General features: G+C 60.6%; 48 protein-coding genes, 1 tRNA gene, 1 pseudogene and 1 riboswitch (2 of these 51 only partly in view). Of the genes and pseudogenes, 28 read left to right on the top strand and 22 right to left on the bottom strand.

What is annotated here, in order from left to right; genetic code table 11:
• Nucleotides 1-773: the 5' portion of a diguanylate cyclase domain-containing protein gene (locus tag ABS758_RS06580; protein WP_350381842.1), read on the bottom strand. The gene continues 733 nt to the left of window position 1, outside the view; the window shows 773 of its 1,506 coding nt (coding positions 1-773); its start codon is at nt 771-773; the stop codon falls past the left edge of the window.
• A gap of 171 nt (nt 774-944) precedes the next feature.
• Here ABS758_RS06580 and ilvA point away from each other — a divergent pair, with 171 nt between their 5' ends.
• Nucleotides 945-2,453 (top strand): threonine ammonia-lyase, biosynthetic, encoded by a 1,509-nt coding sequence (gene ilvA / locus ABS758_RS06575; protein ID WP_350381843.1) that lies wholly within the window; start codon nt 945-947, stop codon nt 2,451-2,453.
• Here ilvA and phoR read toward each other — a convergent pair.
• Both phoR and phoB read right to left on the bottom strand, forming a co-directional pair.
• Nucleotides 2,377-3,732 (bottom strand): phosphate regulon sensor histidine kinase PhoR, encoded by a 1,356-nt coding sequence (phoR, locus tag ABS758_RS06570; protein ID WP_350381844.1) that lies wholly within the window; start codon nt 3,730-3,732, stop codon nt 2,377-2,379. The genes ilvA and phoR overlap by 77 nt on opposite strands.
• A complete protein-coding gene (phoB, locus tag ABS758_RS06565; RefSeq protein ID WP_350382025.1) occupies nt 3,729-4,424 on the bottom strand; it encodes a phosphate regulon transcriptional regulator PhoB in 696 nt (231 codons plus the stop codon). Before phoB ends, phoR begins: the two co-directional genes overlap by 4 nt.
• A 124-nt stretch (nt 4,425-4,548) precedes the next feature.
• Between phoB and ubiE the strand changes: the two genes are divergently transcribed.
• The 5 genes from ubiE to rfaE2 all read left to right on the top strand — a co-directional run bounded on the left by ubiE (nt 4,549) and on the right by rfaE2 (nt 9,201).
• On the top strand, nt 4,549-5,313 hold the full coding sequence (ubiE, locus tag ABS758_RS06560; RefSeq protein ID WP_350381845.1) for a bifunctional demethylmenaquinone methyltransferase/2-methoxy-6-polyprenyl-1,4-benzoquinol methylase UbiE: 765 nt from the start codon (nt 4,549-4,551) through the stop codon (nt 5,311-5,313).
• Between the two features lie 141 nt (nt 5,314-5,454).
• Nucleotides 5,455-6,423, top strand: a complete 969-nt coding sequence (locus tag ABS758_RS06555) for a Tim44 domain-containing protein (protein WP_350381846.1) — start codon at nt 5,455-5,457, stop codon at nt 6,421-6,423.
• A 110-nt stretch (nt 6,424-6,533) separates the two neighbouring features.
• Nucleotides 6,534-7,154, top strand: a complete 621-nt coding sequence (locus ABS758_RS06550; RefSeq protein ID WP_350381847.1) for a ubiquinone biosynthesis accessory factor UbiJ — start codon at nt 6,534-6,536, stop codon at nt 7,152-7,154.
• The gene (gene ubiB, locus ABS758_RS06545; RefSeq protein WP_350381848.1) at nt 7,151-8,716 is read left to right on the top strand and encodes a ubiquinone biosynthesis regulatory protein kinase UbiB; all 1,566 of its coding nucleotides are present in this window, start codon (nt 7,151-7,153) and stop codon (nt 8,714-8,716) included. Before ABS758_RS06550 ends, ubiB begins: the two co-directional genes overlap by 4 nt.
• Nucleotides 8,713-9,201, top strand: coding sequence for a D-glycero-beta-D-manno-heptose 1-phosphate adenylyltransferase (gene rfaE2, locus ABS758_RS06540; protein ID WP_350381849.1), 489 nt, complete (start codon nt 8,713-8,715; stop codon nt 9,199-9,201). The genes ubiB and rfaE2 overlap by 4 nt, the downstream gene beginning before the upstream one ends.
• On the opposite strand, the gene ABS758_RS06535 is transcribed toward rfaE2, so the two are convergent.
• The 6 genes from ABS758_RS06535 to ABS758_RS06510 all read right to left on the bottom strand — a co-directional run bounded on the left by ABS758_RS06535 (nt 9,191) and on the right by ABS758_RS06510 (nt 14,984).
• Nucleotides 9,191-9,871, bottom strand: a complete 681-nt coding sequence (locus ABS758_RS06535; RefSeq protein WP_350381850.1) for a protein-L-isoaspartate O-methyltransferase family protein — start codon at nt 9,869-9,871, stop codon at nt 9,191-9,193. The two genes, rfaE2 and ABS758_RS06535, sit on opposite strands and share 11 nt — an antisense overlap.
• 61 nt (nt 9,872-9,932) lie before the next feature.
• Nucleotides 9,933-10,766, bottom strand: coding sequence for a bifunctional hydroxymethylpyrimidine kinase/phosphomethylpyrimidine kinase (gene thiD / locus ABS758_RS06530; RefSeq protein ID WP_350381851.1), 834 nt, complete (start codon nt 10,764-10,766; stop codon nt 9,933-9,935).
• A 4-nt stretch (nt 10,767-10,770) separates the two neighbouring features.
• On the bottom strand, nt 10,771-11,574 hold the full coding sequence (locus ABS758_RS06525) for a thiazole synthase (protein WP_350381852.1): 804 nt from the start codon (nt 11,572-11,574) through the stop codon (nt 10,771-10,773).
• Between the two features lie 113 nt (nt 11,575-11,687).
• Nucleotides 11,688-12,557, bottom strand: coding sequence for a cobalamin-binding protein (locus tag ABS758_RS06520; RefSeq protein ID WP_350381853.1), 870 nt, complete (start codon nt 12,555-12,557; stop codon nt 11,688-11,690).
• Nucleotides 12,558-12,560: 3 nt separating this feature from the next.
• A complete protein-coding gene (locus ABS758_RS06515; protein WP_350381854.1) occupies nt 12,561-14,474 on the bottom strand; it encodes a TonB-dependent receptor domain-containing protein in 1,914 nt (637 codons plus the stop codon).
• Nucleotides 14,475-14,573: 99 nt separating this feature from the next.
• Nucleotides 14,574-14,748, bottom strand: a riboswitch (cobalamin riboswitch).
• 80 nt (nt 14,749-14,828) lie between these two features.
• The gene (locus tag ABS758_RS06510) at nt 14,829-14,984 is read right to left on the bottom strand and encodes a hypothetical protein (protein ID WP_350381855.1); all 156 of its coding nucleotides are present in this window, start codon (nt 14,982-14,984) and stop codon (nt 14,829-14,831) included.
• Between the two features lie 254 nt (nt 14,985-15,238).
• Between ABS758_RS06510 and metH the strand changes: the two genes are divergently transcribed.
• A complete protein-coding gene (gene metH / locus ABS758_RS06505; protein WP_350381856.1) occupies nt 15,239-19,012 on the top strand; it encodes a methionine synthase in 3,774 nt (1,257 codons plus the stop codon).
• A 14-nt stretch (nt 19,013-19,026) separates the two neighbouring features.
• Entirely contained in the window at nt 19,027-19,830 is an 804-nt protein-coding gene (locus tag ABS758_RS06500) for a helix-turn-helix transcriptional regulator (protein WP_350381857.1), read from the top strand.
• Here ABS758_RS06500 and ABS758_RS06495 read toward each other — a convergent pair.
• Complete coding sequence (locus ABS758_RS06495) at nt 19,813-21,180, bottom strand: DHA2 family efflux MFS transporter permease subunit (RefSeq protein WP_492304496.1); 1,368 nt, start codon at nt 21,178-21,180, stop codon at nt 19,813-19,815. The two genes, ABS758_RS06500 and ABS758_RS06495, sit on opposite strands and share 18 nt — an antisense overlap.
• A 127-nt stretch (nt 21,181-21,307) precedes the next feature.
• On the opposite strand from ABS758_RS06495, the gene ABS758_RS06490 reads away from it, so the two are divergent.
• From ABS758_RS06490 to ABS758_RS06475, 4 genes are all read left to right on the top strand, one after another.
• Nucleotides 21,308-21,499, top strand: a complete 192-nt coding sequence (locus ABS758_RS06490; protein WP_350381859.1) for a DUF3460 family protein — start codon at nt 21,308-21,310, stop codon at nt 21,497-21,499.
• Nucleotides 21,500-21,508: 9 nt separating this feature from the next.
• Complete coding sequence (locus ABS758_RS06485; protein WP_350381860.1) at nt 21,509-22,381, top strand: segregation and condensation protein A; 873 nt, start codon at nt 21,509-21,511, stop codon at nt 22,379-22,381.
• Nucleotides 22,382-22,402: 21 nt separating this feature from the next.
• The gene (gene panC, locus ABS758_RS06480) at nt 22,403-23,254 is read left to right on the top strand and encodes a pantoate--beta-alanine ligase (RefSeq protein WP_350381861.1); all 852 of its coding nucleotides are present in this window, start codon (nt 22,403-22,405) and stop codon (nt 23,252-23,254) included.
• A gap of 220 nt (nt 23,255-23,474) precedes the next feature.
• Nucleotides 23,475-23,855 (top strand): response regulator transcription factor, encoded by a 381-nt coding sequence (locus tag ABS758_RS06475; protein ID WP_350381862.1) that lies wholly within the window; start codon nt 23,475-23,477, stop codon nt 23,853-23,855.
• Here the strand turns inward: ABS758_RS06475 and ABS758_RS06470 are convergent.
• Nucleotides 23,782-24,480 (bottom strand): hypothetical protein, encoded by a 699-nt coding sequence (locus tag ABS758_RS06470; protein WP_350381863.1) that lies wholly within the window; start codon nt 24,478-24,480, stop codon nt 23,782-23,784. The genes ABS758_RS06475 and ABS758_RS06470 overlap by 74 nt on opposite strands.
• On the opposite strand from ABS758_RS06470, the gene ABS758_RS06465 reads away from it, so the two are divergent.
• The 7 genes from ABS758_RS06465 to ABS758_RS06435 are packed head-to-tail and all read left to right on the top strand — an operon-like array spanning nt 24,479 to nt 35,473.
• The gene (locus ABS758_RS06465; RefSeq protein WP_350381864.1) at nt 24,479-25,225 is read left to right on the top strand and encodes a prepilin peptidase; all 747 of its coding nucleotides are present in this window, start codon (nt 24,479-24,481) and stop codon (nt 25,223-25,225) included. The two genes, ABS758_RS06470 and ABS758_RS06465, sit on opposite strands and share 2 nt — an antisense overlap.
• 20 nt (nt 25,226-25,245) lie before the next feature.
• Entirely contained in the window at nt 25,246-25,878 is a 633-nt protein-coding gene (gene coaE, locus ABS758_RS06460; protein WP_350381865.1) for a dephospho-CoA kinase, read from the top strand.
• 12 nt (nt 25,879-25,890) lie between these two features.
• On the top strand, nt 25,891-26,643 hold the full coding sequence (gene zapD / locus ABS758_RS06455; RefSeq protein ID WP_350381866.1) for a cell division protein ZapD: 753 nt from the start codon (nt 25,891-25,893) through the stop codon (nt 26,641-26,643).
• A gap of 11 nt (nt 26,644-26,654) precedes the next feature.
• Nucleotides 26,655-27,839, top strand: coding sequence for an efflux RND transporter periplasmic adaptor subunit (locus tag ABS758_RS06450; protein ID WP_350381867.1), 1,185 nt, complete (start codon nt 26,655-26,657; stop codon nt 27,837-27,839).
• The gene (locus ABS758_RS06445; RefSeq protein WP_350381868.1) at nt 27,836-30,922 is read left to right on the top strand and encodes a multidrug efflux RND transporter permease subunit; all 3,087 of its coding nucleotides are present in this window, start codon (nt 27,836-27,838) and stop codon (nt 30,920-30,922) included. Before ABS758_RS06450 ends, ABS758_RS06445 begins: the two co-directional genes overlap by 4 nt.
• Nucleotides 30,919-34,029, top strand: coding sequence for an efflux RND transporter permease subunit (locus ABS758_RS06440; RefSeq protein ID WP_350381869.1), 3,111 nt, complete (start codon nt 30,919-30,921; stop codon nt 34,027-34,029). The genes ABS758_RS06445 and ABS758_RS06440 overlap by 4 nt, the downstream gene beginning before the upstream one ends.
• The gene (locus ABS758_RS06435) at nt 34,022-35,473 is read left to right on the top strand and encodes an efflux transporter outer membrane subunit (protein ID WP_350381870.1); all 1,452 of its coding nucleotides are present in this window, start codon (nt 34,022-34,024) and stop codon (nt 35,471-35,473) included. Before ABS758_RS06440 ends, ABS758_RS06435 begins: the two co-directional genes overlap by 8 nt.
• 39 nt (nt 35,474-35,512) lie before the next feature.
• On the opposite strand, the gene ABS758_RS06430 is transcribed toward ABS758_RS06435, so the two are convergent.
• Together ABS758_RS06430 and ABS758_RS06425 are read right to left on the bottom strand one after the other, a co-directional pair.
• A complete protein-coding gene (locus ABS758_RS06430) occupies nt 35,513-36,505 on the bottom strand; it encodes a Nudix family hydrolase (RefSeq protein WP_350381871.1) in 993 nt (330 codons plus the stop codon).
• Nucleotides 36,506-36,546: 41 nt separating this feature from the next.
• A complete protein-coding gene (locus ABS758_RS06425) occupies nt 36,547-37,398 on the bottom strand; it encodes an ATP-binding protein (protein ID WP_350382026.1) in 852 nt (283 codons plus the stop codon).
• A 101-nt stretch (nt 37,399-37,499) separates the two neighbouring features.
• On the opposite strand from ABS758_RS06425, the gene ispB reads away from it, so the two are divergent.
• From ispB to ABS758_RS06410, 3 genes are all read left to right on the top strand, one after another.
• Complete coding sequence (gene ispB / locus ABS758_RS06420; RefSeq protein WP_350381872.1) at nt 37,500-38,465, top strand: octaprenyl diphosphate synthase; 966 nt, start codon at nt 37,500-37,502, stop codon at nt 38,463-38,465.
• A 58-nt stretch (nt 38,466-38,523) separates the two neighbouring features.
• Nucleotides 38,524-38,600: transfer RNA gene (locus ABS758_RS06415), tRNA-Pro, on the top strand.
• Between the two features lie 163 nt (nt 38,601-38,763).
• Complete coding sequence (locus ABS758_RS06410; protein WP_350389062.1) at nt 38,764-38,982, top strand: redoxin domain-containing protein; 219 nt, start codon at nt 38,764-38,766, stop codon at nt 38,980-38,982.
• A gap of 83 nt (nt 38,983-39,065) precedes the next feature.
• On the opposite strand, the gene mepK is transcribed toward ABS758_RS06410, so the two are convergent.
• The 3 genes from mepK to ABS758_RS06395 are packed head-to-tail and all read right to left on the bottom strand — an operon-like array spanning nt 39,066 to nt 41,477.
• A complete protein-coding gene (gene mepK / locus ABS758_RS06405; protein WP_417252579.1) occupies nt 39,066-39,626 on the bottom strand; it encodes a peptidoglycan L,D-endopeptidase MepK in 561 nt (186 codons plus the stop codon).
• A gap of 59 nt (nt 39,627-39,685) precedes the next feature.
• Nucleotides 39,686-41,311, bottom strand: a complete 1,626-nt coding sequence (locus ABS758_RS06400; protein ID WP_350381873.1) for a L,D-transpeptidase family protein — start codon at nt 41,309-41,311, stop codon at nt 39,686-39,688.
• 13 nt (nt 41,312-41,324) lie between these two features.
• Nucleotides 41,325-41,477, bottom strand: a complete 153-nt coding sequence (locus ABS758_RS06395; protein WP_350381874.1) for a hypothetical protein — start codon at nt 41,475-41,477, stop codon at nt 41,325-41,327.
• A 313-nt stretch (nt 41,478-41,790) separates the two neighbouring features.
• Between ABS758_RS06395 and ABS758_RS06390 the strand changes: the two are divergent.
• Nucleotides 41,791-41,880 (top strand): annotated as a pseudogene (locus ABS758_RS06390) (IS3 family transposase); the annotation flags it as partial.
• Nucleotides 41,881-41,982: 102 nt separating this feature from the next.
• Here the strand turns inward: ABS758_RS06390 and ABS758_RS06385 are convergent.
• The 3 genes from ABS758_RS06385 to msrC form a co-directional block, all read right to left on the bottom strand.
• Nucleotides 41,983-42,828, bottom strand: coding sequence for a phosphosulfolactate synthase (locus tag ABS758_RS06385; protein ID WP_350381875.1), 846 nt, complete (start codon nt 42,826-42,828; stop codon nt 41,983-41,985).
• A 13-nt stretch (nt 42,829-42,841) separates the two neighbouring features.
• The gene (locus ABS758_RS06380) at nt 42,842-44,248 is read right to left on the bottom strand and encodes an MmgE/PrpD family protein (RefSeq protein ID WP_350381876.1); all 1,407 of its coding nucleotides are present in this window, start codon (nt 44,246-44,248) and stop codon (nt 42,842-42,844) included.
• Between the two features lie 203 nt (nt 44,249-44,451).
• Nucleotides 44,452-44,958: a free L-methionine (R)-S-oxide reductase MsrC gene (gene msrC, locus ABS758_RS06375; protein ID WP_350381877.1), complete on the bottom strand. Its 507-nt coding sequence runs from the start codon at nt 44,956-44,958 to the stop codon at nt 44,452-44,454.
• A gap of 178 nt (nt 44,959-45,136) precedes the next feature.
• Here msrC and ABS758_RS06370 point away from each other — a divergent pair, with 178 nt between their 5' ends.
• Both ABS758_RS06370 and ABS758_RS06365 read left to right on the top strand, forming a co-directional pair.
• Complete coding sequence (locus ABS758_RS06370) at nt 45,137-47,812, top strand: bifunctional diguanylate cyclase/phosphodiesterase (protein WP_350381878.1); 2,676 nt, start codon at nt 45,137-45,139, stop codon at nt 47,810-47,812.
• A 40-nt stretch (nt 47,813-47,852) separates the two neighbouring features.
• Nucleotides 47,853-48,434 carry an NUDIX domain-containing protein gene (locus ABS758_RS06365; protein ID WP_350381879.1) on the top strand — a complete coding sequence of 194 codons (582 nt, stop codon included), beginning with the start codon at nt 47,853-47,855 and terminating at the stop codon, nt 48,432-48,434.
• Between the two features lie 63 nt (nt 48,435-48,497).
• Here the strand turns inward: ABS758_RS06365 and ABS758_RS06360 are convergent, their stop codons facing one another.
• Both ABS758_RS06360 and ABS758_RS06355 read right to left on the bottom strand, forming a co-directional pair.
• Nucleotides 48,498-49,133 carry a carbonic anhydrase gene (locus tag ABS758_RS06360; protein ID WP_350381880.1) on the bottom strand — a complete coding sequence of 212 codons (636 nt, stop codon included), beginning with the start codon at nt 49,131-49,133 and terminating at the stop codon, nt 48,498-48,500.
• A gap of 100 nt (nt 49,134-49,233) precedes the next feature.
• Nucleotides 49,234-50,136, bottom strand: coding sequence for a LysR family transcriptional regulator (locus tag ABS758_RS06355; RefSeq protein WP_350381881.1), 903 nt, complete (start codon nt 50,134-50,136; stop codon nt 49,234-49,236).
• Nucleotides 50,137-50,253: 117 nt separating this feature from the next.
• Between ABS758_RS06355 and ABS758_RS06350 the strand changes: the two genes are divergently transcribed.
• Together ABS758_RS06350 and ABS758_RS06345 are read left to right on the top strand one after the other, a co-directional pair.
• The gene (locus ABS758_RS06350) at nt 50,254-51,834 is read left to right on the top strand and encodes an NADH-quinone oxidoreductase subunit L (protein ID WP_350381882.1); all 1,581 of its coding nucleotides are present in this window, start codon (nt 50,254-50,256) and stop codon (nt 51,832-51,834) included.
• Nucleotides 51,831-54,347 carry a YbcC family protein gene (locus tag ABS758_RS06345; RefSeq protein WP_350381883.1) on the top strand — a complete coding sequence of 839 codons (2,517 nt, stop codon included), beginning with the start codon at nt 51,831-51,833 and terminating at the stop codon, nt 54,345-54,347. The genes ABS758_RS06350 and ABS758_RS06345 overlap by 4 nt, the downstream gene beginning before the upstream one ends.
• A 57-nt stretch (nt 54,348-54,404) precedes the next feature.
• Here ABS758_RS06345 and ppc read toward each other — a convergent pair whose 3' ends face one another.
• Nucleotides 54,405-57,347: a phosphoenolpyruvate carboxylase gene (ppc, locus tag ABS758_RS06340; protein WP_417252596.1), complete on the bottom strand. Its 2,943-nt coding sequence runs from the start codon at nt 57,345-57,347 to the stop codon at nt 54,405-54,407.
• A gap of 145 nt (nt 57,348-57,492) precedes the next feature.
• Here ppc and ABS758_RS06335 point away from each other — a divergent pair, with 145 nt between their 5' ends.
• Nucleotides 57,493-57,671, top strand: the 5' portion of a protein-coding gene (locus tag ABS758_RS06335) for a Crp/Fnr family transcriptional regulator (RefSeq protein WP_350381885.1). The gene runs 556 nt beyond the window's last position; the window shows 179 of its 735 coding nt (coding positions 1-179); the start codon lies at nt 57,493-57,495; its stop codon lies off the right edge, out of view.

The following is a 57,671-nucleotide window of genomic DNA, read 5'->3' as shown; positions in this document are numbered from 1 at the left end:
CTGATGATGCGTGGGATGCGATCCGGGAGATCTGTGACAAACTGGCCTACCGGATGGGTCTTGGCGCGTACAAACCAGGGTTGTGCCCGTGCGTCGTGATCGAAGCCCATGGTGCCACCAATCTGGCTGCCACGTGTATAGCCATCGGCACCCAGCACCTGAACCAGTGTGTCTGTCTGGCTGGCCTTGGCGGTGTGCTGGTAGAAATGAGTGAGATAGGCGGGGTCGATGGCAATCACCACCACTCCGCCAAAGCCGCCCCCGTCCAGCGTGATACGCAGGGACATCGGGATGCGCCATTGATGCGAAACACGGCCAAAAACGGCCCGGCTGACATACAGCTTGTCTTCTGTGGCGTGTTGCTGGGCCGTAAAGAAATTGCGATCCGAGTAATTGACCCCTGGGGGAGTGTCTTCGGTGCTGACGATGATGCGGCCCTGTGCATCGACCACGCTGAGGATGGTGAACATGCGCTCGCGGATGGTGTGATCCTTGATCCAGCCGCGGATGTCAGGGGCCTTGCCGTGCAGGAGATAACCCTCGCGTGCAAACGCCGCCACCTGTTCAGCAGCTTTTAGGGTGCGGATCAGGTCTTGTTCAAAGGCAATTGCCAGGTTGGCATCTGCCTGCATGGCGGATTCGATGGCCTGTTCCCGCTCTGTGTCCACCACATGCGCAACCGCCAGCCAACGCGTTGCGATAGACGCCAGGCAAAGCAGGGCGATCACCAGGCAGGTAGGTACAGAGAAAGCGTAACGCTTTTCGCGGGCCATAAAAAAGAGGTGGGGGGGATGACATGGCAACTGTAACCGTTTGCCCAGGGGGCGTCGAAGGCTAATTTCCCCTTGTCGTGAAAGGACCACAAGCCATCAAACATGACCTCCGAGGATAGCATCATCCGCTGTGATATTCTTTTTAGCTCCTCTCACCTTGTATGGCATGTCATGTCCGTTGATTATCTAAAGCGCATCCTGACGTCAAAAGTGTATGACGTTGCTCATGAAACTCCTCTGGACACGGCCCCCCGAATTAGCAAGCGCATTGGCAACACCGTGTTGCTCAAGCGCGAAGACACCCAGCCGGTGTTCAGTTTCAAGCTGCGTGGCGCCTACAACAAAATGGCGCATCTCACCCCCGAAGAACTCAAGCGTGGGGTGATTGCCGCATCGGCTGGCAACCATGCTCAAGGGGTTGCGCTGTCGGCCAACCGCCTCAAATGCCGCGCAGTGATCGTGATGCCTGTCACCACCCCGATGGTCAAGATTGATGCCGTCCGGGCGTTGGGTGGTGAAGTCGTGCTGTTTGGCGACAGCTTTACCGATGCGGCCGAGCACGCGGTAGAACTCCAGGCCCGTGAAGGCCTGACCTTCGTTCATCCCTTTGACGACCCCGATGTGATTGCCGGCCAGGGTACGATTGGCATGGAAATCCTGCGTCAGCATCCAGGTCCCATTGATGCTGTCTTTGTGGCTATTGGCGGAGGTGGCCTGATCTCCGGCGTGGCTGCGTATATCAAGCAGTTGCGTCCCGATATCCAGATCATCGGTGTGCAAACCCAAGATTCGGATGCCATGATGCGCAGCGTGCGGGCTGGCCGGCGTGTCAAGCTTGCGGATGTCGGGTTGTTTTCGGATGGCACGGCCGTGAAACAGGTAGGGCAGGAAACCTTCCGGCTGGCGCGCGAGTATGTGGATGATTTTGTGGCGGTGGATACCGACGCCATCTGTGCCGGCATCAAGGATGTCTTTCAGGATACCCGCAGTGTGCTTGAGCCTGCCGGCGCACTGGCACTGGCAGGTCTCAAGCGCTATGCCGCGCAGCAAAAATGGAAAGGCAAGACATTGGTGGCCATTACCTGTGGTGCCAACATGAACTTCGACCGCTTGCGCTTTGTGGCCGAGCGCGCCGATGTGGGCGAAGCCCGCGAAGCCCTGTTTGCCATTACGCTGCCTGAGAAGCGCGGTAGTTTTTTGCGCTTGTGCGAGGCTGTTGGTCAACGGGCAGTGACCGAATTCAATTACCGTATTTCTGATTCCCAGGAGGCTCACGTGTACGTGGGCCTGCAGATCCGCTCTGAACCCGAGATCGACAAGCTGGCGGCGCATTTTCGCAAGCGGGATTTTCCCACCCTGGATCTCACCGGCAACGAGATGGCCAAAACCCACCTGCGCTATATGGTGGGGGGGCACTCGGGATTAGCCGAACACGAGGTGCTGTACCGTTTCGAGTTTCCCGAGCGCCCCGGTGCCCTGATGAAATTTTTGGGTGCCATGAATCCCAACTGGAACATCAGCCTGTTTCATTACCGCAGCCAGGGCGACGACTACGGCCGCATCCTGGTGGGGATCCAGGTGCCCCCCGAAGACAAAAAGGCGTTTAAAGAGTTTCTGTCGACGCTGGGGTATCCCTACTGGAACGAGACTGATAATCCGGCGTATCGCCTGTTTCTATAACCCGTTCGGCCGGGAACCGGATCGTAAAGACACTGCCCTTGCCGGGTGTGCTGTCGATATCCAGCGTGGCCTGGTGGCGTAGCGCCACATGCTTGGTGATGGCCAGGCCCAGGCCTGTGCCTCCAGTGGCGCGTGAGCGTCCACGGTCTACCCGGAAAAATCGCTCGGTCAGGCGCGGGATATGGGTGGCCTCTACGCCGATCCCGGTGTCTTGCACCTGAAAGCTGGCACTTCCGTCGTCATTACGCTGCCAGGCCACTGTAATCGTGCCCTCTGGTGGGGTGTACCGCACCGCATTGCTGATCAGATTGCTGATGGCCGAAGAAAGCTCGGCTTCGTGCCCCATGATGTGCAGGGTTTTACAGAGTTGGGTTTTAAACCGATGCTGGCCTGCAGAAAGTGCCTGCCCCTGTGTCAGGGCCGCCTGGATCAGGGCTGGAATATCCACGGCTTCACCAACCTGGTTGGGTTTGGTTTCAAGCGAGGACAGTGTCAGCAGGTCGGACACCAGTGCCTGCATATTGCCGGCCTGCTGGGCCATCAGTTGCAGATAATGACTGCGCTGCTCTGCGCTGATGGCTTCTTCGGGCAGGTCTTGCAAGGTTTCGATGAACCCCGACAGCACCGTCAGGGGGGTGCGCATTTCGTGCGAAACATTAGCCACAAAATCCTTGCGTGTGTTTTCCAGCCGTTCAATCTGGGTGATATCGCGCGTGACCATCAAAAACTGACCCACACCATAAGGCGCCAGATGCAGCATCAGGGTGCGCGGCTGGCGGCTGCCCCCCCAGTGCAGGATCAGTGGTTTGTCCCAGCTTTCCTGGCCTGCGTATGTACCAAATTCGGGTGTGCGGATGATGTTGAAGATGCTGTGGCCACGGTCTTGCTGGAGATTCAGGCCCAAATGTTCGGCTGCGGTTTGATTGCACCATAGCAGGGTTTTGTCGGGGGCCAGCATCAGGGCGCCATCGGGCAGTGCTTCGGCCGCCAGCAGTGCACGCTGGAAATTGCGGCTGCGCTCTTGCAGATCCATGCGGTTTTGCTTCAGCTTGCGATACACCGGTGCCAGCACTTCGTCCCAGGGCCCGATGGAAGCCGGGGGGGGATCGTCGATGCGGAGCACCCAGCGGGAAATCCGCGAGAGCTGTACCCCGCTGACCAGCACCATCATCAGCAGGCCCAGTGCAAACACTGCCCAACCTGTTGCTGCTCCCAGCCACGCACCCAGCAGCCAGCCACCCAGGGCCCAGAGCGTGACGGTAACAAGCGTTTTGGTCATGAGGAGTGTGTCGTGCTGAAGCGGTAGCCTGTCCCGCGGATGGTCTGGATCATGTGCTCCTGACCCACTGCCGACAGGGCCTTGCGCAGCCGGCGGACATGGACATCGACGGTGCGCTCTTCCAGGAAGACGTGGTCTCCCCAGATCTGGTCAAGCAACTGGGTTCGAGTGTACACGCGTTGCCCGTGGGTCGCTAAAAAGTGCAGGAGGCGAAACTCGCTGGGCCCCATGGACACCGGCTGCTTTTCCAGATGTACGGTGCGGGTGCTGGGGTCGAGTGTCAGTGGGCCGGCCTGTACGGGATCCGGTGCCAGCTGTGGGGCACGGCGCCGCAGCAGCGACTTGATCCGGGCCAGGAGTTCGCGCGGAGAAAAGGGTTTGGTCAGGTAGTCATCCGCACCGGCTTCCAGGCCATCCACCTTGTCTTGTTCAGTGTCTCGCGCCGTGAGCATGATCAGGGGCACGTCGCGGGTTCGGGTGTCCCGGCGCAAAGCGTGGGCCAACTGGATGCCCGGTTGGTCTGGAAGCATCCAGTCGAGCAGGATCAGGTCGGGCAGCTGTTGCTTGATCTGCTGTTGCGCCTCGTGGCAGCTGTACGCTGCATGCACCTGATAGCCTGCATATTGCAGATTGACGGACAGGAGCTCCTGGATGGCGGGTTCGTCTTCAATAATCAGGATTGTCGTGGGCATCAAAAATTGGTAGGCGTTATGGTTCAGGCCATCATCATACGGTGTCATTATTTCATTTTCATGACGCTCTGCCATCAAGTCGGGATGACGAACCGCCTACTGAATGCGGTACGATACGCAAATCATGAGTGATATACCCCAAGAGTCCAGCCAAGGGCAGCAAACCCACTTTGGTTTCCAGACCGTCCGTGAAGCCGATAAGGCACATCGTGTCGCCGAGGTTTTCCATTCGGTGGCCAGCCGCTACGACATCATGAACGATCTGATGTCTGGCGGGCTGCACCGCGTCTGGAAATCCTTTACCGTTGGCCGCGCCCAGGTGCGTCCGGGCATGCGGGTGCTGGATATCGCCGGAGGCACCGGAGATCTCGCACGCGCGTTTGCGCGCCGCGCGGGGCCGCAAGGCGAGGTCTGGCTTACCGATATCAACGACTCCATGCTTCGCGTGGGCCGCGATCGTTTGCTGGATCGCGGTGTGGTCACGCCGGTGGCGGTTTGCGACGCCGAGTGCCTGCCGTTTCCCGACCAATATTTTGATCGGGTATCGGTTGCTTTTGGCTTGCGCAACATGACTCACAAAGAGCAGGCGCTTGCCGAAATGCACCGGGTTCTCAAGCCGGGGGGCAAGCTGCTGGTGCTCGAGTTCTCCCGCGTCACGCCTGCGCTGGCACCCGTCTACGACTGGTACTCCTTTAATGTGCTGCCCAAAATCGGGCAGGTGGTGGCTTCCGACGAAGCCAGCTACCGCTATCTGGCAGAATCCATTCGCATGCACCCCGATCAGGAAACCCTGGCGGGCATGATGCGTACTGTGGGCTTCGAGCGCGTGCAGTATTTCAACATGACAGCTGGCGTGGTGGCCTTGCACGAGGGCGTGCGCCTCAGCTAAGCCGCTACCTTGCTGGTTTCTCAGTCTGCCGGGCCGCCTTGCGTGGCCCTTTTCTTGCAAAACTATGGTAATTTATGGCATTCAGGTTGTTGTCAGCTTGTGGCTGATGGCACCCGAAACCTATTTTTCCCCGGAGATCTCATGACCTTCCAATTACCTCGCTGGCTGATGGCAGCCCTGATGCTGTCCGTCGCACTTATGATGCTTGCTGTTACGTCCGACGCCCAGGCGCGCCGGATGGGCGGTGGCCTCAGCTTTGGTCGTCAGTCCACCAATGTCATCAAACAGCGCCAGGCCGTCACACCGCCTGCAGCCACCACTACTCAGCGCGCCGCCACCACGTCGGCTGCTGGCGCCACCGCAGCCAAATCGGGCATGTCCCGCTGGTTGGGGCCTCTGGCCGGTATTGCTGCCGGCCTGGGCATTGCAGCGCTGCTGTCCAGCCTTGGGCTATCGGGGGCTTTGCTTGAGTTCCTCTCCAGTGCCTTGCTGATTGGTCTGGTGATCTTTGCCGTGATGTTCCTGGTGCGCCGCTTGCGGGGTGCTCAAAGCCCATTGGCTTCGGCGGGGGCGGCACAGGGCGGTAACAGCTATCGCCAGTCCGCCTCCCAGGGCTCGCAGGGCCCCGCTTGGGGGTCAACGCCAGGCTCGTCAGCGCCTGCCGCTTCGGCGTCCGCGGCGCCGGTCATTCAGGCTGTCCCGTCTGTCGACGCACCTGACCCCTCCTGGTTTGTTCCGGCCGATTTCGACATCCCCGCCTTTTTGACACAGGCCAAGCAGCAATTTACCCGGGTGCAGGCACTTTGGGATGCCGGAGATCGCGAGGCGCTGAAGGCATTGCTCACCGACGATCTCCTGGCAGAGATCACGCCGCGCCTGCCGCAGCCCAACGAAAACAATCACACCGAGATCGTTTTGCTTAACGCCGAGCTCCTGGGTATCGAAACCGTGGCCGGCGGACACCTGGCCAGCGTGCGGTATTCGGGCATGCTGCGCGAGGCCGAGGGTGCCGAGGCCTTCCGCATGGAAGAAGTCTGGAACCTCTACAAGGCCGATGGCGAGGGCTGGCTGCTGGCAGGTATCCAACAGCTGAATCCTCAGGGTAATTAAAGGTGGTTTGGCAGGGCAGCGCTGCTTGCCCTGCCGATAAGCCCCAGGCAAAACCGGTAAACTGAGGTTCCTGCGCACCCGCGTAGCGTGTGTTTTTCGGTTGCCTGTGCATGAAGCTGCCCCTACCTTCTTTTCTACCCCCGCCCACGGCCGTGCTGCTGCGTGGCTTTAATACGCTGGTACAACGCGAGCCCTGGGCCCAGGAGCGTCTGTCGGCGCATGCCGGCAAGTCAGTGCGTCTTTCCGCTGGTATTTGGTCATTGCAGATCAGCATCACGGCGCAAGGCCTGGTGCAGCGCTGCGATCCTGCCATCGTGCCCAACGTGACCCTCTCGGTTCCAGCTCAGCGCCTCAAAGAGCTGCCTGGCGCCTGGGCATCCCAAGGGCTTGCCGGGGTGACGGCGCTGGCGCATATCCAGGGAGATGCCGGCCTGGCACACCTGGTGTCCGATCTGGCCCGAGACCTCCGCTGGGATGTGGAGGGTGACCTGGCCGGCGTAGTGGGGGATGTGATGGCAGTGCGTCTGGTGCAAGGCAGCCGTCAATTAGTGTCTGGCGCCAAGGTGGCTGCCGGGCGTGCCCGCGACAATGTGTCCGAATACCTTGCGGACGAGTCCGGTCTGGCTGTCCGGCATGAGGCCCTTGGGCAGATCTCTGCCGGGGTAAAAAGCCTGGGTAAACGGCTTGATGCACTCGATCAGCGGATGCGGCGCCTGAAGAGGCATTCATGATTACGCTGCTGCGCCTGATATCCATCCTGGTGGTGGCCTTGCGCTACCGACTCGACGAGCTGGTGCTCTCCAGCTTGCAGCATCCTCTCGCCCACTTCATGTTGCGCATTGTTTGTCTGGGCTGGCGGCCCCGCCGCCCGCGTGGCGAGCGCCTGCGTCTGGCCCTCGAAACCCTGGGCCCCATTTACGTCAAGTTTGGCCAGGTCTTGTCCACGCGCCGCGATCTCATCCCGCCCGACCTCGCCGACGAGCTGGCACTTTTGCAAGACCGCGTGCCGCCGTTTCCTTCCGAGCAGGCGGCGCAGATTATCCAGGAAGCTTTGGGTGCTGCGCCACAAGCTCTGTTTGCCCACTTCGAGCGCGATCCGGTGGCCTCTGCCTCGATCGCCCAAGTGCATTTTGCCGTCCTGCATGATGGCCGGGAGGTTGCGGTCAAGGTCTTGCGTCCGGGCATGCGCCACGCCATCGAACGCGATCTCACCTTGTTGCGGGTGCTGGCCGGGCTGGTCGAGCGTCTGATGCCGGATGGGCGGCGTCTCAAGCCCCGCGAGGTGGTGGCCGAGTTTGACAACTATCTGCACGATGAGCTTGACCTGATCCGGGAAGCCGCCAATTGCAGCCAGTTGCGTCGCAATTTTGGGCCTGAGACGGGCCGTGCCGAGCTTTTGATGGTGCCTGAGGTTGTCTGGGAGTATTGCACCAGCCAGGTGTTTACCATGCAGCGGATGCGCGGTGTGCCCATCAGCCGGGTCGAGCAGCTGCGTCAGCTGGGTGTGGATATCCCTTTGCTGGCCCGCCAGGGCGTGGAGATTTTCTTCACGCAGGTGTTCTCGGACGGCTTTTTTCATGCCGACATGCATCCAGGCAATATTCTGGTGTCCGATCATCCCGATACCCTGGGGCGCTACATTGCCCTGGATTTCGGCATCGTAGGATCTTTATCCGAATTCGATAAAAACTATCTCGCGCAAAATTTCCTGGCGTTTTTTCACCGCGATTATCGTCGGGTGGCACAGCTGCATATCGAGTCTGGCTGGGTGCCGGCCGATACCCGTGAAGAAGAGCTCGAAGGCGCGGTAAGGGCCGTGTGCGAGCCCTATTTCGATCGCCCTCTGGCTGAGATTTCCCTCGGACAGGTATTGCTGCGCCTGTTTCAGACGTCGCGCCGGTTTAACGTCGAGATCCAGCCGCAGCTGGTGTTGCTGCAAAAAACACTGCTGAATGTCGAGGGCATGGGACGCGAACTGGATCCCAAGCTGGATCTCTGGCAAACCGCCAAACCTTTTCTCGAACGCTGGATGCATCAGCGGGTGGGCTTGCGCGGTCTGCGTCAACGCCTGGATCAAGAAGCCAGCCAGTGGTCGCAGATTTTGCCGCAACTCCCCCGCCTGGTGTATAGCCGCTTAAGCCAGCCCGATCTCACGCCTGCCATGCAGGCCGAGATTCAGCAGCTTCGGCGGGCGCAACAGGGTACCCAGCGGTTGCTGGGGGTGCTTTGCGGTATTTTGGCGGTTGGTCTGGGTGTGGCGGTCTGGGCGATTGTTCATGGGGGTGCCCTATGATCGCGCGATTTGATGCCAAGGTGGTCTCGCCCCAGGCTTGCCTGCGCCAGGTGGCCGACGGATCATTGGCTCGCCCGCTGGTGTTTACCAATGGGGTGTTTGATCTTTTACACCGTGGTCATGTCACTTATCTGGATCAGGCGGCACAGCTGGGGGCCAGCCTGGTGGTGGCCGTCAATACCGATGCATCAGTGCGGCGCCTGGGCAAGGGCCCGGATCGCCCATTAAACCGCATGGAAGACAGGGCGGCTTTGCTGGCGGCACTGGGCTGTGTTGATGTGGTTACCTGGTTTGACGAAGACACCCCGTTGCAGCTGATTCAGGCGCTGCAACCGGATGTGATCGTCAAAGGTGGCGACTACAACATGGAAACCCTGCCAGAGACCGCGGTGGTGCGGTCGTGGGGAGGGCGTGCAGTGGCCATTCCGTTCGAGCACCAGCGCTCGACCACCACCCTGCTGGAAAAAATCCGCCTTAAAACTTGAAGCGCGAGCGCGCAGTGCCGCGCAACGGCTTGGTCCAGGTATCAAAAACCTGGATAGTCTCGAAGTTGGCCGCGCTGGTGCGCGTGATGCGGCAGGCGGTCATGATGGGATTATGGCCCACGATAGCCATCAGGCGGCCGCCCACAGCCAGTTGGTATTTAAGTGCGTCAGGTACGGTGGGTACGGATCCGGTGATCAGGATCGCGTCGTATTCGGCTGTTCCCCAGCCCGCATGGGCGTCGCCGGTTTCCTGGACGATGTTGTTGATCTGGTTGCGCGCAAAGTTGCCTTGGGCAAAGGCGGCCAGCCGGCTGTCGATTTCGATGGTGGTGACTTGCTGGCATAGCCGGGATAACAGGGCGGCCTGATAGCCGGATCCTGTTCCGATCTCAAGCACGCAGTCGGTGGCGGTAAGATGCAGCTCTTCGATGAGCTTGCTTTCTACCTTGGGTGAGAGCATGTGCTCGCGGGTGTCTACCCCATCGATGATGAGCGGCAGCTCGGTGTCGGCAAACGCCAGCGCGCGCAGCTGGGGCGGGACAAAGTGCTCGCGTGGGACATCGAACACGGCCTGCAGCAGGCGCTCGTCCTGGACGTTCCAGGGGCGGATCTGCTGTTCGACCATATTGAAGCGGGCGCGGTCGGCATCGGGGATGTCGTTGACGTTCATGTCGCGTAAGCCTTAGGGTTAACGTGCATCGATTATAGGCCAGCGCTTGGCCATCGGGGAGTTAGTGGGCTGCCGGCCCAGTGTTGGGCCACCAGGCATGGAAGTGCTGTACGGGCCCATGCCCCGAGCCCACCTGCAGCTGGCCGGATGCTGCAATGGCTTTTTGCAGGTATTGCTTGGCCTGTTGCGCGGCGTCGGGCACGTTGCCGGTGCGGGGCAGCAAGGCTGCCAGGGCGGCAGACAGAGTGCAGCCGGTGCCATGTGTGTTGGGTGTGTCGATGCGTCTGCCAGGTAGCTCGATCAGGCGGTCGCCATCGTGCAGGAGATCGATGGTGTCATTGCCCGGCAGGTGGCCACCCTTTAAAAATACCCAGCGCGTGTCGTCATCAGGCAGCAGGCGGCGCAGGCGTTCAGCCATACGGCGCATTTCCTTGAGGCTGTCGGCCGGGCTTTGGCCCAGCAAAACACCGGCTTCGGGCAGATTGGGTGTGATGATGGTGGCCAGAGGGATGAGCTCTTCTCGCAGTGCCGCGACGGCTTGCTGTTCGAGCAGGTGGTCGCCGCTTTTGGCCACCATGACGGGGTCGAGCACCACATGGGGGGGGTTCCAGTGGGCCAGGCGCTCGGCAACCGCGCGGGTAACCCCGGCTTGTCCCAGCATGCCGATTTTTACGGCGTCTATCCGTATATCTGCAAACAGGGTGTCGATCTGTGCCGCGACGAAATCAGGGGCAAGGGCGGCGATACGGGTGACTGCCTGCGTGTTTTGGGCGGTGAGGGCAGCCACTACGGCCATGCCATAGGCACCCAGGGCACTCATGGTTTTGACGTCGGCCAATACTCCGGCTCCCCCGGAGGGGTCTACGCCAGCGATGGAAAGGGTGTTGGGGATCATGGGCTCAGGCAGCGCGAGTGGAAGGCAGCAGCCCCTCGGACGGAGAGCTGGGATCGGCGTCGTAGTATTTACGTTTGACGCGGCCCGCCAGATAGGCCATGCGCCCGGCCTGTACACCCAGTCGCATGGCGTGTGCCATCTGGATGGGGTCTCGGGCACCGGCGATGGCGGTGTTCATCAAAATGGCGTCGCAGCCAAGTTCCATGGCGATCGCGGCGTCTGATGCCGTGCCGACGCCTGCATCCACCAGCACCGGGACAGACGTCTGGTCGATGATCAGTCGCAGGTTCCAGGGGTTGATGATGCCCATGCCTGAACCAATCAGCGAGGCCAGGGGCATGACGGCAGCTACGCCGATATCTTCAAGCATTTTGCACTGGATGGGGTCGTCGCTGCAGTAGACCATCACATCAAAGCCGTCGTCCACCAGGGTTTTGGCCGCTGCCAGGGTTTCGGGCATATTGGGAAACAGATTGCCGGCGTTGCCCAAAACTTCGAGTTTGCACAGATTGTGGCCGTCGAGAAGCTCGCGGGCCAGGCGCAATGTGCGCACCGCGTCGTCAGCCGTATAACAGCCGGCTGTGTTGGGCAGGATGGTGTAGCGATCCGGGGATAAAAAATCCAACAAATTAGGCTCGCCGGGGTTTTGCCCGATATTGGTACGCCGGATGGCAACGGTGACGATTTCTGTGCCGCTGGCCTCGATGGCCTCTTTGGTTTGCGCAAAATCCCGGTATTTGCCGGTGCCCACCAGCAGGCGAGACTGAAAGCTGCGGTTGGCAATGGTGAGGGTGTCTGGTGTGGTCATAGTGTGCGATGGCTGTCTTTCAATAGGTGTGGCCGCACGGGGCGGCCACACACAAGGATAATCCATTTATAGGGCCTCGTCCGGTCTATCTCCGTGCTGCTCGGTGATAAGCTTTATTGCGCAGCAGCCCTGAGGCCTTGCAGGTCACGGCAGAGCGTTTCAGCAGCATCGATCAGTCGTGGCCCGGGCCGGTGCAGCCAGTCTGGATTGATGGTGTAGACGTGGCCTGCCAGGGCGGCTTCAAGGCCGTGCTGGGCCCACCATTGCGCACGCGCCCGCCCGGATGCCGGATCAGGGGGTGACAAGATCAGTGCGTCCGGGTTCAGGTGCAGCACGGATTCCAGGCTTACCTGGGGCGCAGCAATGCTGCGTGAACCATAGAGATTGCTTGCGCCGCAATGAGACAGCATATTGTTGACCAAGGGGTCGTTGCCCAGCGTAAACAGGGGGTCGGCGCTGATCTCGATAAAAACAGTGGGTGCCGGCGGGGCCAGCGGCTGCAGGCGTGCAATGCGCGCCTCAAGTGCACTGGCCGTTTGCCGGGCGCGGGCCTGGGTGCCCAGCCGTGCGCCCAGCTGGCGGACCAGGGTGGGGATGTCTTCCAGCGTTTGTGGATTGGCGTATATCAACGGGATGTCCAGGCGCCCCAGCGTGTCAGCCAGGGCGCGGCTGGCGTCGGTGGGGTACCAGGCAATCACCAATGTGGGATGCTGCACCAGGATAGATTCCGCACTGTACTGGAAGCCGTTGCCCACGCGCGGGATGTGCTGCGCCGCTGCCGGATAGTTGCTGTGCTGCACGGTGGCCACAATGTCGGCGCCTGCCCCTGCTGCGAACACCAGCTCGGTGGCGTGGGGTGCCAGGGTAATGATGCGTGGCGTATGGCTCTGCGTGGCGTGTGCCGGAGCTACCCACAGCACGCCCAGCAGGCATGGGAGGAGCAGGGGCAGCAGCAGCTTGCGCAGGCACACGCGTATCAGCATGGCTTACATCTTCCAGGACAGATTGACAAACACGTTGGAGCCTGGTGTGTTGTAGCCATCCACCAGCACATAGTCCTTATCAAGGACGTTGTTCCAGCGCACCTGAACACCCAGAGACTTGTTGAAGTCGTAGGCGGCGGTCAGGTTGAGCAGGGAATAGCCGCCGAGGCGGTTTGTATTGGCGACGTCATCGTAGCGGTTGCCCGTGTACTGGTATTCCGCGCCCAGCTTCAGGGCCTGGATGCGGTGCTCGACGCCCAAGTGAAAGACCTGGCGGGCGCGGTGACGCAGCATCGAGCCTTCGGCAGGCGTGAAACCGGCCGCGGGTTTCGGATCGTCGTTGCGTGGATCGAGGAAATCGGCGCTGGCACGCAGGGTGGTGTTGCCCAAGGTTTGTTCGGCACTGAGTGTCAGGCCACGAATCGTTGCGTGGTGGATGTTCATCAGTGTTGATGCCTGCGTGACAGGATCTGTCTGGCCGCTGATCAGATTCTCAATCACATTCCGGTAGGCCGTCAGGCGCAGGCGAGTGTCTGCATTCTGATACTGGAAATGTGCCTCGAAATTGCGGGATTTCTCGGGTTTCAGATTGGGATTGCCAACATACGATCCAAAAAACCCGAAATCCTGGAATGGCCAATAGAGATCATTGAACGTGGGGGCATGAAATCCGGTATTGCCGGCTACGCCTACTTGCCAGGCATCACTTAGGTTGTAATCCAGCCCCAGGCTGCCGGTGGCTTGGTTGCCGTAGCCAGAGATATTGTCGTTGCGCAGGCTGGCCTGAGCATGCACTCGTTGGTAATCGGCTTTGTAGATCAGTGCGGCGGCATTGGTGTTACGAGCATCTTGCACAAAAGACGTGGTGCCTTGTACGCGCTCTTCCTGGCGCTCCAGCAATAAAGAGATCTCCTGGTAATCGCCCAGTGCCGCGGTGTTGAGCCAGCTGTAGTGGCGTTTGAGCGAGCTGATCACGGCCTGGGCTCCACGGTCATCATAGCTATCCCGGGTAAAGCCAAATTTCAGGTGGCTGCGCCAGCCTGGCAGGATCTCATCAGTGCTGTCCAGGCTGTAGGCTTGCTGGCGGTACAGGGCCACTACATTGGCAGTGGATGAAAACCCATTGTCGTAGTCGCCGTGGGTGTAGCTGTCGTAGGCCGTCAGGCCCAGACGATGGCCTTTGGCCCAACGGTAGCCCAGCGTGCCCGATACCGAGTGGCTGCGATAGCCGTCTTTATCGGAGGTGTGGTTGAAATTACGTTTGCCATTGGCCAGATAGGGGCGTGTGGCGTCATAACCCTTGCTGTTGGCGGTGCTGGTCGAGAAACTGTAGTCCCATTTTTCAGACGCACCCCATATCCCGGCGCTGGCTTTTGCGGTTTCATAAGTGCCATAGCCGACATTGGCCCAGGCAGATAGTGGCTGGTTCTGCTGACCTTTTTTGGTCACCAGGTTGATTACACCGCCGATGGCATCCGAGCCATACAGGCTGCTGGCTGCGCCTCGTAGGACCTCGATGCGTTCCAGCATGGCCGGATCGATCGCCGCAAAATTGACGGTGCCGGAGCTTGAGCCATTGATCCGCATGCCATCAATGAGTATCAGCGCGTGGGCGGTGTTTGTACCTCGCAAAAACAGGCCGCTGACGGTCTGTGGCCCGCCGTTGGTGCTGATTTGCACGCCGGGCGTGCGGGCAAGAATATCAATTACGCTGTCGCCGCGCGCTTCGGCCAGCTGTTTGGGGCCGATCACCGACACGTCCCCCACCACATCGGCCAGGGGTTCGGAGGTTCGGCTGGCGGTGACGACGATGTCTGGCAGGACGCTAACGGCGGAGGGTTGTGCAAGAAGGGTGGCGGGAAATACGCCGGACAGGCAGGCAACGGCAATGACATGCCGCGAAAAAGAGATGGTCATGGTAAGCCCTGTGTGGTGTGCGTCCCCGCACACCCGGATGATCAAGGCCTGCAGTCCCGCGCTTGCCCCGAGGGGAGGGGGGCGTGTGGCCGACAGGCAACCAGGTGGTTGAAGCAGGCCGGTATCGGGCTGGCACACCGACCAGCCAAAGGCTGGGGGAGTACGCACCGTTGCGGGGGCAGCACAGCTGGGCTTGGGGTTAAGCCTTCTGTTTCCCGTTTTGATGTTCTGTTGCCTGGTGGCAGCAAGACATACCTGTTTCGTCGGGCATTATAAGCGGCCAAAAAGCGTACGGCTGCCTGCCGGCAGCCGTGGGGTGCCACAACGCTGTTGTGGCGAGGGTAACGCGCCTGATCAGGCGTGGGCAGGCTGGTGGCCGGCGCCCAGCAATGCGTTCAGAATACGGGTCATCAGGCTGACTTGAGGGCGGTTGGCACGTGTGGCACGCTCTTCGGCCATCAAACGCTCGAAGGCTTCGTTTACCGGATAGTTAGAAAAAGGTACCAACATGCTGCTCTCCTTATGATTAATTTTCATCGAGTAACTAGTGAAATCCCTTACAGGGTTAACCCTAGTGTAGCAAACATGAGCAGGTTTGAACAACCCTGCTCTCCCATGTTTTTGTGGTCTGTGGTCCAAATGCCACCGTGCAGCGTATGGGGCGTCGCAAGGGTTTGATACAGGCAGGTTGGTGTGGTGTTCTCTCTGGCTATGGGCGCGACGATACAATCAGTGTCTGTTCTTCACTTTTTCCGGATCCTGCCGTGTCCTATCCCGCTTTGCCGTATCCCATCGAATCCTATACCCGAGGTGCCGACTTTGTGCGCCTGCTGGCACAGCGCATTGTGGTGCTGGATGGGGCCATGGGCACCATGATCCAGCGGTACAAGCTGGATGAAGCTGATTTCCGTGGCACGCGGTTCAAGGATCACGACCACGATCTGAAAGGCGACAATGATCTCCTCTCGCTCACACGCCCCGATGTGATCCGGGAGATACACCAGGCGTATCTGGAAGCAGGCGCCGATGTAGTGGAAACCAATACCTTTGGTGCCACCCGTGTGGCCCAAGGCGATTACGGCCTGCTGGATATTGCCTACGACCTCAATCTGGCGGCGGCACGCCTGGCTCGCGAAGCCTGTGATGCAGTGGCGACGCCCGATCGCCCGCGCTTCGTGGCCGGGTCTTTGGGGCCGCAGCCCAAAACGGCCTCGCTGTCGCCCGATGTCAATGACCCGGGCGCACGCAATGTCACCTTCGAACAACTGCGCGTGGCCTACACCGAGCAGATCAACGGCCTGCTCGATGGCGGCGTGGATTTGCTGCTGGTTGAAACCATTTTCGATACCCTGAACGCCAAAGCAGCCATTTTTGCGATTGAATCTGTCTTTGATGAGCGCCAGGTGCGGCTGCCCGTGATGATTTCCGGTACGGTCACGGATGCCTCGGGCCGCATTTTGTCCGGGCAAACGGTAGAGGCCTTCTGGAATTCCGTGCGCCACGCGAGGCCGGTCACCATCGGCCTGAACTGCGCCCTGGGTGCTGCCCTGATGCGCCCTTATGTGGCTGAGCTCTCCAAAATCTGCGACACCTATGTGTGTGTCTACCCCAATGCGGGTCTGCCCAACCCGATGGCAGAAACCGGCTTTGACGAAACGCCGGCCGACACCTCCAGCCTGCTTGAAGAATTTGCCCAGGCCGGGCTGGTCAATGTGGTGGGTGGATGCTGTGGCACCACCCCCGAGCACATCCGTGAAATCGCCCGCAAGGTGCAGGGCCTGCCCCACCGCAAACCGCCCGAGATCCCTGTCAAAACACGTTTGTCCGGGCTTGAGCCGTTAAATTTCGACCGCGACACCTTGTTCATCAACGTTGGTGAGCGCACCAACGTAACAGGCAGCAAAAAGTTCCTGCGGCTGATTCGTGAAGAGAAATTTGACGAAGCGCTGTCGGTGGCGCGCCAGCAGGTGGAAAGCGGCGCGCAGATTATCGACATCAATATGGATGAGGGCATGCTGGATGCCTTGGCGCTGATGCCGCGGTTTCTGAATCTGCTGGCTTCCGAACCCGATATCTCCCGGGTGCCTGTGATGATCGACAGCTCGAAGTGGCCTGTGATCGAAGCCGGCCTGCGTTGCGTTCAGGGCAAGTGCATTGTCAACTCGATTTCCATGAAAGAAGGCGTCGAACCTTTCATCGAACAGGCCCGCTTGTGCCGCAAGTACGGAGCGGCCGTGGTGGTGATGGCGTTTGATACCGATGGCCAGGCCGACAGCCTGCAGCGGCGTATCGACATCTGCAGCAAGGCCTACGATATTCTGGTCAACCAGGTGGGCTTCCCGCCAGAAGACATTATTTTCGACCCCAACGTGTTTGCCATTGCCACCGGCATCGACGAGCACAACCATTACGCCGTAGATTTCATCGAAGCCACCGGCTGGATCACCGAAAACCTGCCGTATGCGCGGGTGTCGGGCGGGATCTCAAACGTCAGCTTCTCCTTTCGCGGTAACGAGGCCATGCGTGAGGCGATTCACGCGGTGTTTCTATATTACGCCGTGCAGCGCGGCCTCACCATGGGTATCGTCAATGCCGGTCAGCTGGGCGTGTATTCCGAGCTCGACAAAGCGGTTCGGGATCTGGTTGAAGACGTGGTGCTGGATCGCGCAGGGCCGGTCAGCAAGACAGACCCGGCCGACGAGCGGACGTCCACCGAACGGTTGGTCGAACTGGCCGAGACCATCAAGGGCTCGGGTGCCAAAAAAGAGGAAGACCTCACCTGGCGTGAAGGCACGGTGCGCGAGCGCCTGACGCACTCTCTGGTGCATGGCATCACCACGTTCATTGTCGAAGACACCGAGGAAATCCGCGCGGAGATCATGTCGGCGGGCGGGCGACCCATCGAAGTCATCGAGGGCCCGCTGATGGATGGCATGAATGTCGTGGGCGATCTCTTTGGCGCGGGCAAGATGTTTTTGCCGCAGGTTGTGAAATCCGCCCGGGTCATGAAGCAGGCCGTTGCGCATCTGTTGCCGTTCATCGAAGAAGAAAAACGCCAGTTGGCGGATGCCGGCGGCGATGTGCGCTCCAAGGGCAAGCTGGTGATTGCCACCGTCAAGGGTGATGTGCACGATATTGGCAAGAATATCGTCACGGTCGTCTTGCAGTGCAATAACTTTGAAGTCTTCAATATGGGTGTGATGGTGCCGTGCTCCAAGATCCTGGACAAGGCTAAAGAAGTCGGCGCCGACATGGTGGGTCTGTCGGGCTTGATCACTCCCAGCCTCGAAGAAATGGCTTACGTGGCCTCCGAGATGCAGCGCGACCCTTATTTCCGCGATCGCAACGTCCCGCTGCTGGTGGGCGGTGCCACCACCAGCCGGGTGCATACCGCGGTCAAGATTGCCCCCAACTACGACGGGCCCGTGATTTATGTGCCGGACGCCAGCCGCTCGGTGGGCGTGGCCACCAACCTGATGTCTGATCAGGTCGATACGTATCTCAAAGAAGTAGCGGCTGAATACGAGCTTGTGCGTGAGCGCCATGCCAACCGCAAGTCCACGCCGATGCTGACCATCCAGCAGGCCCGCGAGGCCAAGCCGGCCATCGATTGGGCAAATTACACCCCGCCGCGCCCCAAGTTTATCGGCCGGCGGGTATTCAAGCACTACGATCTGCACGAGATCCTGAAGTTCCTGGACTGGACGCCGTTCTTTCAGTCGTGGGGCCTGATGGCGCAGTTTCCCGCGATTCTCACCGACAAGGTGGTGGGCGAGCAGGCGGTGAAGCTGTACGAAGAAGGCCAGGCGATGATGAAGCGCATCGTCGAAAATCGCTGGCTGACTGCCAATGGCATAGTGGCGTTTTATCCGGCCAACAGCATCAACGACGATGACATCGAAATCTATCGCGATGAAACCCGTAGCGAGGTGCTGCTGACATGGCGCGGTGTGCGCCAGCAGACCGAAAAACGCCAGGGCATTGACAACAAGTGCCTGGCCGATTTCATTGCGCCCAAGGATTCCGGGATCACCGATTACATCGGCATGTTTGCCGTCACAGGTGGCCTGGGCATTGAAACACACGAAAAGCAGTTTCAGGATGCCGGAGACGACTACTCGGTCATCATGCTCAAGGCATTGGCTGACCGCCTGGCCGAAGGTTTTGCCGAGACCCTGCATGCCAGGGTGCGGCGCGATCTCTGGGGCTATGTGCCCGACGAAGACCTGCCCAACGAGGACATCATCGGCGAGAAATACCAGGGCATCCGCCCGGCGCCAGGCTATCCTGCCTGTCCAGAGCATATCGTCAAGCGCGAAATGTTCGATCTGCTGGCGTGTGATGAGATCGGCATGCAACTGACCGAAGGGTTCGCGATGATGCCGGCATCCAGCGTGTGCGGGTTCTACTTCAGCCATCCGCAGTCCAAGTATTTCAACGTGGGCAATATCGGGGCTGATCAGGTGGCTGATTATGTGCAACGTACCGGACGCGACGAAGAAGACGTACGGCGCACCCTGGCCAGCACCTTGCGCTAGGCAGCGGGGCCGTCATGTCGCGCGATGATGTGGCGCGCCGCCTGGCACTGGGTGCGTTTCTGCGCAGTGCGCGCGCGCGCGTAAGCCCCGCCGACCACGGTCTGCCCGCTGGTTTGCGGCGGCGCACACCGGGGCTGCGTCGCGAAGAAATCGCCCAGCTGTGCGAGATCTCCAGCACCTGGTACACCTGGATCGAGCAAGGGCGGGATATCTCGGTATCGGTGGACGTCTGGTGCCGCCTGGCAGACGTTTTGCGTCTGGCGCGGGCCGAGCGTCACTATCTGTTCAGCTTGGCCGGATGCGCGGATCCCCTGGCCGGACACCTGGAAAGCATCCCCTTGCCCGATGGACTCGACGGCTGCGTGCAAAGCATCCGGGGGCCTGCCTATATTCTGGATCAGGCCTGGAACATGCTGGCCTGGAATGCACCGCTGCAAGCCTTGTTCGATGGCTGGCCAAGACAGGGGCGGGCCAATCTGCTGCACTACATTTTTATGGACCCGGCCGCGCGAAGCCTGGTTGTGGATTGGGAGGACCGCGCCCGGAGGGTAGTGGCCGAATTTCGTGCCGATGTGGCCACCCTGGCAGGCGACCCCCTGATTCAATCTCTGGTGAGCGAGCTGCAATCAGGCAGCCCATTGTTTGCGCATTGCTGGACGCGGCAAACCGTGGTTGATCGCGAAGGCGGCTTGCGTGATTTTCAGCATCCCCGTGACGGCCGGGTGCGTTTTCGGCAGTTTACGTTTCGGTTGGCAATCCGGACAGACTGCAAGCTGGTGATGTTGCTGGCGCAGGATTCGTCAGCGGGTGTGGCGTAGCTGGTTGCCTGATCGTGTGGACAAGCGCCGAAACGACAGGGCCGAGAGGGCCACACACAAGGCGGTGACGCCAAACCCCCACATCACGTCGATGCGGTCGGCTTCCAGGCCGCCGCGCAGGCTGATGCTGAGATTCAGTGTGACGGCTGCACAGGCCACCCCAAGGCTGATTCCCAGTTGCTGGGCCGTGGCGGCAAAGCTGCTGGCCCGGCTCATCTGGGCGGAGTCCAGGTCAGCGTAGGTAAGTGCATTGACCGCGGTGAATTGCAGCGAACGGAAAAAGCCACCCACCAGCAAGACGGTGACCATCAGCCAGACAGGGGTTGTGGCCTGAAACAGCGCGCAGGCCGCCGTGAAGCTGGCGGCGATCAGGGCATTCCAGGTAAGCACCCGCTTGAACCCAAAACGGTGCACGATGGGTGTGGCCACCAGCTTCATCAGCAGTGCACCCGCCGCTGAGGTAAACGTGATCATCCCGGCAGAGAAGGCGGACAGGCCAAAGCCCACCTGTAGCAGGATGGCCAGCAAAAAGGGTGATGCGCCGCTGGCGAAACGGCACAGATTGCCGCCCAGTACCGATACGGCAAAGGTTTGGGTGCGCAAGAGGCTGAGATCAATGATGGGGTAGGTGGCGTGACGGGCGTGGCGTATATACAGAATGCTGCATAGCAGGCCAAGTGCCAGCAGGCCCAGCAGGGTGGATAGGCTGAAACTGGCGTGGCCCACGGCTTCCAGAAAGACCATCAGTGAGGCCATGGCCGCCCCGCTGAGAATAAACCCGAGGGTATCCAGGCGCGGACGATTGTCCGGGATGTCAGGGGCGATATAGCGCCGGATCAGCGCAATCCCGAAGATGCCCACCGGAATATTGATCAGAAATATCCAGTGCCATGAGGCATAGGTAACCAGAAACCCGCCCACCGGCGGGCCCAGCACCGGGCCCAGAAGCGCAGGCAGTGTCAAAAATGCCATGGCCTGCACAAGTTCGGATTTCGGTATGCGTCGCAGCAGGATAATGCGCCCCACCGGTACCATCATGGCACCGGCAGCCCCCTGAGCAACCCGGGCGGCAACCAGTTGCGACAGCGTCTGGGAAAGTGCACAGGCCGCCGAGCTGAGGCTGAACAGCACAATGGCGGCCAGAAATATCCGCTGGGCGCCAAAGCGGTCGGCGGCCCAGCCACTGATCGGGACAAACACGGCAGTGGCCAGCAGATAACTGGTGATGGTGATGTTCATGTGGACGGCACTGGTGCCAAAATCCAGCGCCATGGCAGGCAGGGCGGTGGCCACCACCGTAGAATCCAGCATTTGCATGAACAAGGCGCAGCCCACGATGAAGGGGATCATCTTTTGCTCTCGTGTGCGGATGCTGGGGGCAACGGAACTGGCTGGGCTGGGGCTTGGCATGGGCACGCAAATGCGCCGGGTGCAGTACACTTGGCGCATGGGTCACAGAGATCACTAAGACACTATTATGGCAAACAACTTCACATCCGAACTCACACAGTTCATCACGCAGTACAAAACCGAGAATGCCGACACCGAGGCGCGTCAACGCGCGGGTCGGTTTCGTCTCTGGGACAAAGAGCTCGATGCCGAGCAACAAGACGGGTTTCGTGCCGCCCAGGTGGCGCAAGATCCTTACGTGTATTACCAAAACGCCTGATTCATCCACATGCAGCCAGATCCCTCGACTGGCCTGGATGCCTTGATGACGCCGACCGTCGACAGTACGCCGGATGTCATTGATCACATTGCCCTGGCTCGTCTTTATGGCGAGCCTCTGTTTGCGATCCCCCAGGATCTTTACATCCCGCCGGATGCGCTCGAAGTATTTCTCGAGGCCTTCGAGGGCCCGCTGGATCTGCTGCTCTACCTGATACGCAAGCAGCATTTCAATGTGCTGGATATCCCGATGGCGGAAGTGACCGCGCAATACCTGGGCTATGTCGAGCAGGTTCGCGGCAGCAACCTGGAGCTTGCCGGCGAGTACCTGCTGATGGCGGCACTGCTGATCGAGATCAAGTCGCGCATGTTGTTGCCGGTTCGGCAGTCGGATACCGGCGAAGAAGTTGAAGACCCGCGTGCCGAGCTGGTGCGCCGCCTGCTTGAATACGAGCGGATGAAACTGGCTGCCCAGCGTCTGGATGCCTTGCCCCGTCAGGGCCGGGATTTCCTGCTCAGCCATGCACTGGTGGCCCAGCACCAGACAGAAACCTTGCTGCCGCAGGTAAGTCCTGATGATTTGCGTGACGCCTGGAACGCCATCCTGCAGCGGGCGCGTCTTAACGCCAATCACCGCATCACACGCGAGCAGCTGTCTGTGCGCGATCACATGAGCCACATTTTGCGTCGCTTGTCGGATGTGCGCTTTATCGAATTTACCGAGCTTTTTCTCGAACGCGTAGGCATGGGCGAGCCCGCTGCCGTCATTGTTGTGCATTTTCTGGCTTTGCTGGAACTTGCCCGCGAGTCTTTGCTGGAAATTACCCAGGCAGCGCCCTATGCGCCGCTCTATGTCAGATTGTCCTATACGCGTTCGGCCTGAGTGCCCGCGCCGGAGCCCGCTTTGAAAGTCGTCCACACCATCGAAGATCTGCGTGACCAGCTGCGAGGCCAGTTGCGCGTTGCCTTTGTGCCCACCATGGGTAACCTCCATGCGGCCCATTTGTCATTGATGCGTTTGGCCCGCCAGCATGGTGATCCGGTGGTTGCCAGTATTTTCGTCAATCGGCTGCAGTTTGGCCCCAACGAAGACTTTGATCGTTATCCCCGCACATTGGCAGAAGATATCGAGAAGATGGAGCGTGAGCGCGACGTCTACGTCTTGTTTGCGCCAGACGAGCGCGAGCTTTATCCCGAGCCGCAAAATTTTCGAATCCAGCCGGGTGACAACCTGGGCAAGATCCTCGAAGGTGAGTTCCGTCCCGGGTTTTTCATGGGCGTCAGCACCGTGGTGATGAAGCTGTTTTCTTGCGTGCAGCCGCGTGTGGCCGTGTTTGGCAAAAAAGACTATCAGCAATTGATGGTGGTACGCGCCATGTGCCGGCAGTTTCAGCTGCCTGTCGAGATCCTTGCCCACGAAACAGTGCGCGACCCGGACGGCTTGGCCATGTCCTCGCGCAACCGGTTTTTGTCGGCCACCGAGCGCGCCGAGGCCCCTCAGCTGTATGGCCTGCTGCAAGGCGTGCGCGACCAGCTTCTCCAGGGCGACGGAGTGCGTGAAACCGCTGAAGCTCGGGCAATGCAGGTATTGCATGATCGTGGCTGGAATCCCGATTACGTGGCGGTTCGCCGACAGCGCGACCTCCTGCCGCCCACCACTGACGAAATTCGTAATGGTGAGCCCTTGGTGGTGCTGACAGCTGCGCGCTTGGGCACCACACGGCTCATCGACAACCTTGAATTCCAGGTGTCCTGAGGCTGCGGGCAGTCGCCTCTGCTGGCAGCCCTGGGCTGCAGCCACTGTTTTTCAGGCGTTCTCCAGGATGACAAACGCGTAGTTGTCTTGATGATTTGCCACCTGTAAATACCTGTTATTTCAGGCAGCCTGGTGCAAATGACAGCCTGTCAAAGCTGGCAGATGGCAACCTGCAATCACCATGGCACAATCTCCCCACATCAAAAAGAGGGGGATGCCCATGTCTTGTTTTGATTCAAAAAAGCGGGGTGCACTATCGGCCTGTACCGGCCCGGCAGGCCTTACTTTGCGCGAACGTCAGGTTGCGCAGTACATCACACAAGGCCGCTCCAACAAATATATTGCGCTCGAGCTCGGGGTGTCGCAACGCACCATCGAGGCTCATCGGGCCCGTGTGTTTGCCAAGATGGGTGTACGCAATGCGGTAGAACTGACCAGCCGCTGGATCAGCCAGGGGCAGCGGCTACTGGCCGCTGATCACTTTGGCCAGGCGCCGTATTTTCAGGCGCCGGCGTGTATCGCCCGGTTTAACTTGCCGGGCACGGCTGTGCCGGCTTGTCAGCTAACTCGGCAATGGGGTCAAGATCTGCCTGGCGGGTAAGGCGCGATGTCAGCAGGGGTACCTGGCCGTTCAGGCGGTCGATCTGCAGCACATTGGATGAAGCAAAGCTTAGGCTGGCATAGGTTTGTTGCCCGGCTTGCAGCACAATGCGCACCGGTGCGGTACCCGTCAGAAACCAGCACCCCATGGCTGTGGTGGCCGCTTGCTGATCAACCGGAGCCATGCGTGCGCGCCACTGGCCGTCGGGTGCCAGGGTAAGCGTCAGGCGATTAGGCGCGCAGCCAGCGCCTGCGGTGCAGGCCACGGTGCCCAGATAGGTTCGGGTATCAGCCAGCATATCGGGGGTTTGGCGGCCGGCTGTACGGGTGCTGCTGGCCTGTGCCGGCGTGGTTTCTGTTGCTGCCGGTGTGTCGCCGATGTTTGTATCGGTCTGTGCCTGGGCAGCTTGCGTATCTGTGGCCTGGTTTTGGCCAAAGCCCAGTTGCAGTTGGGCGGGTGCCTGGCCTCCGGTGCCGCCTTGCGCGCGCTGCATGGCATCCGAGGCCGTGCTTTCGCGGGGTGAATCATAGTAGCCGGGCTCGCGTTGCTGGGCACAGGCCCCCAGCAGTACTACCAGGCCAAGGCCCAGCAGGCGGGTTGATAAGCGGTTTACAGGGCGCAGCATGACAATATCCGTCAAATGGGCGAAAACGCCATTCTACGCATTTGTACTGGTCTTGGGCATCTTCTGGGGCTTTGGCGGGCTGGCATTGGCCGTGTTGGCCAGTGTGCTGCTGGGCAGCCGCCTGCGTGTGTGGGGTCAGCATTATCAGGGTTGTTTACAGCAAGGCTCGGCTGCCAATGCCGCCACTTTGTGGCGTGCTGCCCGGGCTGCCTGTTGTTGCCATCCATGGCATTGGCTGGATGCGGCAGCAGCGGTGGGGCTTGGCGCCATGGCCCTGCTGCTGTGGCAGATGCATGGGTCTTTGTTCTGGCCTTGGCTGTTGTTGGGCGGGTGGCTGGCTGCGCTGGCCAGCCTGGATCACCACAGTGGCCTGTTGCCCGATGCGCTGACGGGGCCTGGATGGGCCTTGGGTTGTCTGCTGGGTGGCCAGCCGTTTGTCACTGCGTTGGTGTCTTCTGTCGCCGTCTGGGCCGGGCTGAGCCTTGCCGCGTGGGGATACCGCCAGGTTCGCCTGCGTGATGGCTTTGGCGGCGGAGACGTCAAGCTGCTGGCCATGTTGTCTGCCTGGCTGGGTGTGCTGCCCGCCTTGTCCATCTTGTGGCTGGCCTGCGTGTGTGCCTTGTTGGTCTGGATACTGGCAGGCGCCTGGCAGGGGCAGCGTGCGTACCGGATGGGGCCCTATCTGGCACTGGCCGCGGTACCCAGCCTGTTTTTCCCGCAGGCCTGGGGTACAGTCATGCTTTGATTTGATGCGGGGATGTTGACATGCTGTCCATCGGCCTGACAGGTGGAATCGGATCTGGCAAGACACAGGTGGCAGATCTGTTGGCCGGTTGGGGGGCTGCCCTGATCGACACCGACCAGATTGCCCACCAGCTGACGGCCCCCGGGGGGGTGGCTATCGCCCCATTGGCCGCTGCATTTGGCGCTGCCGCCATCCGCTCCGATGGCGGCATGGATCGCGCCTGGATGCGCGAGCACGCGTTTGCCGATCCCGCTGCCCGCCAACAACTCGAGGCTATCTTGCACCCCTTGATTCGTCAGGAGGTGCAACATCAGGCCGAGCAGGCCCGTGGGCCTTATCGGGTGTTCGTGGTGCCTTTGCTGGTCGAGTCAGGTCGCTGGCGCGATCAGGTCGATCGCATCTGCGTGGTGGATTGCGATCCCGAGACCCAGGTCCGCCGTGTGCGCGAGCGCAGCGGGCTGACGCCGGAGACCATTGGGCGTATCATGTCCGCTCAAGCTTCTCGGGCCGATCGGTTGGCTGTGGCCGACGATGTCATCCTCAATGATGGCGCCACCGATCTGCAGGTTCTGCGACAGCGATCCTGGCACTGCCATCAGTTGTGGTGTGGTCTGGCTTCCCGGTCGTCCGATGGGCCGGCCATTCATGATTAGGGTCTGTTGCGTGTGATTCTCTACGAATACCCCTGTAATGAACGTGTGCGCACTCTCCTGCGGGTAGAGTACCTTTTCGATCGCCTGTTTTTCTTTGCCCAAGGCGAAGACCCCCATTTCCATCAGGTGGCCCTCACCACCTTGTTTGATCTTCTCGATATCTGCGAGCGTGCCGATGTGCGCACGGCCGCCCTCCAGGATCTTGATCGTCATCGCACGGCCTTGGCAGCTCTGCGCGAGCACCCGGGTGTCGATCGCCAAACCCTTGATGCGCTTCTTGAAGAGATCCAGACAGTATCGGCTGCATTGGCAGGCCAGGGCCGCATTGGCCAGTGCCTGCGCGACAACGAATGGCTGGCCAGCCTGCGAGGGCGCATCTCGATGCCGGGCGGCTCCTCGCCCATCGATCTGCCTTCGTATTACGCCTGGCAAGTCAAACCAGCCGATGTCCGCATCCAGGATCTCCGGCACTGGATCGAACCCATGCTGCCCCTGTATCGCACCATGGCGCTGATTCTTCAGTTGCTGCGCGACGCAGGCGACGCCCGCGAGCACACGGCCAGTCAGGGTGCCTACCAAGAGATGCTGGGTGGCAAGACGTTTCAGTTGCTGCGTGTCTGGGTGGATTCCCAGCATGGGGTGTTTCCCGAAATCAGTGCCAACAAGTACGTCATCTGGGTACGGTTCTCCACCCAGGATAACGAGGTCAAGCCGCAACCCGTCGGTGCTGATGTCACCTTTCGGCTGGCGCGCTGCAATCTTTAGGGTTGTTCTCCATGGATAACATCACGACGTCGCCTGAAGGCGGGCGCCGCCGGGTCTGGATGTGGATCCTGGTGTGTGCGTTGCTGGCGTTTGCCGGCTGGTGGCTGTGGCCCGCCAGTGAACCGGGGCCTGGTGGAGGGTTTCGCGGCATGGCGGGGATGGGGGGCAGTACACCCGTCTCGGTTGTGACGGTTCAATCCGGGCAGATCGATCGCACCGTACGTGCTCTGGGCACCGTCACAGCACCCGCTACCGTCACCATTCGTGCCCGGGTCGATGGCCCCCTGCAGTCGCTTGATTTTGAGGATGGCCAGTTGGTAAAGGCGGGGGACGTCCTCGCCGTGATCGACCCCAAACCCTATCAAATCCAGTTGCAGCAGGCCAAGGGTCAGCAGCAGCAACATGCTGCACAACTCGAAAACGCACGCCGTGATCTTGCCCGCTACGAGAAACTCTTCAAACAGGATTCGGTCGCCCGCCAGCAGCTCGATACCGCGCGTTCAGAGGTTAACCAGCTGCAGGGCCAGGCAATGATCGACAAGGCAGCGGTGGCTGACGCCGAGCTGCAGCTTGGTTACACAGAGATCAAGGCGCCCGTATCGGGCCGGCTGGGCTTGCGTCGCGTGGATATCGGCAATATGGTGCATGCGTCCGATACCGATGGCATCGTGGTGCTGACGCAAAACCAGCCTATCGATGTGCTGTTTGCCGTCCCGCAAACCTGGCTGCCCGCGGTACTGGCAGCACGTGGAGCAGGACAGGCGCTGCAAACCCAGCTGCTGGGGCGGATGGGAAGCACCGTGGTGGCTACCGGCACGCTGGTGGCAGTGGATAACCAGATCGATGTTGCGACGGGCACTGTACAACTGAAGGCCCGTTTTGATAACGCGGATGAATCCCTGTTTCCCAATCAGTTTGTGCAGGTGCGGCTGCGGCTGGGCATAGAAACCGGCTTGCTGGTGCCCTTGCGGGCAGTGCAAAGGGGCTCGGCGGGTGAGTACGTCTATCGGCTGGATGCTGAGAAAAAAGCGCATGTGGTGCCCGTTACCTCGGGCGTGGATGATGGCAACCAGGTTTTACTGACATCCGGTGTGCAGGCGGGCGACACCATTGTCCTCGAAGGCACTGATCGTCTGCGTGAGGGCAGCACAGTAGAAATCGTCACGCCCGCAGCCGGGACGGAACCGGTGTCGTGAACCTCTCGCGTCCGTTCATCCTGAGGCCGATTGCCACGTTTCTGGCCATGGTGGCCCTGGCACTGGCGGGCTTGCTGGCTTATCGCGAGTTGCCCGTATCAGCCTTGCCACAGGTCGATTTCCCCACCATTCAGGTTACTACCCTGTATCCGGGGGCGGGGCCGGATGTCATGACGGCGCTGGTGACTTCGCCACTGGAGCGCCAGTTGGGGCAGATGCCCGGCCTGTCGCAGATGCTGTCCACCAGTTCCGGGGGCTCGTCGCGCATCACCTTGCGCTTTGATCTGGGCTTGCCGCTGGATGTGGCCGAGCAGGAGGTGCAGGCCGCCATTAATGCAGCCTCCAACCTGTTGCCTGGTGATATGCCGGCACCGCCTATTTACCGGAAGGTAAACCCGGCCGATGCGCCTGTGATGACGCTGGCTGTCACCTCGCCCTCTTTGCCGCTGGATCAAGTGCGTGACCTCATCGAAGTGAGGGTAGTGCAAAAGCTTGCCCAGATATCCGGGGTGGGCCTGGTGAGCGTCACTGGCGGTCAGCGGCCTGCAGTGCGGGTGCAGGTAAATGCTCAGGCACTGGCGGCGCATAAGCTCAGCCTGGCGGATGTCCGCAAGGCCATCACGCAGGCCAATGTCAATCAACCCAAGGGCAATCTCGACGGGCCGCAGCGCTCGCTCACAATCAGTGTCAACGATCAACTGAAAGACCCGGCCGAGTACCGGCAGCTGATTCTTGCCTACGAAAACGGTGCACCCTTGCGCCTGGGTGATGTGGCGCAAGTTACCCGTGGGCCCGAAGACCTCTACCAGGCGGCGTGGTTTAACCAGACACCAGCGGTGTTGCTCAACGTCCAGCGCCAGCCCGGGGCCAATGTCATCGGCGTGGTGGATCAGATCCAGGCCCTGTTGCCGGGGTTGCGCGAAACCCTGCCCACTGGCGTGGATGTGCAGATTGCCTCTGATCGCACACAAACCATCCGCGATTCTGTGGATCATGTGCAAATTGAAATGCTGCTGGCTATCGCCCTGGTGGTGGCCGTCACCTTTGTGTTTCTGCGTACCTGGCGTGCCACGCTGATCCCCGGGGTGGTGGTGCCATTGTCTTTGGTGGGCACCTTTGGCCTGATGTTTTTGCTTGGGTTCAGCATCAATAACCTGACCCTGATGGCACTGACGATTGCCACCGGTTTTGTGGTGGATGACGCGATTGTGATGATTGAAAACATCGCCCGCCACATTGAAGAAGGCGAAGACCCCCTCACTGCAGCCTTGCGCGGTGCCAAACAGATTGGTTTTACCCTGGTATCCCTGACGGTATCGCTGGTGGCGGTTCTGATCCCGCTGCTGTTTATGGCGGATGTGGTGGGGCGCTTGTTTCGCGAGTTTGCCATCACGCTGGCCGTAGCTATCCTGCTGTCGTTGCTGATCTCCCTCACGCTCACGCCCATGATGTGCGCGCGCATGTTGAAATCACAATCCTCCCAAACGGGGGGCCGTTTTGTGCAGGCCTGCGGCCGGTGGATGGATCGGCTGGTGGCCGACTACGATCGGGGCTTGCAATGGGTGTTGCGTCACCAGACGGCCACCCTGTGGTTTGCAGCAGGCACGCTGGCGGCTACCGCCTTGCTGTATCTGGGCATTCCCAAGGGTTTTTTTCCGCAGCAGGATACCGGCGCCCTGCAGGCCATCACCCAGGGCCCTCAAACAGTGTCTTTCTCGCGGATGTCTCAGTTGCAGCAGGCTGCCGCCCAGCGGGTGCTGCAGGATCCTGCCGTCGCTTCGGTTGCCTCGTTTATCGGCATTGACGGTAACAACACCACGCTAAACACCGGCAGGCTGCAGATTACGCTCAAGCCGCTTTCCAGTCGTGATGCCCGAGCCACCGAGGTGATGGCGCGCCTGAGGGATTCTTTGCAAACTGTGGTGGGGCTGCAAGCCTGGTTGCAGCCGGTACAAGAACTTTCCGTCGAAGACCAAATCAGCCGGGCGCAGTTTCAGATGACGGTGGCCAGCCTGGATGAAGGTGCGCTGGACCAATGGGTGCCCCGTTTGGTGCAGGCCATGCAAGCCTTGCCGCAGTTGCGTGATGTAGCGGGCGACTTGCAAAACCGTGGCCTGGGCCTGCGGGTAGAGGTGGATCGCGACGCTGCGGCGCGCCTGGGGGTTACTCAGTCTGCCATCGATGACGCCCTTTACGATGCTTTTGGCCAGCGGTTGATTTCAACCATTTATACGCAGTCGGCACAATATCGCGTGGTCCTTGAGGCTGATGGCATGTTGACGGGCAGCGGCCCCGAGGCGCTGTCACATCTGTATGTGCCCACGGCCAGTGGCGCCGTCACTCCTTTATCGTCTGTGGCGCGGTTTGTGCCGGGTACCACTCATCTGGCCGTGCAGCGCCTGGGGCAGTTTCCCGCCGCAACCCTGTCCTTTAATCTGGCGCCAGACGTTGCGCTTTCCGATGCCGTCCAGGCGATTGAGTCGGCGCATCAACAATTGGGTATGCCCGATAGCCTGGAGATTCAGTTTCAGGGGGCGGCCAGGGCTTTTCAGGCGTCACTGTCCAGCACGCTGTGGTTGCTGCTGGCGGCGGTGGTCACCATGTACATCGTGCTGGGGGTGCTATACGAAAGCCTGATTCACCCCGTCACCATTCTCTCCACCTTGCCCTCGGCAGCCATTGGCGCCCTGGTGGCCTTATGGATTGGCGGCACCGAGCTCGACATGATCGGCATCATTGGCATCATTTTGTTGATCGGGATCGTCAAGAAAAATGCCATTTTGATGATTGATTTTGCGCTGGATGCACAGCGCGAACGCGGCCTGGGGCCACGGGCCGCCATCCACGAGGCCGCCTTGCTGCGTTTTCGGCCCATCCTGATGACCACGCTGGCGGCATTTTTCAGTGCGATCCCCCTGATGCTGGCAACCGGCTCTGGCGCTGAGCTGCGTCAGCCCCTGGGCCTGGCGATGGTGGGCGGCCTGCTGTGCAGCCAGTTGCTCACCTTGTTTACGACGCCTGTCATCTACCTGATGTTCGAGCGCCTGGGGCAGCGCTGGCGGCCCGGGCATAAAGCGCCATGAGGTTCTTTGCCCTGTTCCTGCGCCGGCCAGTGGGCACTGCCTTGTTGTGTCTGGCGATGGTGCTGACAGGGGCCTTGGCTTGGCGGTTTCTACCGGTGGCGCCGCTGCCGCAAGTGGATTTTCCGATGGTGTCGGTCTCGGCTTCGTTGTCGGGAGCCAGCCCTGAAACCATGGCGTCCAGCGTGGCCATGCCCCTGGAGCAATCGCTGGGCGCGATTGCCGGAGTCAGCAGCATGAGTTCGCGCAGCAGCGAGGGCCAGACCAATATCTCGCTGATGTTCGATCTGGATCGTGACATCAACAATGCTGCGCGGGATGTGCAGGCGGCCATCAATGCGGCCAGGCCGTCATTGCCTTCGGGCATGCGTGGCAATCCGGTGTATCGCAAGGTCAACTCGTCCTCGTCGCCTGTGATGACGCTGGCACTGACTTCAGACACCGCCACCCGGGGCGAGCTCTATGATCTGGCCTCCACGGTGCTTTCCCAGAAGCTCTCGCAAGTGAACGGGGTGGGGCAGGTTACCCTGGGGGGCAGCTCTTTGCCCGCCGTGCGGGTTCTGCTCAATCCCAGAGCCCTCGAATCCATGGGTGTATCGCTGGATCGCGTGCGTCAGGTGCTGCAGGATGTGAATTCGATGCGCCCTGGCGGACTGGTGCAGGTGGATGAGCGCCAGTTGCAGATTCTGGCCAACCCCCAGCTGCGCCGCGCGGCTGATTACGCGCCCCTGATCGTGGCCTGGAAAGACGGGCGCCCGGTGCGGCTCAGTGATGTGGCCCAGGTAGAGGATTCGGTTGAAGACACCAATCAGGTGGGGTATTTCAACGATAAGTCGGCTGTATTGCTGATCATTCGCCGCCAGACGGACGCCAACATCATCGAAACAGTCGATGCGGTGCGGGCCTTGTTGCCGACGTTTCAGGCGCTGCTGCCCGAGTCGGTGCGCCTGACGGTTGCCCAGGATCGCACGCCCAGTATCCGGGCGTCTCTGTACGAAGCCGAGCTTACCCTCGTGCTGTCGGTGGTGCTGGTGGTGGCCGTGGTGTTTGCGTTTCTGGGCAACTGGCGGGCCGCGCTGATTCCGGCCATCGCGGTGCCGGCATCGCTGATCAGCACCTTCAGCCTGATGTGGTGGTTTGGTTTCAGCCTTAACAGCATTTCCTTGATGGCCCTGATCGTTGCCACTGGTTTTGTGGTGGATGATGCCATCGTCGTGCTGGAAAACATCATGCGCTATGTCGAGCGGGGGATGAAGCCTGCGCGGGCGGCCTTGCGCGGTGTCACCGAAGTGGGTTTTACCGTGCTGGCCATGAGCATATCGCTGATTGCCGTGTTCATCCCCTTGTGGCTGGTGGGCGGGCTGGTGGGGAGGTTGTTCGAAGAATTTGCCGTCACGCTCTCGGCCACCATTGCGGTGTCCCTGCTGATTTCCGTTACCCTGACGCCGATGATGGCGGCACGCCTGCTGCGTATCAGCCCGCCCACGGCGCCTGTGCGGCGCAACCTGCTGGCACGCGGCCTGCAGGCGATGGGTCAGCGGGTGGCGGTGGGTTACCAGCATTCTTTGCGCTGGGCGCTGGATCACTCCCGTCTTGTGCTGCTGCTGCTTCTGGCCACCATCGGTTTGAATGTCTACCTGTATATCAGCGTGCCCAAAGGTTTTTTTCCGCAACAGGATACCGGGCAGCTGCTGGGTTTTTTTCGGGTGGATACCGGCACGTCCTTTGAAGAAACCCAGCAGCGGCTGGATGCGTTTCGCAAGGTGCTGCTGTCTGATCCGGCCGTGGACACCGTCACCGCCTATGCCGGCGGGCGTGGTGGCAGCAACTCCAGCTTCATCCAGATCCAGCTGAAACCGCTGGATCAGCGTGATGTCAGTGCCAACCAACTGGTCAACCGTCTGCGCCCAAAGTTTGAGCACACCCCGGGTGCGCGCATGTTTTTGGTACCACAGCAGGATATTTTTGTCGGTCACTCGTCGCGGGCGGGCTCGTATTCCTACCAGCTGATGGGTAGCGACCTTGCCCTGCTGACTCACTGGTTGCCCAAGGTTAGGACTGTGCTGGCGGGCTTGCCCGAGCTGGTGGATGTGGACGATAACGTGGATGACAAGGGCCGCCGCCTGGAGCTGGTAGTGGATCGTGATGCTGCGCGACGTGCCGGGGTGCAGATGGCGGATCTCGCGGGTGTGCTTAATAACGCCTTCAGTCAGCGTCAGGTGGCCGTGCTGTATGGCGATCTCAACCAATACCATGTGGTGATGGGGGTGCAGCCGCAATATGCCCGTGATCTCCATTCTTTGCAGGCCTTGCAGGTGGTCAATGATCAGGGGCTGTGTGTGCCCCTGATGGCCTTTACCCGGATAGAAGAGGGCACCGCGCCGCGGTCGGTCAATCATGAAGGTCTGTTGGCGGCTGATTCTGTGTCCTTCGGGCTGGCACCGGGCGTGTCATTGGCCCAGGCCCTGGCGGCTATTGATCGCGCTGTTGCCCGCATCAATCTACCCAGTCAGGCACTGCAGGCGGGTCTGGATGATAGCTCCAGTCTGATGCGTGATGCAGTGGCGCAGCAGCCCTGGATGTTGCTGGCAGCGTTGGTAGCCATGTATCTGGTGCTGGGGATGCTTTACGAGAGCCTGGTGCATCCCATCACGATCCTGTCTACGCTGCCGTCCGCAGGGATCGGTGCCTTGCTGGCCCTGCGGCTGGTTAATATGGAGTTCACGTTAATTGCGCTGATCGGGGTGTTTTTGCTGATTGGCATTGTCAAGAAAAATGCCATCATGATGGTGGATTTTGCCTTGCAGGTGCAGCGCCGCGAGGGGCTGGATCCGCGCGAGGCGATCTACCGTGCTTGCCTGGCACGTTTTCGTCCGATTCTGATGACCACCGTATCGGCGATGCTGGGGGCTTTGCCCCTGATTCTGGCGACGGGGGCAGGTGTCGAGATGCGCCAGCCGCTGGGGCTTACCATTCTGGGGGGATTGCTGGTAAGCCAGATACTGACGCTGTATACCACCCCAGTGGTGTATCTGAGCCTTGATCGCCTGCACCGGCGCTGGCGCCCACATACGCCCCGTTCTTATCACCCTGTGGTGCCTCATGCCTGATGTCCGTCTGTCCTGTCGTCTGTTGTCATTGCTGGCCAGTGTGTTGCTGGCGGGGTGTGCCGTGGGGCCGGATTATCAGCGGCCCGCCCAGGATGTCGGGGTAGCCTACGCCCACGCCCCCGCGGGACAATGGCGCCCGGCAGAGCCAGGGATAGTGCGGCTCAAGTCTGCCTGGTGGCAGGGCTTCAATGATCCGCAGCTGGATGAGCTGATGACGCGGTTGTCGGCACAAAACCTGGATCTCGTCCAGGCGGAGGCGCAGTATCGCCAGGCGCAGGCTGCGCTGGCAAGCTCACGGGCGGGGCTTTTCCCCACGCTGGATGCCTCGGCCTCCAGATCCCGGGCGGGCCAGGGAATCTCCAGTGCCAATAATCCCGCCACCAATTACTCTTTGTCGGCCACGGCCAGCTGGGAGCTTGATCTCTGGGGGCGGGTGCGCCGTGGTATCGAGGCCTCACGGGCCGGCGCACAGGCCAGCCAGGCAGATCTCGCAGCCATGCGCCTGAGCCTGCAATCAACGCTGGCACAAACCTATTTTTCCGTGCGTACCAGTCAGCAGCAGGATGCCTTGCTGGGCCAAACCTACGACGAATACCAGCGTGCCCTGGAGATGACCCGTAACCGCTATGCAGCCGGCGTGGCATCCTCGGCCGATGTGGCGGCAGCGCAAGCCCAGCTCGAGCAGGTGCGGGTCCAACGGATCCGGCTGAGCTGGCAGCGTGAACAAAGCATCCACGCACTGGCCGTGCTGGTGGGCCAGGTGCCGGCGCACTTCAATCTGCCGGCGGGCACCATGCCGGCGCAAGCCCCCGAGGTGCCGGTGGGCGTCCCATCGGTATTGCTGCAGCATCGGCCCGATATTGCAGCGGCAGAGCGCCGTGTGCGTGAGGCCAATGCACGGATCGGCGTGGCGCAAGCTGCGTGGTTTCCGGATATCACGCTCAGCGCACAGGGGGGCTATCGTGCAGGTGAGTTTGCTTCGTGGTTGCTGGCACCCGCACGGTTCTGGACCATCGGGCCGGCCCTGGCCTTGTCTTTGTTTGACGGGGGGGCCCGCAGTGCGGCTGTGGATTCGGCGCAGGCGGGCTACGATGCCCAGGCCGCGGCCTACCGCAAAACCGTGCTGGATGCGATGCGTGAGGTAGAAGACGCCCTGGTGCAATCGGCTTCGCTAGTGCGCGAACAAGCCGCCCAAAACCGTGCCCTGGCTGCCTCGCGCGAGACCTTGCGACAGGTGACCAATCAGTACAAGGCTGGCTTGGTGGATTATCTGAGTGTGGTGCAGGCCCAGGCCAGTGCTTTGTCGGCCGAGCAAAACACCCTGGATCTTCAGGCGCAGCGCCTCACGGCAGCCGTGCTGCTGATGGCGGCACTGGGCGGTGGCTATACACAACCCAGTCAGGATGCCGCCAAGGCCGGGCAAACGCCCGCCAGCGCGGAGTAATCAAGCGCAGGGGGTCTGGGCAGCCGCCAGGCTGTTTGGCTACACCAGGGTGCCGTGGATGGCGGCTACGCCGTGGGCCCAATGCTGGCGAGCAGTCTCCAGAGTGGCGGCAGATTGCCCGCCTACAGCAAACACCGGGCGTCCTGCAGTGGCTGCCAGTTGGGCAAATGTCTCCCAGCCCATGGCGGCTTGCGTGGGGTGCGTGTCGGTATCCAGCACATGGCCCAGCACCACGAAATCGGCTTGCAGCTCGCGCGCGCAGTCGATCTCCTGGGCATTGTGTGCAGACACGCCCAACCAGCCGGGAGGGCGGGTGTCTTGCTGCAGTACCAGGGTAGCATCGGTGGCACGCAGTTGTACACCGTCTGCCTGGGCCCACCAGGCCTGCGGGTGCGTGCTATTGATGAGGCACCGGGCGCCATGCTGGCGGCACAAGGCCAGGGTGGCTTCAAAGGCGGCCAGCAGGCTGGTCTCGTCGCCTTGCCAGTGGGGTTCTCTGAATTGCACCAGTTGCAAGCCCGCGAGCAGTTCCTGGCGCAACCGGGTCAGCCAATCTTCTGTTTGGCTTGGGCTGCCAATCTGGCTGATGCGATACAGCGGCGGCAGCCGCAGCCAGCGCAGCGGCGGGGTGGCTGCGGGCAGCAAAGACCCGCCGCCCGGCGCAATCGGGTGCTCGGATTCGTTCAGGCGGATGTCCCAGGGGTCTACCCAATCCAGCGCCTGGTTCTCGCGGCCGTGGGGCTCGCCTTCCCAGGCAGTGACCTGGCAGAAGGCCAGCTCGACCACGGATTTGGGGTATTCGTGCACATACACTATCCATGGATATACCTGAGTGGCATGGATGCCGAGCTCTTCGTCCAGCTCGCGCACCAGTGCCTGCTCGACGGTCTCGCCGGCCTCGATCTTGCCTCCGGGAAACTCCCACCAGCCCGGCCAGGCCTTGCCATCGGGACGCTGCCCCAGGAGCAGGCGTCCACGGGAGTCGAGGATAAGGCCTGCAGCCACGCGGATATACGGTTTGGAAGTGCTCATACGTGCAATCAATTGGGAGATGGGGTGATCATCATAGGCCATCAAAGCTGGCGGGCTGCCCAGTCACGCGCAAACTGGCGCGCCACGCGGCCGGATCGCGAGCCGCGCTCGAGTGCCCACTGCAGGGCTTCGGGGCGTGAGGCCTGAATCTGGCTGTCGGTGCAGCCATGAAACGCCAGCCAGTGGTTGACGATATCCAGGTAATCGTTTTGCGCAAAAGGATAAAAAGACAGCCACAGGCCAAAGCGCTCGGAGAGCGAGATTTTTTCTTCGACGGTTTCACCGGGATGGATTTCGCCATCGGGCTGATGCTGGGCGTCGAGGTTCTCGTGCATATACTCGGGCATCAGGTGGCGGCGGTTGGATGTGGCGTAAATAAGGAGGTTGTCGCCAGGAGAGGACACTGAGCCGTCCAGTGCGGATTTCAGGGCCTTGTAGCCTGCCTCGCCTTCTTCGAACGAGAGATCGTCGCAAAATACGATGAAATGCTCCGGGCGTCCGGAGATCAGTTCGATGATCTGGCCCAGGTCGCCCAGATCGGATTTGTCGATTTCGATCAGACGCAGGCCCTGTGCACCATAGGCATCCAGCAGTGCCCGCACCAGCGAGCTCTTGCCCGTACCGCGGGCGCCGGTCATCAGGACGTTGTTGGCGGGTTTGCCCTCGAGAAACGCCCGCGTGTTGCGCTCAAGCACACCTTTTTGGCGCTCGACGTGTTGCAGATCGTCCAGGTGGATCGGCGCGATGCGGTGTACCGCGTCCAGCCAACCCCGTGCGCCACGGCGCTGCCAACGAAACGCGTGGGCATTCCAGTCGATGGCGGGGGGAGCAGGCGGCAACCAGGCCTCGATCTGGGCCAGCACGCCCATGGCACGTTGGACAAGCGCCTGCATTTGAGGGTCGGACACGGGTTTCTCCTGAATGTGATCGGGAAAGTATAATCTGGGTCTTTGCGGCCGCCACCGGCGCCACACCACCCGTCTGCAGGTCAGTCTTGAATTTCTCCGAACTCTTCGCCCCCATAGTGTCCGACATGCAAGCAGTGGATGCTGTCATCCGCTCGCGATTGGATTCCGAAGTTGTCCTGATCCGCACCATCGGTGATTACATCGTGGGGGCGGGCGGCAAGCGCATGCGCCCGGCCATGGTGCTGCTGGTGGCGGGTGCGCTGGGCTACCACGGAGATAACCACCACCGCCTGGCTGCGGTGGTAGAGTTCATCCACACCGCCACCTTGCTGCACGATGATGTGGTGGATGAGTCTGACATGCGCCGTGGCCGTGAAACCGCCAATGCCGTGTTTGGCAATGCGGCCAGCGTGTTGGTGGGTGATTACCTGTATTCCAGATCCTTCGAAATGATGGTCGAGTCCGACTCCATGGCGGCCATGGCCGTGCTGTCTGCCGCCACCACCATCATCGCCGAAGGCGAAGTCCTGCAGCTGCTCAATGTGCACGATCCGGATGTCTCCCTGGATCGCTATCTGCAGGTGGTGCGTTATAAAACGGCCAAGCTCTTCGAGGCGGCGGCACAGGTAGGCGCCATTATCTCGGGTGCCACTGCGCAACAAGAATCTGCTGCGGCAGCCTATGGTCGACATGTCGGTACAGCCTTTCAGCTCATCGACGACGTGCTGGATTACAGCGGTGATGTTCAGGCCCTGGGCAAAAACGTCGGCGACGACCTGCGCGAGGGCAAACCCACTTTGCCGCTTATCCGGGTGCTTGAAATCGGTACGCCCGAGCAACGCACCCTGATCCGCAGTGCCATCGAAACCGGTGAAGCCGATTTCGAGGCCGTGGCCCGCGCGATTCATGCCACCGACGCCTTGCAGTACACCCGGCAAGCAGCGGCGCGCGAGGCCGGCCTCGCGCGCCAGGCACTGGATGTCTTTCCGGATTCCGTTTACCGCGAAACTCTGATAGAATTCTCTGCTTTCGCGGTCGAGCGCGACCGCTGAAATGTTTCCCGCAGATGGCGGGCCCTTTTTTGGGCCATTGGTCGTCTGGCATCACCGTCGGGGTGTAGCTCAGCCTGGTAGAGTACTACGTTCGGGACGTAGGAGTCGCATGTTCGAATCATGTCACCCCGACCAATTCATTTAATAGAAGGCCCTTGTTAAACAAGGGCTTTTTGTTTTTATACGGGGATTTCGGGCTCTACCCCATAATCGGGGGATGGGCATTCATCAGACACGGTTAATCACACCGTTCCAGCCGCATTGAGCCAAGACTCTTAAGCGGTAATTCTCAAAATTCCTGAAGCCATATGCACGGCGCGAGAGCATTTCCATCTATCAGCTGTCAGACTATCGCGGCAAGCAGGCCGCGGTGCTTGCCTGGTTTCCCAAGGCCAATACGCATGGCTGCACGATTGAATGCAGGTCGCTGGCAGAAAATGGCGACCAGATCCGCCAGTTTGATGTGGCGTATTTCATGGCCAGCGTCGACCCGCTGGGGGTTGCGCGCCGGCACTGACTACGATTGAGCTTGGCAATAAAGACGACGAATACCGCTATCAGGTCGTAGGCGAATTTTTGGGAGCAATTGCTTGATTGCCCTCAGCCGCTCCAGGACCGTACTTTTCCGGTGTCGATATGGACAAAGGCGCTGCCTGGGTAGTAGCCCACGCCACCAGCCTTCAGTGCCAGGGCGGCATCGCGCAGTTCTTCAAGCGGAACACCGGGTATGCGCAGATCGACTGCCTTGCCAACCATGTGCAGGCTGCGTTTGGCCACGCCCCCGCCGCGGGTGGTGCGCAGTCGCTCGTTCGTCTGGGGTGCCCGGTAGCCGGAAATGATCTGGTAGGGCGCGCGTGCTGCCAATGCGATCCGCACCGCATGCATGATGTCGTAAACACCCGGGTCCATATGGCCGACCAGACCTGAATAATGGTCACGCAAAAAGTGATTGAGGTCGACCAGCGCCTGCGGCACATACCGGCTGCCCACTGCGTAGGTCAGGTCGATTTTTTCGTGCGTGTGGGTATGGTCCATCGCCAGCTCGCGCATTGACGAGCTCGCCGAGCTTGCCCTGGCGATCATGGGAAAGGCGCATAGCATGGTCGTGCCCGATGCCGCCGCGAGAAAGCGCCGGCGCGCAGAGTTGGTCTTCGAATTCATGATTGCATCGTGATCATCAGCTGTGCCCTGCTGCTGAGTCCGCCCCGTGCCCAGCGATTTCAGAGACCTCGCCGGGCGCTGCCCAATGCCTGCTCCAGACGCGCATCCTGATGATATATATCGGGAAAAAAATATACTTTACCATCACCCTTGACGATAACGGTGCTGTAGGCGATCAGGACCGGGACGGGGTGATCCAGACGCAAGGTGCGCGACTGCCCGCTACCCATGGCGTCGACAATCCGTTGCCGGGTCCATTCCGGGTGCTGGCGCAGTACGAACTGGGCCAGCGCCACAGGCGTTTCAATACGAATGCAGCCATGGCTGAAATCGCGACGTGCGCGTGAAAACAGTTCTGGGGCGGATGTGTAGTGCAGGTAAATGTTCTGATCGTTCGGAAAGATGAACTTTATGTCGCCCATCGCATTTTGCGGCCCCGGTCTTTGGCGGATACGCCATTCGCCCCGCTGCACGGCATCAATCGCTTGGGACGACAGAGCAGTCACGACTTTTCCTTGACCAGTGACGAATTCGAATCCTTGCCGGACAAAATAGTCGGGGTCGCGGCGCAGACGTGGGAGGGTCTCGCCAAGCGCAATCGAGCGCGGCACATTCCAGTACGGGCTGAACTCGATAAAGCGCATATCCTCCAGAAAAATCGGTGTGCGCGTATCCAGCGCCTTGCCCACCACCACGCGCATCTCCAGATCCAGCCTGACCTTATTGTCCTGCAGCTCATAGGCCCGTAATACAAATTCGGGGATATTCACCACGATCATGCGGGGCGCGTACAGCAGGGGCGTCCAGCGCAGACGCTCCAGAGTAAGCGCCATCTGCTCGACGCGCTGCGCCGGGGTCACATTCAGTTGTGCCAATGTCGCCGGGCCGAGCACACCGTCCATCTCCAGGCCGTGCCGTTCCTGAAACCTGCGTACCGCATCCACCAGGCCGCCCTCGTAGTGCTCAGTCGCCACCTCGGACGTCGGAAGATCACCCAGAATTGCCAGGCGTTCGGCGATGATCGCAAGTCCTGCATAGGCCTGGCCGGGCCGTAGAGAACGAGTCGGCAGCGGCGGGAGTGGTGTGTGCCAGGCCGCCGGATCACCCAAAGCCCGGTAGGCACTCATGGCCCGCCGGAGCGACTCGTACATCGGAACCTTTGGCTGTGCCTCGCCAAGGGCCTGCGCCAGACGGCCCGATTGACGCGCCTGGAGCACGTAGGCATGGGCGTTGAATTGACTCAGCGGCGGAGCCTTGAACCGGTGCTTCAATACCTCGGGGCTGAGGCGGCCATGGACCAGGTCAGTCAAGTAATGTTCGAGTGCGGAAGTCAGCCCGGTGCCCAGCTTTGCCTGCCCCCCCGGGGCGGATGCGCTCTGCGATGGGCGTTCAAAGGCCTGTGCAAGCTCGGATGCGCGATAGTCTTGCGGCCGCAGGCCCTGGGACTGGGCGTCGGCCAGTACAGCCAGGGCGACCCGGGCGTCATCGTTCGGCTGATCGCCCTCGAACCATGAGGGCATCGGTGCCGCAGGCACGGCCGGCAAAGACTCGATGTTCTGTTCCGTGGCCGGAGCGCCAACGGTAGAAGGCGTTGCCGCAGCAGCCAAGGGCGTCTGGACCGATGCAGCGGCTGAAAACAATGCCAGGATAGCCGCCAGCACGATCGATGGAACAGATTTCCTCATCTGGATTCTTTTTTCAGCCGAAGAGATCAATCGCCTTTTTGATGACGGCGAACAGGACGGCAAGAAAGCCGATGCCTATGAGCACCATGCCCGGGTTGCGGTCGCGCATGCCGAATCCTATCAGGGCAAGAATGACGCCGGCCACGGCTATTGCCAGCAGCCACATATTTCCGAAAAACATAGCTCGTCACAATAGTTTAAAACCTCACTATAAGCGCAGGAGCGCAGCAAGATATTGATCCGCATCAAGGCGGCTCGATTGGCAACTGTTGGCCCGGGTTGCTGCAGATCGTATGAAAGTGAGCATATCCGATGTGTTCTTCGCTGCCGTTATGCCGGTGGGGTGGGGCAGTAGCCTACCGCCCCTTCAAAGCCTTGTATGGCGCGGCCTTCGATCCCGGTACCTGGCCTGTAGCCGCCACGGCCCTGAAAGAGGCCCTTGGCGCCATGGCGGCGACGCTCGTGGTGGGTATCTGCCGTACATCCACTACTACAATCACGAACGCATCAGGACAAAACTAAAAGGCCTGAGTCCGGTTCAATACCGAAATCAGGCCTTGGCCACTTAACCCTCGACTGTCCAACTTTTTGGGGTCAGTTCAAAACAAGGGCTTTTTTTATACGGGGATTTCGCTTAGTAAGGTACTCACTGTGCGAACACGTCCTGGCCGTCAACTCCCGGTGGGCGCCGGGTTGATCACGCGTCCCCAGGTGCTTTTATTGCCCCAGATGTTCTGGCGCAGCGCCTCGAGCTGCAGGATCTGGCTGTGATCAACAAAAAGGTTTACCTCGTTGCCGTAGTTCTTGATATACCACTCGAACACCGGGCCGTCGGCCGCTTCGAACATGACGTTTTCGATACCCAGCCCGTTGATGATGGCCGCCGCCGCAGCGGTATTCCATTGCACAACGTTCTCGGTGATGCCCTCGGATTCGATCATGATGATGGAAGCGCCGGCATCAAGGGCACGCTTGCCCCGATCAATAAGGTCGCCAATGTCCTTCTTCGTTTCGGCGGCAAGCTCCGCTTCGCCCGAATCTCCACCAGAGCCGATCTGAATGCCCAGCTCGGGCTTGGCCTTCAGGCCGGCGGCAACGACACGTTTTACCAGGCGCTCAAGCCCGCTGGTGGGTACCATGATGAAGCCAGTGGAGATTTCGATCACATCGAAGCCCACTTCCTTTGCTTCCGACAGGTACTGATCAACCGCCGCATCGCCATAGCGCAGGACGGTTTCGATCCAGCCGCCGGATGACACATAGGCGCCGTTGCTGTGGGCGACGTCGTTCATCGCCTTCACTTGTTGGCGTGGCATGAGGGAGAACGAACCTCCTGCCCACTTGATACCGTCGATCCATTGCCCGGCTGCCTCGAAGACATCCTCCATGTGTCGGGTGCCAAAAGTGGAGTAGTACGGTGCGCGTATTTCGGTGATGCCTGTGGTGCGCGGTTTGGCCGGGCGCCAGGCGCGTGGCACGAAATTGAACGAAACATCGTGTGTGCTCATATCAGCCATTGCTTTCTCCTTGCTACGAATGAAGATCGGTGGTGTCCTGGCGCGTGCAACTTACACGGGCAAGGGCGGTTGTCAGATCCGTGCTGCGATGCTTTTCAAGATGGTGGATGATGTCTGCGAGCTCGTCGCGCAGCGCCTCATCGGCAAAGGGTGCAGCCAGTGCGTCAAACTTGGCGCGTGCTTCGGTCCAGTCGAGCGGATCTGTGTAGAACCCGCGGTAGGCCTTGCGTGAGGCCTTCAACGTTGTGCCGTCCAGCAAGACAACCTCCAGTTCTGCCGGCATGTGCTGAGGGAACTGTGCCGAGAGCGCCGCATCGGGCGTGATCGTGATGCATTGCATGAGCGACTGCACATCGGGTGCACTGATGCGTTCCGTGGTGTATTGCGCAGGCGTGAGCTTGCCGTCCAGCAAAACGGCCGCCAGCATCCATGGCAAGGAATGATCGGCATCCTCCTTGGTCCGGACGCTGCGTTTGTCGCCTTCCTCGCCGCCGCCAATAATCGAATACGCCACCTGGAAGGTGCGTAGTCGCACGTAGTCGATGGCCTCGGCCCGGAAGGCGCTTGAGGTATGAATCTCTTGTGCTGCATCCAGTGCCGACTGTGAGTGGATCTCGGCGTTGTGTTTCTTGACGATTGTCCGGCGCACGTGCTCCAGATTCTCCGCCTGCCAGTCGATCGTGAACGGGCCGGAAACCGATTCCTTGAACCCTTTGTTGCCTTCGAAAACCGCTTCCGGCCCGGTGATGCCATGGGCCGCCAGATGTGCCGCGAAAATCGCCTCCTTGGAGACGTGCGCATAGGCAAGGCCCTTCCAGTTGCTGAGCACGCCGGTGCGCGTGACGCGCAGTGCGACATTGGCCGTCCCGGCAATGGCAGCTGCATTCGCGATTTGCGCCTGCGACAGCCCCATGGCACGTGCTGCCGCCACGGCCGCTGCGAAGTTGCCCTGCGTCGTGTGATCGAAGCCACGTGCGCGCACGGGCGCCACATCGGACAGCCGGGTATGCACCTGGTAGGCCACGGCCAGCGCTGTCAGCAGCTCTGCCCCTGAGGCGCCTGCACTTTCCGCCGCAGCCAGCACCGCACCGAAGTTGTCCGATGGATGATTGGTCTCACCGGGGGCGATGTAGGCATCCATGAAATCAAGGTAGCGGCTGAGCGCACTTGTGAAGAATGCCGCCAGCTCGGGGCTGGTGCGGCCACCGCCGAGCAAGGTGCAGGCGGGCTTGCCGCCCAGCCCCTCGATCAGTGCACGAATGGCGACCATCGGTGGTGCGTCCAGAGCTCCGATCGCCACGCCCACCGTATCCAGCACTCGAATCTTGAGCTGCTCAAGTGCCTCTGGGCTTAGATCCTCGAACTTGGCCTGCGCAGCAAACTCGGCAAGACGTTGGACTTCCGTTCTGGTTTCTGTCATCTGGTTCTCCCTGTTGGTCTGCGGCACGGCGGGCTTGAAGGCAAGCTTCAAAGTCGATGTACTGATTCATAACGATTCTCATTCTAATCTTTGACAGGAATGAATTAAGGGTTAACCCTTGTTATGACGTACATATTCAGGGAGATAGGTCCTCGATTGATTGGCGGTCTCGGGGCGGCTTTGGCCGGTACCCCGTAACAGGTTCAGGCAGCTGCCTTGCTGCTGTCCAGATGTGCCATGAATACCTGGCACAAAGCTTCCATGCCGGCGCGGTCTTCTTCGTCAAAGCGCCCCGCTACGGGGCTGTCCACATCCCATACCCCCAGCAAACTGCCGTCGGCACGTATCAGCGGCACCACCACCTCGGCTTGTGAGGCTGCATCGCAGGGGATGTGGCCGTCATGCTGATTCACATCCTGCACCACCTGCGATTGACGCGTATGCGCTGCTGTGCCGCACACTCCAGCGCCCATGGCGATGCGGATGCAGGCCGGCTTGCCCTGAAATGGGCCCACCACCAACTCGGTACCGTCGTAGAGATAAAACCCTGCCCAATTGACTTGTGGCAGGCTGTGATACACCAGCGCGCTGAAGTTCGCGGCATTTGCAATCAGGCTGGGTTCGTCGGCAATCAGGTGGCGGGCTTGCTCAGCCAGGCTGGCGTAGTGCTCTTTTTTACTGGCAAATTCTTGGGGTGACAGATGAAACATGGTGTGTTGGCTGCAGTAGGTAGAAACCACTATTCTAGGTCAGCCGCGCTTTTGGTGGCGCCTGTTTGTACGGGTTAGGCTACTGTGTGGCAAGCCCACAGGCTTGCTGCTTTTGTGTATATTTCAAAGCTTATTGGTCGGGTATTGCGCCCGGGTCGTCCTGTACAAAGGATCCTGATTGGCTGGAGACACAGGTTTTTTTTCTGCGTTGCGTCGTACGCACGGGGGGCCGGGACTTTTCGACGGCTTGCGGGTGCGCGTGTTTCTGGCGGTGCTGGCAGCGGCGCTGCCAGTCATCGGAGGCCTGGGGTATTACGTCTGGCATCAGCATCAGGCCCTGTTGATCAACGACGAGCGCGCCGCCACAAACCTTGTACAGCTAACTGCCGCCTACGACCGCACTCTGCTTAACGACGCCCGTGATGTCCTGCTGACACTGGCCAATTCTCCCGTGCTGCGCGATGGCCGTTGGAACGAGTGCCGCGGCTACCTGGCGATCTTGCTAGGTCATTTGCCGCGCTATCTTAATGTTGGGGTCATCAACGCCAACGGCCGGCTGGCCTGTTCGGGCCTGCCCGACCCCGATTCCCTGGGTTCTCAATTGGGTGATCGCCCATATTTCCAGAAGGCCATGCAAACCAGTGAGGTTGTCGTGGGCGAGTTCCTCCTGGGCCGCATTTCCCGCATCCCCACCATGGTGCTGGCCGCTCGCGTACCGGGCGATTCTGGTCTTACGGCCGGCGTAGCGTACGTCAGTCTCAATCTCAGCTATCTGCTGGCGGGCGCAGCCATTCCGGATCTGCTGCCTGGCTCCCGGCTGTGGATTCTGGACCGCTATGGTCATGTGCTGCAGCGCATACCGGGGGATGCAAGCCATTTGGGCGAGCGTCTGATCCCTTATCCCTTGTTGTCGGATGCGCTGTTTCGCACGGGGTATACCGGGGCGGACGATGAAGATTGGGCCGTCTTTGCGCTGGCTGCCGGCCCGAGAGGAGACCCCCGGGGCCTGTCGGTGCGCTACGAAATGCCCACAAGCGCCTTGTATGCCAAGGCACGCCAGGCTTTATGGAACGGCGTTGTACTGGTGGGCCTGCTCTTATGCGTCACTTTGTTGATCGCCTTTAACCTGATGCAGCGTTCCTTGCGACGCTCGCACGAGCGGGAGCGTCTGTTAAGCCAGTTGATGGATGTCACGGCGGAAGCCATTGTGGGGCTTGATGCCTCTGGTCAGGTGGTGATTGCCAATCAGGCGTGCGCGGATCGTCTGGGCTTCAGTCGCCCGGAAGAGTTACTGGGCCTGGCGTTTCACGCGCATTTTCAGCATCGTCACGAAGACGGCCGGATCATGCTGGAAAGCGAGTCCCAGATCAAAAAAGGTTGCTCTGGTGGCACCCGTGTGCATGTGGATGACGAAGTGCTGTGGCGCCAGGATGGCAGCTGCTTTCCGGTGGAGTACTGGGTCTATCCCATTCGCGAGGATAATAGGCTGGGCTTCTGCCTGGTCACTTTTCTGGATCGTACCGAGCGGCGGGCGCAGCAACTGGCCCTGGCGTTTCAGGCCAGTCACGATCCGCTCACCAAACTGTTCAACCGGGGTGAAATCCAGCATCGTCTGCACGATGCCATGCGGGGGGCAGGTGATGGTTCCCTGACATTAGTGATCGCCAATCTGGATGATTTCAAAGAAGTGAACCGTGCCCTGGGCCATGATGTGGGCGACCGCCTGTTGCAGGTGGCTGCCCAGCGGTTTCAGGCGGTGCTGGATGAATCCAGCCTGCTGGCCCGGCTGGGGGCCGATGAATTTGCCTGGGTGCTGGCAACGGGCGACGAAGCCCATGCGCGTGCACAGGTAAGTGCCTTACAGATTTCCATCCGCGAGCCCTTTGCCCTGAATGACCTGCAAATCCGTATCAGCTGCAGTTTTGGCATGGCCATGTATCCTGCGCATGCGCGGCAGCCGGATAAGCTGTTGCGCTATGCCGATATGGCCATGCGGCGTGCCAAACGCGATGGTCTGGGGATTGCGGTATTTAACCAGCAGGATCGATCCCGGGTGGATGATCGCCTGCTCTTGCGTGCCGAGTTGCGAAATGCGCTGGCGCAAGGGCAATTTGTATTGCATATGCAACCCAAGATTGCCCTGGCACAAGCAGGGCGGTCGCTGGGAGCACCCTTGGGCTTTGAGGCGCTGGCACGCTGGCATCATCCCAAACGCGGCATGATTCCGCCGGCACAATTTATTCCCATCATCGAGGTCAGCGATCTGATCCATCCGTTTACACAATGGGTGATTGATCAGGCACTCGGGGCCTGCGTGCGTTTTCAGGAGATTCACCCGGGTGCCACAATTGCCGTCAATATTTCGGCGCGCAATCTGATGGACGAGCAGTTTCCCCAGCAAGTTGAAGCGGCGTTGGATCAGCATGGCCTGGCGCCCGAGCTGCTTGAACTTGAAGTCACAGAAAGCGTCATCATGGCTGATCCGGCGCGTGCGCTGCGCACGCTGTATGCACTGCACGCGCTGGGTGTCAGGCTCTCGATCGACGACTTTGGAACGGGGTATTCCTCGTTTGCCTACCTTAACCGACTGCCGGTAGATGCCCTGAAGATCGACCAATCGTTTGTGGCTGGTGTGGTAGATGATCCGGACCTGCGCGCCATCGTGCGCTCTATCATCGAAATGAGCCATACCCTGGGCCTGGAAGTGATTGCCGAAGGGATCGAGAGCCAGGGAATACAGGATCTTTTGTTGACCTTGGGGTGCGATGTGGGCCAGGGCTACTGGATTGGCTACCCGCAGCCCGAGTTGCAGGCGCGACAATGGCTGCAGTCGGCCCATGATGCGTCAGCCTGAGACCGGGCTGCTGCGCGATTGCCCCACCAAGGATATTTTCATGCCAAACGATTCTGATGCCCATCTGCGGGAAACCTGTGTTGAGTCGCAGTCGCTGTGCGAGGGCAGTTTTCTCAAGGCACGCCAGGATACGGTGCGCACCCCGGACGGTGCGCTGGCCATACGTGAGTACATCATTCATCCTGGGGCCGTGGTGATCATCCCTTTGCTGGATGATCACCGTATCCTGCTTGAGCGCCAGTTTCGTTACCCGGTGGGGCAGGTGATGACGGAGTTTCCGGCGGGCAAGCTGGAACCCGGCGAAGACCCCTTGTGCTGTGCGCAGCGCGAACTGCTGGAAGAAACCGGCTATACCGCAGGGCAGTGGGCCCGGGCCGGGGCACTGCATCTGGCCATTGCGTATTCCACCGAGATCATCCATATCTTTTTTGCCCGCCACTTGAGTCCGGGGCCTCAACATCTGGACGAGGACGAGTTTCTGGATCTGCTGGTTCAGCCTGAAGCTGAGTTTTTTGAGGCCTGCCAAAGCGGCCGGGTGACGGATGCCAAGACCCTCACCTGTGCTTTATGGCTGCAAAACATGCGCCAGGGCACCTGGCCGTTGCATTGGGAAAATGCCTGAGCCGGACACGGCATATACCTGGCCCGTTTCGCTTTGTGTGGATCGGACAGCAGGGAAACCCGTTTAATCTGTGCAGGGTTCGAAGCGGCCAGTACGGGCGTTACGGATAAACAGGATGCCCGTGGCAATACCAAAATAGGCACCATGAATCTGCAGGTTGCCTGCGTCCAGGCGTTCGCGCACCGCCGGAAACGTCAGCAGATTCTCCATGCTGTATTCGACCACGCCCCATTCCATGCGTCGCATCCACTCGGCGCGGTCAGCCCCCGGTGGGCCGATGCGATCAGCCACTGGTTTGATCTGTGACACCCACTTGCCAATGAAATCCCTGGTGGACAGTGGCTGGGTGCGGTCTGTGTACGCGGCCACCCCGCCGCAACTGGCGTGGCCCATCACCACAATATGCCCTACCTGCAGGGCATTGACGGCGAATTCGACGCAGGCGCTGGTGCCGTGAAAGGCGGATTCGGGATGCTCGTCGCAAGGCGGCACAATGCCGGCAATATTGCGTACGACAAACATCTCGCCGGGCCCTGCGTCAAAGATGATTTCGGGTGCCACACGGGAATCCCCGCAACTGATGATCATGATGTCCGGGTGCTGGCCATGCTCGGCCAGTTCACGATAGCGTGCCCGTTCGGTGTCGAGTGCGCCGTTTTGAAAAGAGGCATAGCCTTCGGAGAGTCGCTGAGGAAACACAGGCATATCCTTTTGAGTTTGGGGCAACACAGCCGGCAAAGAGACGGCCATGCCAAAAATGTGTCGTGTCGGGGAAATGGTTTTAGCGCACCAGCCTTCATCAGGTAAAGATGGTGCGGGTGGCGGCATCAACCAGTAACTGGTTTAACGGCCCCACCAAGTGGCCGTGCTGCACTGTGATGGCATAGAAGTGCTCAGTCAACTGTGAGGATTGCCCGACGTGCACCAGCTCTCCCGAATGCAGTTCGTCCTGTACCACCACCTCAGGCAGGACGGATAGCCAGCCACTGTCGCGGGCAATCAGCCGCAGCATGGTCATGTCGTCGATCTCGGCGCGTACGCGGGGTTGCACGCCGGCGGCAAAGCACAGGGCATCAAATTGCAGACGCACGCTGTGGCGGACGCTGGGCATGGCCATCTCTACGGCATCCAGTTCTTCGGGCACTTGCAGGCTGGCACCTGCCCAGCGGTCGGCACGGCCCACCAACGAGATGATCTGGCTGCCCAGGAACCTCGAAGAAACCGGGCGGGTGGGGTCGGATGGCACAGGCTCGTTGGCCAGCACCACATCCAGCTGGTGGCGTAGCAGACGCTCGATCAGAGTTTGCAGGGAGCCGGAATCCACGGACAGCACCACTGTGGGATCCCGCAGCAGTGGGCGCAGCCAGTTGACTTGAAAGTTGCGTGACATGGTTGACACGCTGCCCACCCGCACACGTGTGGTGCCTTCTTCGCGGCCGTCCAGCCAGCCCAGCATCTGTTCGCCCAGACCGAAGATGTTTTCGGCATAGGTAAAGACCTGCTGTCCTTTGGCTGTCAGCTCCAGGTGCCTGCCCTGGCGATCAAACAGAGGGGTATCCAGCCGGTTTTCGAGTTGGCGGATTTGTGTGGACAGTGCGGATTGCGAGGTGTGGATCTGGTTGGCTGCGTGTGTTAATGAGCCTTCTTTGGCCACTCGCCAGAAATAATAAAGATGTTTGAAGTTGAGCTGGTTGACGTCCATGGTGTTCGTTCTGTTTTTAAGAACAGTCAAATATTATAAATGTAATTTACAGAACATATAAAAATCGGAAAAATACGCCTGTCGCATATTGGAGTAAGCATCTTGATTTTGCCTGACATGATTAATTTCGCGCTGGCCTTCATCCCTGTGGTGCTGATGGCCGTGGCCGCCGGACAAGCCTGGCGCAGCCAGGCTGCCGTGCCGGGATTGTGGAGTGCTTTCAACCGGCTCACGCTGCTTGCTCTGGGGTTCTCGGCCCTGGGCCTGGTGTCTCAGCTGTGGTTGGCAACGCCGGGGCAGATGCCTGCCTCCGGCCTTGTGCTGTGGTTGTCGATAAGCACATTTGGTGCCTGGACCAGCCTGCTTGTGCAACTGCTGGGTGCTGCCATCGGGTTTTATTCCAGCAATCATCTGCGTGGCGAGCCACGCCAGGCCGCCTATATTGCGGCCTTGGCTGCCGTGCTGGCCGCTGTTCACCTGCTGTTGTTGGCCAATCATTGGGTGGTCCTGATTGCTGCCTGGGCCGCGATTGGCCACGCAATGCATGGGTTATTGTGTTTTTACCGCGACCGGCCCTTTGCGCTGCTGGCCGCGCACAAGAAATTTGTCACGGACCGCGCGGCCGATGCCCTGTTGATATTGGCGGCTTATTTGTCCTGGTCTGAGGTGGGCAGCGGCTCTTTGGCTGTGCTGAACGAGCACATTGCTGCAGGCCAGTTTTCAGCGACCCTGGGCTGGAGTGCCATTTGCCTGGTGCTGGCTGTGATTGCCCGCACGGCCCTGATGCCGGTGCATGGCTGGCTGGTGCAGGTGATGGAAGCCCCCACGCCGGTATCTGCGCTGCTGCATGCCGGGGTTGTCAATCTGGGCGGCTACGTGCTGGTGCTGTTTGCCCCATTGCTGGGGGTGTCCCTGGCGGCGCGCTGGCTGCTGGTGATTTTTGGCCTGGTATCGGCCATGGTGGCGGGCCTGGTGCTACTGACCCGGGTCAGCCAAAAGGTGCATCTGGCGTGGTCCACCATCGCCCAGATGGGATTCATGCTGCTCGAATGTGGCCTGGGCCTGTATTTGTTTGCCGCCTTGCACTTGTTGGGCCACTCGCTGTACAAGGCGCACAATTTTCTCAATGCCTCCAGCATTGTGCGTGATTGTGACCGCAAGGTGATGACGGGCGAAGCACGCAACTCCGGGCTCAGCATGATACTTGCGGTACCGGTGTCTTTTGCGATTGTGTTTGGGCTGCAGGCGCTGATGGGTGCACATGCCTGGCCCTGGTGGTGGAGTGCGGTGCTGGCCTTTGCCTGGGCGCCGCTGCTTTGGCTGCCCGCGTCGCCTGCCAATTATCCTGCCAAGGTGCCGGTGCGTCTGCTGACCGCGGTGCTGATGGCCGGCTTTTTAACCTTGGCTGCCGGGGTGGTTGATCGCACCCCGGTGGGTGTGGCCAACGACCCCCTGCACGCCGGCGGCATTGTGGCACTGGTCGGCATGGCCATCATGTATTTCTGGATGATTATTTTTCAGCTGTGGCCGCAGTCCGTCATTGCCATCCGTCGCTGGGTGTATGCCGGGTTTTACATGGATGAAGGCTATACCCATTGGGTCTTGCGTTTTTGGCCCGTCCGCTGGGCGGGCGCAGGCCGCGGGCCGGTACCCCGGCCCGCGCCGCCATCCTCTGTGTGGAGGAGTGCAAAATCATGAATGCCGTCATAGATCTTGATCGTGCACATGACGCACCCGGGGAGGTCGCAACACCGGCGGATGATCCGGCATTGCAGCAGGCTGTGGCGCAGGCCTGTGGCAGCATCATGCCGGTGTGGCCGCTGGATCAGGCGGTGGCGGTAAACCCGCATTGGCGCCGCATTGGTCAGCCCATCCGCCAGGTTGCTGCACGCCTGGCCGTGCTGGGTGATTTTCGTGTGTTTCCGGCGCGTGATTATTTGCTGCAAGAGTGGCAAACCAGACGCCTGACGCAGGCCGATCTGGATGCTGCCTTGCAGGCCCATGCCGCTGGTGAGTCCCATGCGGTATCGGCCGAGCATTGCGTGGCTGCGCTTTCCAGCCCTTTGCGGGTGCGCCACGAGCCCTTGCTGGTGGATTTGCTGGATGATGATGTCCAGAAAAACAGGCGCTGGCCCTGGCGTGAGGCCATTGTGTTTCAGATCAGTCAAACCTGTGCCACGTATTACGATCGCCATCAGGCCGATTGGCGCGCCTCGGGAAGCCCCAGTTTGTACGGGTTCTGGCGCGAAAGCATGGTGGGTGATCATGGCTTGAGCGCCCGTCTGGGGATTGTCGGCCTGATGCAGCATATCCGCCAGTTGCCGGCATCGCCGCACGAAGCCATGGCCTGGGCCCTGGCCGAGCTTGAACTCGATGCCACCACCTGGCGGGATTATTTTGAAGCGCTGCTGTTGTCCATCAACGGCTGGGCCTCGTGGTGCGCGTATATTGCCTGGCAAAAAGCACCCTCGGGGCAGGACGACCCACGCCTGCGCGAGTTGCTGGCCTGCCGCGTTGCCTGGGAAGCCCTGCTGGCGCGGGCTGTCAAGCCAGCCGCGCGATCAGCCGCTGTGGCGACGCTGGATGCCAGTTGGCGAGAATTCCCCGAGCGCCTTGTGCAGGCAGATGCCACGCTAAGGGTAGATGAAATCTGGCAGGAAGCACTGGAAATCAGCTTTCAGCGCCCCTTTGCCAACACCCTGCGGGCGGCGGCGTCCTCAGTTGCGCGCACCTCCCCCGAGGTGCAGGCAGTTTTTTGCATTGATACCCGCAGCGAGCGCATGCGGCGTGCGCTGGAGTCTCTTTGGTCAGGGATTGAAACCCGGGCATTTGCAGGATTTTTTGGCATTCCTGTGCGTTATCAGTTGCTGGGCACCGACATCACGCGGCCACAGTTGCCCGGGCCGGCGTACCCCTCCGTCGCGGTGCAGGATGTCATCACGTCCCACGGCCATGCACAGGCGGATGCAAAACAGACAGCCCGGATTGGCGCCGTGCGGCGCCAGCGCCTGGCTCAGCTCGACCAATGGCTGGGTGCCGTGCGCTGGTCCAATGCCACCTTCTCGTTTGTCGAGGCCTTTGGGGTGGGGTATCTAGGCAAGATTGCCCGCTGGATTCATCCGCCGGCAAGCCCCCGCGTGTCGGTGGATCGCCTGGGTGTGCCCGCCGAAGTCCAGGATCAGTGTCGTCCTGAGATTGTCGGCCTGGAAATCGAAGAACAGGTGGATCTGGCTGCCGGGGTGCTGCACACCATGGGTCTGGACGACCGCCTGGCGCCGCTGGTGATTTTGTGTGGTCATGCCGGCCACAGCACCAACAATGCCCATGCCTCTACCCTGGATTGCGGGGCATGTTACGGCCGCCCCGGTGAAGCCAATGCCCGGGCCCTGGCGCAGTTGCTGAATGACCCACAGGTGCGTGATGGCCTGCGCCAGCGTGGGCTCAATATCCCGCTGGATACCTTTTTTATGGGGGCGCTGCACAATACCACCACGGATGAGGTCACCGGGTTTGATCTGGACTTGCTGCCACCGGCGGCGCTGGCCCGCTGGCAACGCATGGAGCAGACCTTCTCGCGTGCGGGCGATCTGATCCGGCGCGAGCGAGCCCCCGCCTTATGGATGGATGCCGAGGTGGATCCGGCGGCCTTGCTGACTTCGTTTCGGCGCCGGGCCAATGATGGCTCGCAAACCCGTCCCGAGTGGGGCCTGACGCGCAATGCCGCCTTTATCATCGGGCCGCGTGCGCGTAGCCGCAACAAGGTGCTTAGCCGCACCTACCTGCATGATTACGATGCGCAATACGATGCGGATGGCAGCGTGCTGGAGAAGCTGATGATGGGGCCGATGGTGGTTACCCACTGGTTGTCATGGCAATACCATGCCTCCACCTGTGATCCGCTTCATTATGGTTCTGGCAACAAGGTGCTGCACAACGTGGTGGATGGCCATGTGGGCGTTTTTGAAGGCAATGGCGGGGATCTGCGCATCGGCCTGCCCAAGCAATCCTTGCACAATGGCGAGGGCTGGTATCACCAGCCCGTGCGCCTGACTGTGCTGATTGATGCACCTGCAACGTCCATCGAAAGCATCATCAACCGCAATCCTGTGCTGGGACAGCTGTGCAACAACGGCTGGATGCTGTTGTGGCGCTACGACGGCGACGCCTTGCAGCGGTATCAGCGGGGGCAGTGGCTGCCGCTGGCCATTTAGCCCGGGTGCTTGCGGTTTGCAGGCAAGCCCGGCCTGGCTTGCCTGCTTTGCTGTGTCTCAACCCGAGTTGCGCAGCCCGGCGGCAATCCCGTTGATCGTCATGTGAATCGCGCGCTGGTCGCGGGATTCCTGCTCGTTGGGACGGTGCGCCGAGGCAGTGCCTGCGCGCATGCGGCGCAGCAGCTCAACCTGCAGGTGGTTTAGCGGGTCGATATAGGCAAAGCGCTCGGCCAGTGCGGCTTGCAACGGGGCATCGTGGGCCAGCAGGCCGTGACGGGTAATGTCCTCAAACATGCGCACCGTGGTGTGATACTCGGCTTCGATGCGTGAGAACACCTGCTTGCGCAGCGTTTTGTCGGGCACCAGTTCGGCATAGGCCCGGCCGATGGCCAGATCGGTTTTGGCCAGCACCTGCTCCATATTGGACAGCAAAGTGCGGAAAAACGGCCAGTCGCGTGCCATGGTTTGCAGCCGCAGCAGACGTGTGGCGCGATCCAGCGCGTGGTCGGGTCCACCGTCTTCCAGGTAGCGGCTCAGTGCCGTGCCCACGCCGTACCAGCCAGGCAGCGGCAAGCGGCACTGGGCCCATGAAAATGACCAGGGGATCGCGCGCAGGTCTTCGATGCGCTCCAGTGCCTTGCGCGAGGAGGGCCGTGAACCAATGTTCAGGCCCGCGATCTCGCGGATGGGGGTGGAGGTAAAGAAGTATTCAGTGAAGCCCTCGGTGCCATACACCAGGTCCCGGTAGGCGTCGCGGGCAGTCTGCGACATCCAGGCCATGGCTTCGCCAAACGCCGTGGCGTGCTGGTCTTCGTGTTGTGCGTCGGGCGTGCCGGCCAGACTGGCCTCCAGCGTTGCGGCCACAAACAGTTCAAGGTGCGAGCGGCCGACCTCGGCGTTCTTGTAGCGGCCCTGGATGATTTCGCCTTGTTCGGTCAGACGGATCTGGTTGTTGACCGTACCTGGCGGCTGCGCAATGATCGAATCGTAGCTGGGGCCGCCGCCACGGCCCACCGAGCCGCCGCGTCCGTGAAACAGGCGCAGGCGTGTGCGGTGCTTGCGAAACACCTCCACCAGGCGGCGTTCGGCCTGATACAAAGACCAGTGCGACGTCAGGTAGCCGCCATCCTTGTTACTGTCCGAGTACCCTAGCATCACTTCCTGGATACCGTGCTGTGCGTGGCGCACACGTGCCGATACTTCGGGTAGCGACAGCCAGGCATCCATGATTTCGGGGCCGAGTTCAAGGTCTGGAATCGTTTCAAACAGCGGCACCACCATCAGGCCCTCTTGCGGCGTGCTGTCGCCTACGGTGGGGGCAATCAGGCCAGTTTCCTGTTGCAGGATCAGCACCTCAAGCAAATCGCTGAGCGTCTCGGTGTGCGACACGATCGACTGACGAATGGCGGCGGCGCCAAAGCGTTGGCGGCAGGCGGCCGCCATGCGCAGGATGGCCAGCTCTTTGGTGGTCTCGGCCGAGTATTCCACCCACGGAGACACCAGTGGGCGGGGTTCGCGCAGTTCCTGGCGCAGGACGCGGATGCGATCGGCCTCCGATAGCCGTGCATATTGCACCAGCCGGCCATCCAGGCGCACTTCAGCCTGCTTCATCAGCTCGTCGAGCACGCGCTCGTGCACGTCCGAGCTTTGCCGCAGGTCTACCGTGGCCAGATGAAACCCGAAAATCTCCACGGCCTGGCATAGATGCGCCAGCCGCAGACGATTGATCAGACTGCCATGGTGCCGATCCAGGGAGGTGGCGACGATGCGCAGATCGGCGGCAAACTCGGCCGCTGTGGTGTAGGCCGGGGCCTCGTAAGTATTGCGCCGTGCCAGCCGCCGCCCGATCAGCGCCACGGTGGTGGCTGCCAGCCGTGCATAGATATGGATGCAGGCACGCCGATAGGGCTCGTCCTGACGATGGGAGGAGGGATCCTGGCTGGTGCGGGCCAGTTCGGCCAGCTCGGGACTTGGCTGTGTCAGTGATTGCGAGAGCGAAAGCTCGGCACCCAGCTCGTGCACTTCGGTCAGGTAATAACGCAGTACGTGGGCGCACTGGCGTAGCAGCGCTTCTTCCAGCGTGCTGGCGTTTACATTCGGGTTGCCGTCGCGATCACCGCCAATCCAGCTGCCCATGTGTGCAAACGGTGGCAATGGGGTGTTGTCGACATCAAAAGGCGTTTTGGCGGGCTTGCGCAACAATGCCGCCATATCCAGATGCAGCTGGGGCAGGGTGCTGAAGAATGTGCTGGTGTAGTAAGACAAGGCGTTGTCGATTTCGTCCAGCACCGTGAGCTTGCTTTGACGCAACATACGTGTTTGCCACAAAGAGGCAATCAGGCCGGTCAGGCGCTCTTGTGTGTGGGCGGCCTCCAGCGGGGCGTGGGGGATGTCCAGCTGGCGCAGCTGCTGGGCAATCCCCTGGTGCAGGTCCAGGGTGCTTTTGCGCTGCACCTCGGTGGGGTGCGCGGTCAGTACCGGCACAATACAGGCTTGCGCCAGGTGCTGGCGGATGCGTCGGCCCGATAGGCCGCTGGCTGTCAGCTGCTCGACGGCGTGCAGCAGGCTGCCGGGGGTTGCCTGGCCCTCGGTTTGCCACTGTGTGCGCTGGCGGCGGGTTTGATCGCGGTCTTCGGCGATGTTGGACAGGTGCAGAAAATAACTGAAGGCGCGCGCCACCGAATTGGCTTCGCCCGCAGCCAGTTTTCGGATCTGGCGTTCGAGCATGCGGCCATCGCGGTCCAGCCCCTCGCGTCGAAACTTCACGGCCGCACGGCGCAGTTTCTCGATCACATCGTAGATGGGGCGACCCTCGCATTCGCGGATCACTTCTCCCAGTGTGCGGCCCAGCAGCCGGATGTCTTGTCGAAGGGGAGAAATCGTGTCGGTTGAGGGTGCGGACTTCACAGGGTCTCCGAGGGTGTTTGAAGCATGGGTGAAAACAGGCGCGCAGATAAGACGATGCCGTGTGCTGGTGGCCAGCCGGCGAGGTCTAATCATAAGCGCATTATGGCTGAAACCGGATCTGCAATATGCCGATTATGCATATTGAAGCCGGTGTTTCTGCTGCAGGAGCGGCTTGGGTGTGCCCGACCAGCGGTGTGAGAGTCAAAATGCAGGATCATCGCTGCGCGAAGTATCATGCATGGCATATGACTGGATTATCAATACTCCATCGACAATGACAGAAGTCAATATAAACAACCCTGCACAGGTACTTGCCTATCCGCTTTTCGAAGATCTGCCTCCCGAGTTGCAGCCTGTACTGCTGCGCGATGCGGCCGTGCTGCATGTGCAAGCTGGCGAAATCCTGTTTCAGGAGGG

This window comes from Castellaniella sp. FW104-7C03, assembly GCF_040276085.1.
Lineage (GTDB): Bacteria > Pseudomonadota > Gammaproteobacteria > Burkholderiales > Burkholderiaceae_B > Castellaniella.
Note: the sequence above shows the minus strand (reverse complement) of the source record. Positions and strands in the feature narration are given on the sequence as shown.

Bases quoted from the DNA above. Each gene is read 5' to 3' on its own strand.
- thiD (WP_350381851.1), bottom strand. From the start codon at position 10,766: ATGATCCCCAACACCCTTTCCATCGCTGGCGTAGACCCCTCCGGGGGA.
- ABS758_RS06535 (WP_350381850.1), bottom strand. From the start codon at position 9,871: ATGAACGTCAACGACATCCCCGATGCCGACCGCGCCCGCTTCAATATG.
- ABS758_RS06510 (WP_350381855.1), bottom strand. From the start codon at position 14,984: ATGTTGGTACCTTTTTCTAACTATCCGGTAAACGAAGCCTTCGAGCGT.
- ABS758_RS06515 (WP_350381854.1), bottom strand. From the start codon at position 14,474: ATGACCATCTCTTTTTCGCGGCATGTCATTGCCGTTGCCTGCCTGTCC.
- ABS758_RS06495 (WP_492304496.1), bottom strand. From the start codon at position 21,180: ATGATCCCCTTCATCGTGGGCTGCGCCTTGTTCATGCAAATGCTGGAT.
- ABS758_RS06470 (WP_350381863.1), bottom strand. From the start codon at position 24,480: ATGCTGCGCCCTGTAAACCGCTTATCAACCCGCCTGCTGGGCCTTGGC.
- ABS758_RS06555 (WP_350381846.1), top strand. From the start codon at position 5,455: ATGACCTTCCAATTACCTCGCTGGCTGATGGCAGCCCTGATGCTGTCC.
- ubiE (WP_350381845.1), top strand. From the start codon at position 4,549: ATGAGTGATATACCCCAAGAGTCCAGCCAAGGGCAGCAAACCCACTTT.
- ABS758_RS06385 (WP_350381875.1), bottom strand. From the start codon at position 42,828: ATGGCTGATATGAGCACACACGATGTTTCGTTCAATTTCGTGCCACGC.
- ABS758_RS06475 (WP_350381862.1), top strand. From the start codon at position 23,475: ATGTCTTGTTTTGATTCAAAAAAGCGGGGTGCACTATCGGCCTGTACC.
- ABS758_RS06550 (WP_350381847.1), top strand. From the start codon at position 6,534: ATGAAGCTGCCCCTACCTTCTTTTCTACCCCCGCCCACGGCCGTGCTG.
- ABS758_RS06355 (WP_350381881.1), bottom strand. From the start codon at position 50,136: ATGGACGTCAACCAGCTCAACTTCAAACATCTTTATTATTTCTGGCGA.
- ABS758_RS06345 (WP_350381883.1), top strand. From the start codon at position 51,831: ATGAATGCCGTCATAGATCTTGATCGTGCACATGACGCACCCGGGGAG.
- phoB (WP_350382025.1), bottom strand. From the start codon at position 4,424: ATGCCCACGACAATCCTGATTATTGAAGACGAACCCGCCATCCAGGAG.
- ABS758_RS06435 (WP_350381870.1), top strand. From the start codon at position 34,022: ATGCCTGATGTCCGTCTGTCCTGTCGTCTGTTGTCATTGCTGGCCAGT.
- ppc (WP_417252596.1), bottom strand. From the start codon at position 57,347: ATGATTAGACCTCGCCGGCTGGCCACCAGCACACGGCATCGTCTTATC.
- ABS758_RS06430 (WP_350381871.1), bottom strand. From the start codon at position 36,505: ATGAGCACTTCCAAACCGTATATCCGCGTGGCTGCAGGCCTTATCCTC.
- ABS758_RS06400 (WP_350381873.1), bottom strand. From the start codon at position 41,311: ATGAGGAAATCTGTTCCATCGATCGTGCTGGCGGCTATCCTGGCATTG.
- ABS758_RS06450 (WP_350381867.1), top strand. From the start codon at position 26,655: ATGGATAACATCACGACGTCGCCTGAAGGCGGGCGCCGCCGGGTCTGG.
- ABS758_RS06395 (WP_350381874.1), bottom strand. From the start codon at position 41,477: ATGTGGCTGCTGGCAATAGCCGTGGCCGGCGTCATTCTTGCCCTGATA.
- ABS758_RS06500 (WP_350381857.1), top strand. From the start codon at position 19,027: ATGTCGCGCGATGATGTGGCGCGCCGCCTGGCACTGGGTGCGTTTCTG.
- ABS758_RS06465 (WP_350381864.1), top strand. From the start codon at position 24,479: ATGACAATATCCGTCAAATGGGCGAAAACGCCATTCTACGCATTTGTA.
- rfaE2 (WP_350381849.1), top strand. From the start codon at position 8,713: ATGATCGCGCGATTTGATGCCAAGGTGGTCTCGCCCCAGGCTTGCCTG.
- ilvA (WP_350381843.1), top strand. From the start codon at position 945: ATGTCCGTTGATTATCTAAAGCGCATCCTGACGTCAAAAGTGTATGAC.
- msrC (WP_350381877.1), bottom strand. From the start codon at position 44,958: ATGTTTCATCTGTCACCCCAAGAATTTGCCAGTAAAAAAGAGCACTAC.
- ABS758_RS06485 (WP_350381860.1), top strand. From the start codon at position 21,509: ATGCAGCCAGATCCCTCGACTGGCCTGGATGCCTTGATGACGCCGACC.
- ABS758_RS06440 (WP_350381869.1), top strand. From the start codon at position 30,919: ATGAGGTTCTTTGCCCTGTTCCTGCGCCGGCCAGTGGGCACTGCCTTG.
- ABS758_RS06425 (WP_350382026.1), bottom strand. From the start codon at position 37,398: ATGCAGGCGCTTGTCCAACGTGCCATGGGCGTGCTGGCCCAGATCGAG.
- mepK (WP_417252579.1), bottom strand. From the start codon at position 39,626: ATGAATTCGAAGACCAACTCTGCGCGCCGGCGCTTTCTCGCGGCGGCA.
- ABS758_RS06350 (WP_350381882.1), top strand. From the start codon at position 50,254: ATGATTAATTTCGCGCTGGCCTTCATCCCTGTGGTGCTGATGGCCGTG.
- ABS758_RS06525 (WP_350381852.1), bottom strand. From the start codon at position 11,574: ATGACCACACCAGACACCCTCACCATTGCCAACCGCAGCTTTCAGTCT.
- phoR (WP_350381844.1), bottom strand. From the start codon at position 3,732: ATGACCAAAACGCTTGTTACCGTCACGCTCTGGGCCCTGGGTGGCTGG.
- ABS758_RS06490 (WP_350381859.1), top strand. From the start codon at position 21,308: ATGGCAAACAACTTCACATCCGAACTCACACAGTTCATCACGCAGTAC.
- ABS758_RS06365 (WP_350381879.1), top strand. From the start codon at position 47,853: ATGCCAAACGATTCTGATGCCCATCTGCGGGAAACCTGTGTTGAGTCG.
- ABS758_RS06380 (WP_350381876.1), bottom strand. From the start codon at position 44,248: ATGACAGAAACCAGAACGGAAGTCCAACGTCTTGCCGAGTTTGCTGCG.
- ubiB (WP_350381848.1), top strand. From the start codon at position 7,151: ATGATTACGCTGCTGCGCCTGATATCCATCCTGGTGGTGGCCTTGCGC.
- coaE (WP_350381865.1), top strand. From the start codon at position 25,246: ATGCTGTCCATCGGCCTGACAGGTGGAATCGGATCTGGCAAGACACAG.
- ABS758_RS06520 (WP_350381853.1), bottom strand. From the start codon at position 12,557: ATGCTGATACGCGTGTGCCTGCGCAAGCTGCTGCTGCCCCTGCTCCTC.